Source organism: Mycobacterium sp. 1164985.4 (assembly GCF_001668575.1).
GTDB lineage: Bacteria > Actinomycetota > Actinomycetes > Mycobacteriales > Mycobacteriaceae > Mycobacterium.
The window spans coordinates 1-47,017 of record NZ_LZMD01000032.1 but is presented as its reverse complement, the minus strand read 5'-3'; the positions used below and the strand labels follow the sequence as shown (position 1 = coordinate 47,017).

Here is a 47,017-nt window from a genome sequence, read left to right as displayed (position 1 = left end):
GGGTATCCGAGTTTTCATGATTTCGAGCATTGGAAGCCGATGTGGGATGCGTTGGTCGACACCGAGACGGTGCTCAATGTGCACATCGGTTCGTCGGGGCGGTTGGCGATCACGGCTCCGGATGCGCCGATGGATGTGATGATCACGCTGCAGCCGATGAACATCGTGCAGGCCGCGGCGGATCTGTTGTGGTCGCGCCCGATCAAGGAGTATCCGACACTGCGCATCGCGTTGTCCGAGGGCGGTACGGGGTGGATTCCGTACTTTTTGGAGCGGGTGGATCGCACTTTTGAGATGCATTCGACGTGGACGGGGCAGGATTTCGGGGGCAAGTTGCCCAGCGAGGTGTTCCGCGAGCACTTCTTGACCTGTTTCATCGCTGATCCGGTGGGGGTGGCCACCCGCAACGCGATCGGTATCGACAACATCTGCTGGGAGGCCGATTACCCGCACAGCGACTCGATGTGGCCGGGCGCCCCCGAGCAACTCGACGAGGTGCTCACCGCCAACAACGTGCCCGACGACGAGATCAACAAGATGACCTACGAGAACGCGATGCGCTGGTATCACTGGGATCCGTTCACCCACATCACCCGCGAGCAAGCCACCGTCGGCGCGCTGCGCAAGGCCGCCGAAGGCCACGACGTCTCCATCCAAGCCCTGTCGAAAAAAGAGAAAACCGGCGACGCGTCGGACTGGCAGGCTCAGATGAAGAAGGCCACCGCCAACGTCAGTGGCGAAACCGGCAATTGACGAACGGCGGTCGACTCAGCCGGCAACGGTGAGGCGGTCGGCGAGTACCCGCGGCCGACCCTCCGAACGTGCCTCCAGAATGTTGCGTTGCACCTTGCCGTTGGCGTTGAGCGGCAGGGGTTCATCCCAGAACACCAACTCCTCGGGCAGCTTGTACTTCGGCATTCCGCCCCCGAGCAGAGCATCCGCCACGTCGGCGAGCGACATCTCGACGTCGTCATCGAGCACCATGGCCACCGCCAGCCGTTCACCAGTAGTCGCGTCGGCAACCGAGTACGCCGCACACTCGCGCACACCCGGTATCCGCGCCACCGCCTCCTCGACCTCTGCCGCGGGAATCTTCATCCCGTTGCGGATGACGATGTCCTTGATCCGCCCCACGATGCGCACGCGGTGATCGCTGACCTCGGCCACGTCACCGGTCCGGAACCACTCCCCGTCGAACGCGTCCAGATCGTCCTCGGTGTCCGTGTAACCGAGGAAGGCGTGCGGGCCCTTGATACAACACTCGCCCGGATCCCCCGCCGATCCCACCCGCACATCGACGTCCTGCAGCGCGACACCGTCATCCGCGTGCCGCACCGCCCTGCTCTCGGTGCGCAGCCCTGACGTGCTGACCGGCACCTCCGACGATCCGTACGCCCGCATCACGACGATGCCGAAATCGTCTTCAACCCGTTCGACGATGCGCCTGTCGAGCATGGTGCCACCGAGATACACCGCCCGCAGCGGCACCACGCTTCCCCTGGCGACCGCTTCGTCGAGCAGCCGGTCGAGCAGCCGGTCCGGACCGCCGTACCACGTTGCGCCCGAGGACAACAGAAGATCACACGTCACGGAGGGATCCCACCGATCCTCGAGCACCACCGGCACGGCGAGCATGGGCCCGATGAACAGAGCCTGCAGCACACCGGTCACCGAGGCGAGCGGGCTGACGAGGAAGATGCGGTCGTCGCCGCCGAGTCCGGCGGCGGCGATGTAGTTGGCCGATGCCTTGATGAGCGTGCTCAGCGAATGGATGACGCCCTTCGGTCGAGACGTCGTGCCGGAGGTGTAGAGAACGAAGGACGGCTCGTCGGCGGGCCGCTTGGGCCCGTCGCTTACCGATACCTCCGAGGTGCGGAAGATGTCGACCCAGGCGCACGCTTCCCGCGGAGGTACGTCGCCCGCGGGAGGCCAGTTCGGGGCCAGCCCGAACCGGGCCCCGGTGCGGGCCACGATATCGGCGACCTGTGTCGCGCCCGCGCTACGCGGCACGAGCAGTACCACCGCGTCGACACGAATCGCGGCGTGCACGGCGATGACCGAGCCGATCTCGTTGCCGGCCACGACCACGACGGGTGTCGCCGCGCCGACACCGGCGTCGCGAAGCGCACAGGCCGCCTGATCGACCTGCTCATCCAGTGCCGCGTAGGTGATTTCGGCACCGCGATCGATCAGCGCCGGTCGTGACGGATACCGCTGGGCGGCCGACCGCACGACGTCGATCGGCAGGTCCGACCAGAAGCCGGCGGCACGGTAGCGGGCCCTGAGACCGCCCACTCGTTCCCGCGCGTGTCGCAGCATCTCGGTGGCCGCGCTCATGGTGTCCTCCGATGCAAATACTGATTCTCGTCAACGTAAATGTAACCTCTCAAGCATGGCGTCAGATCAATACTCTTCGCGCGAGCGCTCATCGACATTGACCTTCGATGATCAGGTTGCCGTTGTCACCGGTGCGGGCGGAGGGCTCGGCCGCTGTCACGCACTCGAACTCGCCCGCCGCGGCGCCCGGGTCGTGGTCAACGATCTCGGCACCGCCGTCGACGGACAAGGCGCCTCGATCTCGGCGGCGCAGGCGGTCGTCGACGAGATCACCGCCGCGGGCGGCACCGCGATCGCCAACGGTGACTCCGTCACGACGGAGGACGGTGGTGCGGCGATCGTCGCGGCCGCGATGGACGCCTTCGGACGGCTCGACATCCTCGTCAACAACGCGGGTATCCTTCGCGATGCAGCGTTCAAGAACATGACCGCCGAGCAGGTCGACGCCGTGATCTCGGTCCACCTGGCGGGCGCTTTCAACGTGACCCGCGCCGCGTGGCCTATCATGCGCGAGCAGAATTATGGGCGGATAGTGCAAACAACCTCTGGTACAGGCCTTTTCGGTAACTTCGGGCAGGCCAACTACGGTGCCGCCAAGATGGGGCTGGTCGGGATGATGCATGTGCTGGCGATCGAGGGGGCACGAAACGGCATCGCCATCAACGCCATCGCGCCGATCGCTCGAACCCGGATGACCGAGGACATCATGGGTGAGGCGGGTAAGGCGATGGACCCGGAGTTGGTGACGCCCGTCGTGGTCTATCTGGCGCACCGGGACTGCGATCGCACCGCTCACATTTATTCGGTGGGCGCGGGCAAGGTGTCGCGGGTGTTCATCGGTGTCACCAAGGGTATTGAGAACCGCTCACTCACAGCTGAATTGGTGGCAGAGACGATCGACGAAATCGACGACAGCACAACCTTCACCATCCGTGGCGGTCCCGCGAACGGGTGACCGTCAGCGACCCTGAAAGTTCGGCGGTCGGCGCTCTGCGAACGACCGCAGACCCTCCTGCAGATCGGCGGTCCACGACACCGCCTCCTGCGCCCATGCCTCCTGCTCGAAGGCCCGGTCGCGTCCCGATTCCGACGACACCGACAACAGGCGCTTGGTCAGTGCCAGCATGACGGTGGGGCCCGCGGCCAAACGGCGGGCCAGTTCCTCGGCGACCGCGTCGGTATCCTCTGGCGCCACGACACGGTTCACCAACGTGAGGCGCTCACAGGTCGCGGCGTCGACGGGTTCTCCGAGCATCAGGAGTTCGGTGGCCTTGCGCAGTCCTACGATCCTGGTAAGCAGGTGAATCGCACCCGCATCCGGCAGGATCCCGCGGTGGACGAATGCCTCCACCAGGCGCCGGTGGACATGACGACCAGATCGCTGGCGAGCACCAGGCTGGCGCCGGCACCCGCCGCCACGCCCTTGACCGCCGCGACAACCGGCTTGTTGCAGTCGAGCACCGCGGAGATCAATCGCTGATACCCCTTCTGCAGCATTAGGGCGACGTCTCCGGGCTTCTTCTCCGCGGCGGGCTGTGCCGATTGCGGGCCCAGACCCGCACCCGTGCAGAAGTGCCGGTCTCCCGTCGCTCGCAGCAGCACGCTCCGCACCGAAGAGTCATCATCAGCCTTCTCGAATGCTTGCGTGAGAACGTCACGCGCCAACGGGGACAACGAGTTAGCGGCATCGGCGCGGTCGATGGTGATGCGGCAGACACCATCGGGTCCGACGGTGCTGTCGATGCCCGACTGCTCTTGAGTCAACTCGCTCACCCCTGCGTTAACGACGTTTCCGTTTTTCGGGTATCTTAATTTCCGCCGACGTCCGCGGGACGATATGTGCCGAACTGAGGACGCCCGAACTGAGGAGGCATGCGTGACCCAGTCCTCGGCAGCGGGCCAGATCACGGATGAGGGTTTGGCCAGGTTGCGCGCCCGCATCGGCGTTGCCGTCCCGCATACCCGGCCCCCGCATTACCGCCGGCCCAACGAGGACACGTTCCGCATAGTGGCGGAGAGCTACGGCGACGCGAACCCGCTCTGGTGCGATCCCGAGTATGCGACGAAGTCGGTCTGGGGTGAACCGATCGCGCCGCCCGCGCTGATCGGCGGCGACACGTTGATCGGCGAGGACGAGGTCACCGAACTCTCCAAGGAGGACCGGGAGTTGACCACCGGTGACCCGCTGCGCGGAGTTCACGCCTTCTATGGCGGGTCGTCGCGCGAGTGGTGGGCGCCGCTGCGCGCGAACCGGCGAGTATTCCGGCGCAACGCCCTTGTCGCCGCGCTGGACAAGAGCAGTGAGTTCGCCGCCCGCGCCGTGCACGAATGGTCGGCGCAGGTGTTCTCCGATGACGTCGGTGTCATCCTGGGCGGCCAGTACCGGAACATGATCCGCACCGAACGCAGCGAGGCCAGGGGACGCAAGAAGTACGAAGACGTGGACGTCAAGACGTGGAGCGCCGAAGAGATCGCCGAGATCGACGCGCGGTACGCCCGCGAGGCGCCCCGAGGCGCCGAACCGCGTTGGTGGGAGGACGTCGCGGAGGGCGACGAGATCGGCACGCTCACCAAGGGTCCGCTCACCGTCACCGACATGGTGTGTTGGCACGTCGGAATGGGCATGGGCATGTACGGCGTGCGGCCCCTGAGGCTGGCTTGGCAGAACAAGCAACGGATTCCGCGGTTCTACACACCCAACGAGCACGGAGTCCCCGACGTCCAACAGCGTGTGCACTGGGACCCGAGCGCCGCGCGCAACGCGGGCAACCCGACGACATTCGACTACGGTCGCATGCGCGAGACGTGGCTCATCCATTTGTGCACCGACTGGATGGGCGACGATGCCTGGCTGTGGAAACTGGACTGTGAATTCCGGTTGTTCAACTACGTCGGCGATCTGCACACCATCACCGGCACCGTCACCCGCAAGTACCTGGCCGACGGGGACCGTCCGGCGGTGGACCTCGACCTTGCGGCGACCAATCACCGCGGTCGGGTCACAACGCCGGGACACGCCACAATTCTGTTGCCCAGCAGGCAGCGGGGCCCCGTACGCCTGCCGGAACCGCCCGGCGGGGCGACCGACCTCGCCGATCTGCTGGTCGCCGTCTCAAACCGATTCGCCGAACATTGAGCAAGCCGTGACGTATCCGAACATTCCCGGACTCCGGGCCGAACAACAGGGCCCGGTCCTGCGGCTGACCCTGGACCGGGCGGAACGCCGCAATGCGGTCAACGACACCATGCTGGACGCGATGATCGGGCACCTGGCCCGGTGCGGCACCGACGAATCGGTTCGCGTCATCCGCATCGACGCCGAAGGTCCGGACTTTTGCGCCGGCGCCGATCTGGTGGCCAACAACGCCAAGTCGGAACGTAAACCGCGCGTGGGGAGCACGCAGCGGCGGCTGCCCAACAAGGCCAACAGGCTCATCCCCTTACTGCTCGAAACTCAGGTGCCCGTCGTCGCTGTGGTTCGCGGCTGGGCGGCCGGCATGGGTTTCCACCTCGCCTTGGCGTCCGACTTCTGCCTGGCGGCCTCGGACGCGGTGTTCTGGGAACCGTTCATGGCGCGCGGCTTCACGCCCGACAGCGGTGCGGCCTGGTTGCTGCCTCGACTCGTCGGGATGGTGCGCAGCCGCCAGCTGTTGATGCTCGGCGAGGAACTGTCCGGGGCCACCGCCGCGCAATGGGGCATCATCCACGGTGCCTGTCCTGACACTGAACTCGAGGGTGCTGCAACGGATCTCATCAATCGGCTCGCCACCGCCCCCACGGTGGCGCTCGGCCTCACCAAGTGGCTGCTGCACAGCGGCAACGGCCTGGATCTCGATCGGCATCTCCAGAACGAGGCGATGGCCCTCGAATTATCCAGTCGCAGCGAGGACTTCAAGGAAGGCCTGGCCGCCTTCCGGGACAAGCGGTCCCCGGAGTTCAAGGGCCGCTGAGGTGAGCATGACGCCACTACCGATCACCGAGGACACCCCCGTCGACGACGCCATCGAGGTGGTGCGGCAGTGGGTCGAGGCGGAGGTGCCGGCCCAATGGCGCGCAGCGGCGGCCGAGGGCCCCGCCGCCCTGAGAGCCGCGCGGAGCCCCGCCGATTACCGGCGGTGGTACCCGACCTTCGCCCGAAGCGGCCTGGTGGCGCCGACCTGGCGCCCCGAACACGGCGGCCTCGGTGTAGGCAACGACGTGGCTCGCGCCCTCGATAGCGTGCTCGCGCCGCTGCGGCTGACCCGGCTCAATCCGTTGGGCCTCAACAACGCCGCCGCTGCGCTCTTCAGCCATGGCACCGAAGAGCAGCGGCGGCGCTTTCTACCGCCCATCGTCCGAAACGAGGAGAGGTGGTGTCAGCTGTTCAGCGAGCCCGGCGCGGGTTCCGACCTCGCCTCGCTGGCGACCCGGGCGGTGCGTGACGGCGACGACTGGGTGATCTCCGGTCAGAAGGTGTGGACCACCTGGGCGGACGAAGCGGACTTCGCGATCCTGCTCGCCCGCACCGATCCTGATCAGCCGAAACACCAAGGCATCACTTACTTCCTGCTCGACATGAATCAATCCGGCGTCGAGGTGCGGCCGCTGCGCCAGATCACCGGTGAGGCGGAGTTCAACGAGGTCTTCCTCGACGGCGCGCGGGTACCGGACGCCCACCGGGTCGGAGAAGTCAACGACGGATGGCGGGTCAGCGCCTCCACCCTGTCGAGTGAACGCCAGATGGTGTCGGGCTCCGGATCGGGGGGCATGGGCAGGCTCGGCGGGTCCAGTGCGGAGCGACTGATCTCACTGGCCAGGGAAACCGGCCGATGGGACGACCCCGTGATACGCAACAAGATCATGCGGCTCTGGGCTCAAGAACAGATCCGGGGATGGACCAACGCCCGTGTCCGCGCGGCACTCTCGGCCGGCCAATCCCCCGGTGCTGCTTCCTCGATCGGCAAGGTTCACCAGGCCACGCTCAACCAGCAGATCCAGGACCTGATGGTCGACCTGTTGGGCACCGCCGCAGTGGCGTGGCCCGCCACCGACGACCCGGATGCGATGCCCCGCGAGGTGCAGGGCATGATGCGCAGCCTCGCCAACGGCACCGAGGGTGGCACGACCGACATCAACAAGAACATCCTCGGCGAGCGTGTACTCGGGTTACCCAAGGAGCCGGATCCGTGGAAAGGGAAACCCTGGAAGGAGATTCCGCGCTCTTGACCGAATATGAGCGGTTGATCGTCGACAAGTCGGACGGCATCGGGTGGCTCGTGCTGAATCGGCCCGAGGCAGGCAATGCGTTCGACGCGTTGATGCTGGACGAACTCGAGGCCGCGTGGGCGCAGCTGGATGGCGACCCCGACGTGCACGTGATCGTCAACGTCGCGAACGGCAAGGCGTTCTGTACCGGGATGGATGTGGTCCAGGTCGCCCGCGACAAGCAAGCCATGCGACGTCATTCGCGCCGCACGCGCGACGCCGAGCTGAAGATCTCCTCGTGGCACTGCGGTGTCTGGAAGCCGGTGATCGCCGCGGTGAACGGGGTGTGCGCGGGCGGTGGTCTGCATCTGGTCGCCGACGCGGACATCGTCATCGCTGCGGAGGAGGCGACATTCGTCGACCCGCATGTCTCGGTGGGGCAGGCGGTCGCCTACGAGGCGATCACCCTGCTGCGGAAGTCGCCGATGGAGGCCATCACCCGAATGACGTTGAGCGGCAAGGGTGAGCGGATCTCGGTCCAGCGCGCATACGAGTTGGGCATCGTCTCGCAGGTTGTAGCGGCCGGTGAGCTACGGGCGGCGGCGGCCGAGTTGGCGGCCGCGGTCGCGAGCAACTCGCCCACCGCCATGCGGGCGACTAAGAAGGCGTTGTGGCACTCCCTGGAAGTCGGGCTGTCGGAGGCCAAGGCCGCGGCCACAGAGGGGATCTGGCGATTGCGGAACCACCCCGACCACGCCGAGGGAGTACGGGCCTGGCGGGAAAAGCGCCCGGCTGACTGGCAACCGCTCGAACTGGTGGAGGCTTCGTGAGCTATCAGAGGTTGATCGTCGAACGGCGCGGCCCCGTCGGCTGGATCATCAACAACCGGCCCGATCGACTCAACGCGTACGACGCGCTGATGCGCAAGGAATTCCCCGCTGCATGGGCCGAGTTGGATGCCGACCCCGAGGTGCGGGTGATCGTACACACCGGCAACGGCAGGGCCTTTCAGGTCGGCGCCGACGTGGACGATCTCGATGGTGAGGGGATCAAGCAGTACCAGGAGACCATGCAGACGCTGGACCTGAACCTGACCGGCTGGCACTGCAATGTGGGCAAGCCCGTGATCACCGCGGTCAACGGGGTGTGCGCCGGGGGCGGACTGCACTGGGTCGCCGACGCCGACATCGTCATCGCGGCGTCGGACGCCACATTCGTCGACCCGCACGTATCCATCGGTCAGGTCAGCGCCCTGGAGACGATCGCGCTGATGCGCAAGATGCCCGCCGAGGCGGTGTTACGGATGGCGCTGGTCGGCAGCCACGAACGACTCACCGCGCAGCGCGCATATGAGCTCGGCATGATCAGCCAGATCGTCGATCCCCCCGACAAGCTTCGCGATGTCGCACAAGAGCTCGCCGAGAAGGTCGCCAGAAACTCACCCGCCGCCATGCGGGCCACCAAACGCGCGCTCTGGGGAGCGCTCGAGCACGGCCTGACCGACGCTTGCCGTGAGGGGGCCAAGCACCTGACGTCGATGTGGGGCCATCCTGACCAGGACGAAGGCCCGAAAGCTTTCGCCGACAAGCGAACACCACGCTGGCTGCCCCTGGAGCCGGACTCGTGAGCCTCTCCGACCTGCTGGACGATCTGCCGGACGTCGCGGTACACACCCTCGCGGTCGATGTGTCTCGGGCCGACCTGACCGCCAGTGCAAACCGCCTGGCCGCGGTTCTCGCCGAAGGTGGGTTGATGACCGGTCAGGTGGTCGCGGCGATGCTGCCCAACGATGCCACCACGGTCGCGGCGCTGTTCGGTGTCTGGCGTTCCGGTGGTGTCTACACACCGCTCAACCCCAGGGCCGCCGACGCTGAGGTGGCCGCCCAGCTCGGAACCCTCGAACCGGTCGCGGTGATCACGACACCCGAACTGGCCCATCGCTTCTCGGAGTTCGCGTTGCCGGTCGTCACCGGATCGAGCTTGGCCTGGTCACTGGCGCCGCACTCCACCCCGGCCGACGACGCCCGGCGGTACGACGCCGATGTGGCGCTGTTGCAGTTCACGTCGGGGACGACCGGTCCGCCGAAGCCGGTGCCGCTGCGCCACTCCACGGTCCTGGACCTCATCGACCGGTTGCTGGAGAAACTTCGCGGGTCGAAGCGTGGCCCCCGGAACACGGCGCCGATGCCGAACCTGGTGCCGCTCTCACTGTCTTTGTGGGCGGGTATCTACCAGGTGCTGTTCGCTTTTCGCGCGGGCTCCGGTGTCGTGTTGATGGACAAGTTCTCGGCCGCGGACTTCGCAGCGCTGGTGAAGCGCCACCAACTGCGATCCACGGTCCTGCCGCCCGCCGCGTTGACGATGGTGCTCCACGACGATTCGGTCACCGACCTGTCCCCCCTGAAGATCGTCCGCTCCATCACCGCTCCCCTGTCCCCGGTCCACGCGGCCCGCTTCCGCGACAAGTTCGGTGTGCTCGTACTGAATTCCTACGGCCAAACCGAACTTGGTGGCGAGGTCGTCGGATGGTCGGCCGCCGACGCTCGCGAATGGGGGGAGACGAAACTCGGCTCCGTCGGACGCCCGCTTCCGGGCATCGACGTCACGATCGCCGACGACGAGGTCATGGTCCGCACACCAACGACGGCGGCCCGCAAGATCGACCCCGCGTTCCTCGACAGGCTCACCGACGACGGGTGGTTTCACACCGGCGACCTCGGTTGGTTCGACGACGACGGATTCCTGTGGCTCGACGGGCGCGTATCGGACATGATCAACCGCGGCGGACTCAAGGTGTTCCCCGGAACCGTCGAAGAGGTGCTCCTGGCCGCCGCCCGCGTACGCGAGGCGGCTGTGGTCGGAGTTCCCGACGAACGACTCGGCGAGGTTCCGTGGGCTTTTGTCGTGCGCGCCGACGACCGCGTCGGCGAGGATGAACTGATCACGTGGTGTCGCGAGCGCCTGACCCCCTACCGGGTCCCCGTGCGGGTGGTCTTCGTCGAGCGGCTGCCGCGCAACGACGTCGGCAAGGTCGTCAAGCGCGAACTTCTCACCCTCGCCGACGCGTAACCCGATGCCGGCAGGGCCGACCGGCGCCCATCTTGACTGCATCGGAAATACTTCTTCTCGTTTGTGAGAATGGTGTTACTTTCGGTCGGCATCGTGCTTTTCGCGGACGAAGTAGCCATCGATGGCGCGCTACGTCACCGGTCAGACGCTCGGCGTCGACGGCGGCCACTACACGAATCTCTAGGGCCTGGTCTCATCGGACATCGAGGGCCTCCTCGCCGCCGCATACTGCCGTTTGCTATCTTGAGAATCACAATTCTCACGTTGGAGGTGCTGGTGGAGGACTCAAGCGCATTCGAAGTCTGGGATGCCGACAACCACATGTACGAGACCATCGACGCCTACACGCGCTACCTGCCCGAGAAGTACTCCGAGGCGCTGAAGTTCGTCGATGTCAAGGGACGCAAGAAGCTGCAGATCCTCGGTGTCATCACCGAGACCATCCCGAACCCGACCTATGAGGTGATCCCCACGCCCGGCGCGTGGGCCGACTACTTCCGCGGCATCAATCCAGAAGGCAAGACACTGAGGGAGCTGGCCGAGCCCATCCGGTGTCCCGACGAGTTCCGCCGCCCCGATCTGCGGCTGGCGTTGATGGACCGTCAGGGCGTCGACGGCGCCGTGATGTTTCCTACCACCGCCGGCATGCTCGAGGAGCGGACGAAATCCGATACCGAGCTGACGCATGCGGTGACGCACGCCTTCAACCGCTGGCTGCTCGAGGACTGGACGTTCAACTACCAGAACCGGATCTTCCCCGTCCCGGCCATCTCGCTCAACGACCCGGCGCTGGGTGTCAAAGAGCTCGAATGGTGCCTGGACAACGGTGCGAGGACGGTACTGATCCGTCCCGCCCCGGTTCCGCGCGAAGACGGGACGTCGCGCTCGGCCGCTCTGCCCGAGTTCGATGACTTCTGGCGACTGGTCGAGTCGTCGGGCATCTCGGTGCAGATGCACAATTCGGACTCCGGTTATGAGCGCTACATCGACGACTGGGAGAACCCGGCGGAATTCAACGGATTCGCGCTGAGCAAGCTGCGTGGCTTCATCTATGAGGAGAGCCGGAATATCTTCGACACGCTCGCAGCCTTCATCGCTCACGGCGTGTTCGAGCGCTTTCCCGGGGTACGCATCGGGGTGATCGAGAACGGGGGCTCCTGGGCGCACCGCTTGTTGGACGTCTTCGACCGCGTCTATCACAAGCGGCCGTACGACTTCAGCGAGCACCCCAGCGACGTCTTCCGCAGACATGTTTGGGTGAACCCGTTCCATGAGGAGGACATGTCTCACCTCATCGACATCCTCGGCGCCGACCGCGTGATGTTCGGTTCGGACTACCCGCATCCAGAGGGCCTCGCCGAACCGGCGGATTTCGTCAAGGAACTCGAGGGTCTGCCCGCCGAGACCACCGCCCGGGTGATGGGCGGCAACCTCAAACAACTGATCGGTGTCTAGCCGAGTCCGCCGACCACTGACAGCCGTCAGCTGGCTAGGGCATCAGCCCTCGACAGCGCCCTCACGCAGAAAGTTCACGGTGTATTGCTGGCTCGTCAAGCCCTTCGCTTCGAGTCCGACGAGCGAAAGCAACTGCTCCCACTTGTCGGGGTCGACGAACCAGTCCCAACGGGTCACCTTGCCATCCTCATTGACCCAGATGTAGTCCCACTCCCGCAGTTCCAACACCGTCCCGTCGGCGAGCGTCCCCGCGTAGGTGTCGCAGGACGAGAAGCCCCAGTGTCCGGCGATACATTCGAACGGGCTGACGAGGTGATAGTCCGGCATGTGCTTCCACCACATGCGCCATTCCGCGGTGAGCATGTCGCCGTCGGGCGTGTACTTGGCCATGGCCGCCGCCACCTCGTCAGAGAACATCTCGGCTGCCGACTGGCGGGCGCCATCGTTGAAATGTGGACTCATCATCACGTAATCGGTTGCAAAGACGAACTTCTCACCGAAATTCACGTGGCGGCCGCGGTCGATGGGTTTGGCATAACCCTCCCATTTCTGGAAGGCAATCTCTTCGTTGAATGCTACGCGATCGCTGCTCATGTCTTCCTCTTCACTAGCCCAGCTCGGCGAATGTCTTCAAATACGGCCACGCGATCGCCGGGGGTATCCCCCCGCAAAGCGGATTGATGTTGAACACCTCGCCTGCGGCGAGGCGCTTGCGTGCTTCGGCTACCGACAGGATCACGTGAGAAGTCGATTCGTGTCGCAACTCTTCGACGGTCTTGGCGGTGGTGATATTCGCCGAGACGTTGTTGTCGGGATTCCATTCCGAATACGCCATCGCATCGTGGAGAAGGTACTTGCCGATCTCATCCCAGGCGGCGTCGACATCGTCGGCGACAAAACAGTTGGTGGCGGCGTTGCGTTCGGGGATCAACGTGAATCCTGGCTCGAACCCGCTGTCGCGGCATGCCTTCTCGTAGGCCTCCTGCATACCGGGTACCCCGCCGTTGGCAAGTAGCCCGAGACCGTTCCGCCCGGCGCGCCGAGCGGCAGCAAGGCTGGCCCCACCCCAGCTCATCATGGGACCATCCGGTGTGCGAGGTCGTGGTGTCACCTTCATCCGGCGACCCTCGTACTCGATTTCCTCACCGGCCAACAAACGGCGCAACATGCCGAGTTTCTGGTCCGCGATCTTTCCACGCTCGGACAACGACAGGCCGAAATGCTCATACTCCTGCGCGCGGTAGCCGATTCCGAACACATAGGTGGCCCGTCCGCCGCTGATGTGGTCCAGTACCGACATGTCCTCGGCCAGGCGTGCCACGTCATAGAAGGGAAGGAGAATCACTAAGTTCAGCATGAGCTGCTTGGTCCGGGCGGCGATCGCCGAACCCAGCAGCAAGGGCGACGGTAGATAACCGTCGTCGGCACAATGATGTTCGCACAACACCGCCGCTACGCAGCCTTGAGTTTCCGCCCATTCCGCCATGTCGCATGCTGCGGCGTACAACTCCGTCGGCGGGGCCCCGATCGACGGCGCGCGCATGTCGAAGCGAAGAGTGAACATCTCGGTGGCTAACTTCCCTCGCGGTCGTCGGTACCCATGACTTCGGCGGACATCTGCATGATCAATCGGACCACCTCGTTGCGAGACATGGACTTGAAGAGCTCAAAGGCCATCCGGACGTCATCGCCGGTGGCAATCGTCGGTCCGTTGCCAAGGTTGGCGAATGCCTCGTCGACGACGCTTGCGGCAGTGACCGCGCCCTCGGGAACCTCGTCGATGGACGCCAGGCGCCCGCGCTCGAACTCCAGCTTCCGCAGCGCCGGGGTATCTGTCATGCCGAGGACCAGTCCGAGCACATCGACACCCTTGTCGTGCAATTCCACCCACAAGCCCTCGGTGAACACCATGTCGAAGGCTTTGGTTGCGCCGTAAGCCACCATGTTTCGGCCACCCGCCAGTGCCGCACCCGACGTGAAGTTCACGATGCCACCCCTCCCCCGCTCGACCATCTGGCCTGCGAAGTGGTGACACAACCGCATCAACACCAGGCAATTGCGTTGCAACAGGTCTTCGGCTGCGGACACCGGATTGACAAGGAAGGGCTGGTAATTCGGATCACCGCCGGCGCAGTACACGAGCATGCCTATCTCGAGGTCATCGGTCGCCTCGATGACTCTTTGTGAAGCGTCAGGCTCGGTGAGGTCGACGGCGACTGTCCGCGTCTCGGCGTTGCTGCGCTCGCGGATTCCCTTGGCGACCTCGTCGAGCAAGTGCTGGCGACGGGCCACGAGCGTGACATTCACGCCCTCGCTCGCGAGACGCTCTGCGAACAGAGCACCGACACCGTCGGATGCGCCGACCAGCAGTGCCCACGGCCCATACTTCGCGGCGATGTCGGTCACGGTGCCGGCACCGCCGCCAGGCGAACGGACGTGTAGGAGCGACGGGCGATCCGCCAACCGTCCGCGGTCCATACGGCCTGGTCGTCGTAGTACCCGACAGGATTCGCACCCGATCCGTCCTCGAGGAGGATCAAGGCGTCGACATACGTACGCATCGTGGCCGTGTCGCCGTCGATGTCGACGGCCTGATTGGACACGCGGTGCATGGTGTGGGCCGCCATGACGTGCGCCGCCGCCATGAACTCGGCGACCGCGGCGCCGCCCGTCCATTGACCGACCTCGCCGTAGTCCACCTGCGCGTCGTCGGTGAAAACTTGGGTCAGCAGCGAGTACTGCTCCGTGTCGATCGCGGTCGCGTAGCGAATCGTCAGCTCGACGAGCTCGTCTCGATCACTCATATGCCGTCCCCGTTCGGGTGCACGATGATTCGCGGCGGCCCGTCGGATCTGCGCGCCTCGTCGAGTGCGCTGGGCACGTCATCAAGGCCGATGATTCTGCCGACGCTGGGCATCGGGTCGAGGCGTCCGTCGACGACCGCATCGAGTACGCCGTACCAGTCCTCCGGCATCGGCCCACCGCCGAAACGCAACGTCAATCCCTGGCGGGTTGCTTCGGTGATGTCCAGTGTGTCCCCCGTATACCAACCGCCTGCGCAATAGATGCGGGTGTAGAAGTCCGCCTCCGTGACGAGTGAGTTGATGAGGCCCGGGGCTCCTACGCATTCGAACACCACCGCCGTTCCGGACATGTGGTGTTGCCGGCGCACGTCGCGGAAGACGTCGAACACAGACTGTTCGGCAGGATCGTGCAGGACGTGTGCGCCGAATCCGGAGCGCGCCAGTTCGCGGCGGTCCGCGTTGTAGTCGGAGACGATGATCGGCTCGATACCGCGAGCAGACAGCGCCGCGACCGCCGACAGGCCGATGGCGCCAGCACCGACGACGATCGGAATCTCCCCGGGTTGAACGTCGGCGACACGCACGTAGTACTCACCGACAGCGAAAGCGTCGACGAGGGCGATTGCGTCACTGGACACGGACCCGTTGATGACCCTCGCGGTCGCCTCCGACACCACGAGAAGTTCACCAAAGCTGCCCTGCGCCTCGGGATGCTGGCCGATGATGCGCAGACCACCGGTTCCGCCGTCCACCAACCGGATAGGCATAGAGGTCACCCGGGATCCGATCGGAAACGCGTCACCACAGCCGGGACCGTGTCCGATGACCTCGCCGACGAATTCGTGGCCCATGACGATGTCGCGGTCGGCGTCGTACAGCGATCGACCCGTCGGATCGTCGATGGCGAGTTCTGGATGGTCCATGAAATGGACATCGGACGCGCAGATTGCGGTGCTCAGCGTCTTCAACAGCAGGTCGTTCGGACCCGGGACTGGGTCGGCCGTCTCACGAACGGTCAATTCGCCGGCACGCAATACGACTGCACGCAATGGACGCAACCTTCGTCGGCTGATAATCTCGAATATTCGAGATTATTTCTTCGTATTTCAGAATCACCGTAAGATCCGGCCGAAAAGGAGTCAAGGGTGCAGGGGGCCGGTTCAGCTCCGACCGAGCGGGTGCTCGACATCATCGAGATCCTCAGCCGCACTGATGCTCGTGGAATGCGGTTCACCGACGTCGTGCGACGACTCGACCTTTCCCAGGGGACCGCTCACGCCATCCTCACGAGCCTTCAGAACCGCGGGTGGGTCACCCGCGATCCCGTGACCAAAGAGTTCTATCTCGGTCCAGCGATGGCCCTCATCGCGTCCCGCCTGGACGCCGCGCGTCCGACCGCTGCGGTCGCACGCGATGCCATCCGGCGCCTCGCCGAAAAGACCGGCATGGCGGCCTCTGTCGTCGAGCGCATCGGCGACGACCTGGTTATCACCGCGTTCGAAAATCCGTCGGATTCACCGCCGGCGGCGCTTCCGAACGATCGGATCCCGTACACGCCGCCGTTCGGCATTGCCTGTGCGGCCTGGGATTCCGCAGCCGAACAGGAGGCATGGGTGCAACGCGGCGCCGCGGGGGATGCGTCTCTGGCCGACCGCCTACGCGCGGCGTTGACGCATACCCGCGGCCTGGGTTACGACGTCGACTGGATGACTCCGGCACTCGCGGAGGCGGTGCACGCCATCGGCACGCTGCCGGATGACTCCGTGCCGGGCAATCTGCGGTCGGTTGTCGACCAGCTTCGCGTCGAGTTCATCGCCACCAAGATGGTGCCCGATGAAAACCTGCGCGGCGCGCATTCGGTCGCGACGATCTCGGCTCCCGTGCTCGACTCGAACTCCCGAGTGCGACTGATCTTGGGTGTGCACCCGCTACGTCAGATGACCATCCGCGAAACCCGCAACGCGGCCGAGCCGCTGCTGCAGGAGATCGCACGCATCAGCGAGGAGCGAAGCGCGCACGCAACTCGTTCTTGAGAACCTTGCCCGTGAGATTGCGTGGGAGTTCGTCGACGACCTCGAGCCGCTCCGGTGACTTGTGTTTACTCAAACCCAAGTCCTGACAGTGCTTTGCGAGATCGGACAGCGTGACGTCAGTGGTGGCCACCACGACCGCGCACACCCGTTCGCCGGTGCGCGGATCCGGCACCCCGATGACCGCGACGTCGTCGACGGCGGGATGGCTGGCCAACACGCCCTCGATCTCGAGTGCGGAGATGTTCTCCGCGTTGCGGATGATGGCGTCCTTGATGCGCCCGGTGATCGCGACGTTGCCGTCGCGGTCGATCCGGCCTCGGTCACCGGTGCGGAACCAGCCGTCGGCGTCGAAGGCGTCGGCGTCCAGCGACGCATCGACGTAGCCGAGGAAGCACTGCGGCCCCTTGAGTCGCAATTCTCCTTCCTCGCCCACCCCCACCTCGCTCTCGTTCTCGTCGACCACGCGTATCGAGACCCCCGGCACCGGCCGTCCGACGGTGTGGTCGAGAACCTCCGGTGCCACGGTGCCTCTGGTGACCCCACGTTCGAACAACGCGGCGGCGGTGCGTTCCGCCGCATCGTGCAACTGGCTGTTGGTCAGGCTGCGACCGTAGTCATCGACGAGTACGACGCGGGCCGGGTGGTTCTGGGCCGCCGCGTGGATCAAACCCCAATAAGTCTGCGCCATCAGTGAGTCGGCAGCAGGAGGCGTCTTTTGGCCAGGATGTTGCGCATCAGTTCAGAGCTGCCCCCGGACACGGTGTATGCACGGGACCACAGCCAGCATTCTTTCAGACGCTGTTTGGCGAGCGCCACAGCCGGATCGGCGGCGACGGTGCAGACCATCGTCGAGAGCTGCGCGCCGTAGGCCGAAACCCGGTGATACGTCTCGGCGAAGCTGAGCTTGGCGATCGAACCGTCGCCCGTCTGCTCGGCGCCGGCCACCAGCCGTTCGACATGGTCGTCGATGAAGGCTTTCGCGACCTCGACCTCGACCGCCAACTCCGCAACCTGGTGCCGGATATCGGCGTGTTGCAGTGCCGGCATGTCGTCGATCCGACCGTGACGGGCCACCGTGACCAGATCGTCGATGAGAAGTTCGAGCAGGATGACGTTGCCGCCGATGCCGAACCGTTCAAAGTCCAGGCCCGCCATGATGATCGACCAGCCCTGGCCGGGCTGCCCGATCAGGCTGTCGGGAGGGATCGCCACATCATCGAAGAAGACCTCGTTGACCTCGATCGCCTCGTTGATCGTGCGGATCGGCCGGATCTGGATGCCCCGTGAGGCCAACGGCACGATGAACGCGGACAGCCCGTGATGACGCGACGAGGTCGGGTCGGTGCGGACCAGGGCCAAGCCCATGTCGGCCCAGTGCCCGTCGGTGATCCACGTCTTCTGCCCGTCGATCACCCAGGACCCGTCGGGCCGTTGCGTGCCCTTACAGCGCACGGCAGCGATATCGCTGCCCGCATCGGGCTCGCTGAGGAGCTGGCACCAAACATGCTCGCTGCTCCGGATCGGCGGCAGCAGTGTGGATTTCTGCTCATCGGAACCGAAATGCAGCAGCACGTGGGCCGCCAGGTTGACCTGATCGACGGGGCGCGGAGCGCGGGCACGCAGAATCTCCTCGGAGACGATCCGATCGTGCAGGGGATGGTGATCGGCCCGGCCGCCGTACTCGACGGGCCAGTCCGCGCCGACGAATCCCGCGTCGAACAGCGAGGCGAACCATGTGCGCAGCAGTACCTCTTGCTCGCCGGTCTCCGGCGCCCGGTGTCCCTCTCGGGCCTCGAATGGCGGTGCGTGTTCAGCGATGTGTGCCCGGACGCGGTCTCGGAACTCGGCAAGCTCGGCCTCGGTGGGCCGGGTCCGCGGGGCGCTCACCAGCCGGCCCTGTCGGCGAACAGGGCGCGGCTGGAACGCGGCGTCCCGAGCAGGCACGCGTTCGTGAACACTCGGCGCAGTTCATGATGCAGCGGGTATTCCCAGGTGAATCCGATGCCGCCCGAAAGTTGCATGCACTCGTCGACGGCCGCCGTGGTGTTCGCCGCGATGAAGGAATGCGCAACGACGGACAGAGTGACCGCATCGCTCGTGGCGCCGTCGGCGGACAGCGCGCGGGCGGCCTTGGTGATGACTGCGCGGGCCTTGGCCTCGAACACCAACAGCTCGACCAAACGGTGTTGTACCGCTTGGAAACTCGCGATCGGCGCACCGAAGGCGATTCGGTCCTTGAGATAGGTCACCAGCCGCTCGAAGGTGGCCGACAGTGCGCCGAGCGAATCCGCACTCAGCAGGATCCTGGCCAGAGCGAGTAGTTGCTCCGCTCGCTCGGATCCACCGATGGTCTTGTTCTGCGCTCCGGAGAGTTCGACACGCCATACAGGCCGGTTGACGTCCAACAACTCTTCGTCGACTTCCCGCCGCAGGGTGTTTGCCGCCTCGAACAGCTGAATTCCGTTGGCACCGAACGTGACAATGATGTCCACCGAGTCGGCGCCCGACACCCGCGTGACATCAGCGGCCAGGGCGCAGGCCGCCGCAGCCGTCCCGTCGAGCATGGCGGGCACCCACCGGTCACGTATCTCGGGCGGCGCCGAACCCAACGCCGCAGCAGCGATGACGCTGCCGAGCCAGTGTGTCGAGCTTCCCGACCGTCCGAGTTCCTCGGCGATGACCGTAGTCTCCACCGGGCGCCACCCGCTGCCGCCGAGATCCTCGTCGACCAGCAGTCCCATCCAGTCCATCGCGGCGAGGTCTTTGAGGGAGTCGTGCGTTCCGCACCCGGCCAGGAAGTCGCGCGCCGCGCCACGTACCAGTTCGATGTCGATCGAGTCGTCGACCTCGGGGTCCACCGGTGGTCAGCTCCGCAGCAGCAGCTGTTCGGCGTTGTCGCGCATGATGCGTCGCTTCGCGGCGTCGTCGAGCGGGTCGAGGAGCTTGAGAAAGTCCGCCGGTTCGGCCAGCCCCTCGGCGTGCGGGAAATCCGACCCCATCACCAGCACGTCATCGAAACCCAGGCTGGTGACGATGCCCGGGACGTCGTCCTCGGGGTACGGCACGACGCGGACGTGCTTCCGGAAGATCGTCGACGGCCGCTCGGTCAGCTTGCCTCCGATCCACGGGCCGTTGCGGCCCATGCCGCGGCTCTTGTCCATGTGCTTGAGGAAGAACGGCACCCACTCGGCGCCGTGCTCGGCGACCAACACGTTGAGCTTCGGGAAGCGGCCGAACAGATTGTCGAAGATCAACGCGGAGAGTGTGTCCTCGATCGGCCGCTGACCGTAGATGTTCATCCACTGCCACGCCGACATGTGCCAGGACGCAGGGTCCGGATTGTGCCCCCAGGCAGGCGAGATCGCATTGAAGTACCAGAACGGCATGATGTGGTACACCAGCACGCAGCCGGCCTCCTGCAGCCGGGCGTACACCGGGTCGAAATACGGATCGCCCGGCGACCGCCCGTAGGCGGGCCCGGTCGGCAGCATCACGAACTTCGCACCCTCCGCGATGATCGCCTCGGTCTCGGCGATCGCCGAATCGAGGTCGCGCAGGGACAACAGCGCAGTCGCGTAGATGCGGCCCTCGAAGTCGAAGCCCCACTCGTCGTCGATCCAGCGGTTGAACGACCGCAGATTCGCGTACAGCGCCGCTGTGTCGTCGACGTAGTGTTCAGCGGCCAGGGCCATTCCGCTCGGATAGATCACCATCCGCTCGACGTTCTGCTTGGCCATCACCGCGAGCCGCGCGGAACGTTCGATGTACTCCGGCTGCATGGGCTGTGGCTCGTAGGACTCCTCGGGGTTGCCCGAGCCCATCTGGCGCAGCATCTCCTTGAGCGAACCGGGGCGATACGCCACGTCAAGGCCGAGGCCGCCTTCGCTGTTGAACGTCGCGACGCGGTGACCGGCGAGTATCACCTCCACACCGTCAGCCCCGCGCACCGTCGTGATGGCTCGGTCCTTGAACTCTTCGGGTAGGTATCGGGTGAAAGCGTCGCGCGTCTCATAGCAGTGCGTGTCGCAGTCGAAAATGCCGTAATCAATGGTCGTCACCGCGCCGCTCCTTCGTGCGAGAATGCTTATTCTCTCTTTCAGGAAAAGATACTATCCTCGATCGGTAATGCCTATCCGGGGTTGTCTCGATCGAGTACCGCCTACGTCGGACCCATCGCCGCGGCGATGGCTAGCGCGCCAGTGCGGAAGGAAAACATGACTGCAGCAACGGTATTCGCCGTCGTCGCAGTGGGAGGTCCGTATGTCCACGGATGAGGCGGTCGATCACCGCGACCTGCGCGAGGCGGTTCGCGATTTCCTCACCGCCAGGTCGCCGAGCAGCGCCGTCCGGACCGCAATGGATTCTGCGCAGGGCTACGACGAGCGGGTATGGCGGGAGTTGACCGCCGACCTCGGCCTGGCCGCGATCGCGGTGCCCGAGGAGTTCGGGGGTGCGGACGCGGGCCTGCCCGAACTCGCGGTCGTCTTCGAAGAGATGGGCGCGGCCCTGCTGTGCGCCCCGTTCTTGTCCACCGTGGCGCTCGCGATCCCCACGCTGCTCGCCAGCGGTGACGCGTCCGCGATGCGCGAGTACCTACCCGCGCTCGTCGACGGGTCGAGGACCGCCACCGTGATCTTCAACGGGAGCCTCGATCCATGGGACCCCGACGCCGTGACGCTGTCGGCACACAGCGACGGTCCCTCTTATCTGCTCCACGGGAACGCCGCGCTTGTCCTCGACGGTCATACGGCGAATACCGTTCTGGTAGCGGCGAATACCGCCGCCGGCGCATCGTTGTTCGCAGTGGAGGGAGACGCCGACGGCCTCAGCCGCGAGCCATTGACGACGCTCGATCGGACGCGAAAGATCGCGAAATTGGACTTCGAAGCCGTCCCCGCGCGGCTCATCGGGACCGACGGCGGCGCCGCGCCCGCCCTCGAGCGCGCACACCGAGTCGCGGTCATCGCGCTGGCCGCCGAACAGCTCGGAGCGGCGCAGCGGTGCCTCGACATGGCCGTGGGCTACGCCAACGAACGCATCCAATTCGGCCGTACCATCGGCAGCTTTCAGGCGGTCAAACATCGCTGCGCGGACATGCTCGTGCTGGTCGAGGGGGCGCGATCGGCCGTGCGGCACGCCGCCAATCTGCCCGAGGGTGAGGAGCAGGCGGTCGCGGCTTCGGTGGCCAAGATGGCCTGTTCGGAAGCGTTTCTCCAGGTGGCGCTGGACAACATGCGGATCCACGGCGGCATCGGGTTCACCTGGGAGCACGACGCGCACCTCTACGTCCGTCGCGCGAAAGCCACCCAGCTGATCTTCGGCACTCCCGACTACCACGCACAACGCCTGGCAGATCTCGTCACATCATCAAGCCACTAGCCGGAAGGACGACCGTGACCGTTTCGTATTCGCTTGAACTCCCCACTCAGCGGGTGGAGGAGGCATCGGAATTCGTCAACGCCGAAGCGATCGCCGAGATAGCGCGCGCCGCCGAGTCCAGCGGGTTCGCCGCTGTGCACGTCACCGATCACCCGGCGCCCGACGCGAAGTGGCTCGACCACGGCGGCCACCACGCCCTCGATCCGTTCGTCGCGTTATCGTTCGCCGCTGCGGCCACCAGCGACGTGAAGCTGCTGACCAATGTCTACATCGCCGCCTATCGCAACCCCTTCCTGGGCGCGAAGTCAATTCAGAGCCTCGCCGTCCTGTCCGGCGGCCGCCTCATCCTCGGCACGGCGGCCGGGTATCTGAAACCGGAGTTCAAGGCGCTCGGAATTGATTTCGACGCTCGGGGTGCGCTGCTGGACGAGGCGCTCGACGTCCTGAGCCGTGTGATGACCGGTGATGACGTCGCTTACGAAGGGTCGTCGTTCGCCGCGCGCGGGGTGCGTCTGCGACCGGTGCCTGCCGCCCCGCCCATCTGGGTGGGGGGCAACAGCAAGCCCGCTGTGCGTCGCGCGGTGTCTCGCGCCCAGGGGTGGGCGCCGTTCAACACCTTCGGCTACGCGGCGGCGTCACGAACCGCGGAGATCTCCTCCCTCGAGGACCTCGAGGCCGCAATCGTGTGGGCCAAGAAATACGCTGCTGAAGTCGGTCGAACCGAGCCGCTGGACATCTGTTTCTCGGCGGGGAACCTGCTCGACGACACCAAGTCCACCGACGAACGGCACGCCACCATCGCGAAGCTCGAAGCCATGGGCGTGACATGGTTGACCATCGCCCCACAGGGCGCCGACCGCGCCGAGGTGATCGATCGCGCGCGGGCGTTCGCCAAGGAGTTCATCGCATAAGGCTTCCCGTTGCGAAGCCGTCGACGCTGATGCGCCGGTGCGCGAACAGCCATCGGCCGTCGCGGGGCACCAGGACGTCCCGGTACCGGCCCCAGTGGTCGAGCCCGATGTCGGTGTGCACGGCGAAATAGCTGCTCACTTCGACGCGATCGCGCGCCACCTGCCCGAACCGGATACTCGATACATGGTGGCGGACGTGTGACACCACTGGCCGCGCGGTATCCGGCTCCCCGGCCATGACGGCGCCCAGACCCGCTTCGATCGCCTCTGGGCCCTTCAGCGGCTCGTCACCACCGCTGAAGTCGAGTACGCCGTCGGGTTCGAAGCACCGCGCCAGCGCACGGAGATCGAACCGATCCGTGGCTGCGGTGTAGTCGGATAGCGTCTGCCGAACCGACTCTCGAACTTCGAGCTCCCAGCTGTCCATTTTGCCTCCGATGTAAACACAAGTTGCCGCTGCACGATAACGTGTGTTCTCATGCCGCAACCACGTCTGCAAGACCTCCTCAATCCCGCCACGACCGCGCTGGTCACTCAGGAGTGCCAGGGCGGAGTGATCGGCCCGCAAGCCGGCCTGCCGATGCTCGCAGAAGAGGCACGCCGCGAGGCGATCCCGAACATCGCGCGACTGCTCGATGCGGCCCGCGCTGCGGGGGTGACGGTGGTGCACTGCCTGATCCAGAAGCGCCCCGACAACCGCGGTTCGAACACCAACGCCAGGCTCTTCATGGCGGGTAAGTCCTTCGCCGCAGACCTGACCCCCGGAAGCCCGGGTGCCTCGGTGCTGCCGGAGCTGAATCAGGCCCCTAGCGACATCGTCCTCACCCGCCTGCATGGCGTCGGGCCCATGACCGGCACTGACCTGGACTCGGTCCTTCGTAACCTGGATATCAAAACCATTGTGGGTGTCGGTGTTTCGGTCAACGTCGCGATCCCGAACTTCGTGATGGACGCCGTCAACCGGAGTTACCAGTTCGTGCTGCCGCGCGACGCGGTGAGCGGGTATCCGCGGGAGTACGCGCAGTCGGTCATCGACAACTCATTGGCGCTGCTCGCGACGGTGACCACGACGGATGACGTCGTTCAAGCCTGGAAGGGAATCGGCACCTGAGCCGATATGGATGTCGCCAATGCATGGTGATAACGTCGTTCTCACTAGCCGTAAATGATCATATTCGCTGCTCTTAGGAGGTCGGCCACATGCCTTCCCGGTCCCTGCCGTACCCGGTCTTCGACATTGACAACCACATGTACGAGACGACCGACGCTCTCACCAAGTATCTGCCGAAGCAGCACCGCGGCAAGGTCGGCTACGTCGAGGTCAACGGGCGGCCCAAGTTGGTCGTGAAGGACCACATCAGCCATATGATCCCCAACCCCACGTTCGAACGCGTCGCTCGCCCGGGCAGTGCGGAGGACTACTTCCTCGGCAACAACCCCGATGGGCTGAACTTCCGCGAGTTCGTCGGGGAGCCAATGGATGTCATCCCGGCCTTCCAGGCGCCCGCACCCCGGCTCGAGCTGATGGACGAACTCGGCATCGACCAGTGCGTCATGTATCCCACGCTGGCCAGCCTCATCGAGGAACGCACTACCGACGACGTCGTCCTGACCCATGCGATCATCCACGCCCTCAACGAGTGGATGCATGAACACTGGACCTTCAACTACCAAGACCGGATCTTCGCCACGCCGGTGATCTGCCTGCCGCTGGTCGACGAGGCCGTCAAGGAGTTCCGCTGGTGTCTCGAGCGCGGCATGAAGACGTTTCTCGTGCGGCCTGCCCCGGTGCCGAGCCGGTTCGGGGGTTCGCGCTCGATGGGCCTGCCGGAGTTCGACCCGTTCTGGCAGGAGGTCGTCGACGCAGGCATTCCCGTGACGTTCCACGCGGCAGACAGCGGCTACCAGAAGCACCTCATGGAATGGGAGGGCGGCGACGAGTACCTTTCCTTCAAGCCCAGCGCACTGCGCGAGGTGGTGATGGGCTTCCGGGCGATGGAGGACACGCTGGCCGCGCTGATCTGCCACGGTGCGCTCTCGCGCTTCCCCGACCTGAAGGTCCTCGTGGTCGAGAACGGCAGCGGGTGGGTGCGAAACCTTCTGCGCCTGTTGGACAAGGCGTACCGGACGATGCCCAAGGAGTTCGACGAGCATCCTGTCGAGGTGTTCAAGCGCAACGTCTACATCCACCCGTTCCTCGAGGACGACATCAAGGGGATCGTCGAGATCATGGGTGAGGACCACGTGATGTTCGGCTCGGACTTTCCACACCCCGAGGGCATCGGCGATCCGCTGAGCTTCGTCGACCGACTGGAGGGTTTGTCGGATTCCGCTAAGGCGAAGATCATGGGCGGCAACGCCATCGAGCAACTCGGCCTCCAAAAGGTCCCGGCGTGACGCAAGCGAAAGCGTCGCCGACGGAGTACAACGGGATCGCCGCCTTCGAAGAGCATGTGGGCGAGCACCTGGGGTACAGCGAATGGCGCAAGGTCACCCAGAAAGAGATCGATCTGTTCGCCGAGGCGACGGGTGACCACCAGTGGATCCACGTGGACGCTGAGAAGGCGGCGAAAGGGCCCTACGGCAGGACCATTGCCCACGGCTATCTCACACTGTCGTTGGTGCCCATCCTCGTCCAACAGATCTACAAGGTCACCGGTTTGTCGATGCAGGTGAATTACGGCGTGGACAAACTACGGTTCCCGGCGCCCGTTCCCGTCGACTCCCGCATCCGAGCGGGCGCAGAGCTGATCAAGGTGGACCGCACCGACAACGGCGCCAGGGCCACGGTGCGGGTCACCGTCGAGGTCGAAGGCTCCGACCGACCGGCCTGCGTCGTCGACACCATCGCCGCGATGGTCGACTGAAAGCATCACTCCAACAGCCGTTCGCCGATGACGCGTCGCTCGCGAAGCGCGGCGATCTCCTCTCCGGTGAGCCCGAGTGCGCCGAGGACCGCGTCGTTGTCTTGCCCCAGAGTCGGTGAGGGGGTGCGATGGTGGCGTGACGGCCCCGGCGTGATCCGGAACGGCCATCCGGGGTACCGCTGCCGACCTGCGATGCGATGGTCGAGGTCTTCATAAAACCCGCGCGCTTCGAGTTGGTCGACGTCGTACATCCGGTCCGCGGTCATCAGCCGCTGCGCCGGCACACCGCGTTGAAGCAAGGCTTCGGCGAATTCGTCGGCCGGCCGCGTGGCCGCGGACTCGGCGATCACCTCGTCGAGTTCGTCGTGATGCGCTAAGCGTGCCTCCGCCGACGCGAAGCGCGGGTCGTCGCGCAATTCAGGGCGGCCGATCGCGTCGGTCACGGCTGTCCAGTCGGTGTCGTCGCGCACCGACAGCGCCACCCAATCGTCCTCTCCGGCAGCGGGATAGACGCCTTGTGCGTAACGGCGGTGCCGATTGCCCTCGCGTTCGCGCACACGTCCCGTCAACGAATACTCGATGACGGGTTCGGCCGTCACTGCCGCGCCGACCTCGATCTGCGCGACCTCGATCAGCTGACCCTCACCGGTTCGGCGCCGGTGTTCAAGCGCTGCGAGCAGCGCCACAGAGGCATGAACGCCTGCGATCGGGTCGGCCGGACCCTGCAGGTTGCAGGGTGGTCCTTCGGCGTAGCCGGTGACCGCGGACATCCCGGCCAGCTGTTCGATGTTGAGGGCCCAGCCGACGTAGTCCCGCCACGGGCCCTCGAGGCCGAACCCGGGCATGCGCACCATGACCACACCCGGGTTGATTCGGACCAGTGAGTCGTAGTCCAACCCGAATTGCTCGACCACCCGCGGCGAGAAGTTCTCGACCACCACGTCGGCATCCGCTGCGAGTCGCAATGCCAACTCCCGGCCGGCCTCGGTACCGAGGTCGAGGGTGATGTCGCGCTTGTTGAGGTTCGTGCCCTGCCACAGCGGCCCGATCTCGTACCATTGGTCGCTGTTGCGCAGCAGCGAACCCGAATACCGATGCCCGTCGGGTCGCTGAACCGACTCCACCTTGACAACGTCCGCGCCGAACGCGCCGAGATAGCAGGTGAGATACGCACCGGCCCAGAACGTGCTGAGGTCAAACACTTTCAAACCCGCGAACGGTTGCGATGCGTCACCTTCGACGCCGGCCTTGGGCTGCTCCCGCGACTCCCACCGGGGAGTGCCCGTCATACCCAGCGTCGGCGCGGGCCGCGGCGCTTCCACTGGCGTCCGCGACAGCCGAAACGGCGCCCCCGGCCGTCGAAAGCGCGCATCCTCGGGTCCGCCGTCGACGAAGAAGCCGCGGTCGCGGTACTGCGGGCAGTCCTGAATCGAGGAGCCGTCGTAGATCGGGGCGGCCGGAATCCGCATGGCCTGACTCAGCTCGACGAGGTCGCCGACCGAAATCGAGTCCAGCCAAGGCTGCGCCTTCGCGAAGAACTCATCGCGCTCCGGCCCGCCCAACATGATCGCCAGCTGGTGTTCGCCGAATTCGGGAAGCCCCATCATCGCGCAGACATCCAGCCAGTGCTGCCCGGTCAGACAGTTGATGCCGATCCAGCCGTCGGCCGCGCGGACGATACCCAGCATCGGTGCGGCCTTCGAATTCGTCGGCAGCCCCATGCTTTTCAGCCGCTCGGCCATCAGCATCGGGTAAGGCAGCGTGCACAACAACGACTCGAACGCCGAGACATCGGCCTCCACCAACCGGCCCGGCTCGGCGTCCACGATGCACAGGGCGGTCAGCGCCGCGAGCGCCGCGTAGCCTCCCGCGATGTACTCGGGTATACGCGCTCCGGCCTGCACGGGCGGTCGGTCGAACTCCCTGACGTTCACCCACCCCGACGCCGCCTGCAGGGTCAGTGATGTCGACGGCTGGTCACGCCGGGGACCCTCCTGCCCGTAGTCCGAGATCCTCACCACCGCGAGGTCGGGGTTGATCCGCTGTAACGACTCGCGATCAAGTCCCCAGTCGAACCGCTCGGCCGACCCGGCCGGCAGATCCTCGACCAAAAGGTCGGCTGCGGAGATCAACCCGTGGGCTTGTTCGATGCCGGCAGCGGTGCCGAAATCCAGTGTCAGACCGCGCTTTCCGGCATTGAGGTACTCGAACAACCCGCCGTGCTCCTGAGTACCCTCGCGAAACGGCCCCCACGCGCGCAGCGGATCACCCGTCGGCGGCTCGATCTTGCAGACGTCGGCACCGAGATCGGACAGGAGCTTGGTGCAGTACGGTGCCGCGATGTCGCTGCCCAGTTCGACGACCCGCAGTCCGGCCAGAGCTTCGCCCGGATCGATGGTTCGCTCGCAAGCGTCGCTCACGCCTCGACTCCTCCCCGCTGCGCTCCTCGCTCCTGCGGTACTCGCTGCGATGCTCGCGCGTCGTCGCCTTCGGGACTCACGCCGGAACCCCGATCGCCTTGGGCTCCATGTAAGCACGCAATCCCATGACCCCGCCCTCACGACCGATGCCGCTCTGTTTGAAACCGCCGAAAGGCGCGTCGCCGGGGATGGTGCCATTGATCGAGACCTGGCCCGTCCTGATGCGTCGTGCGATGCCGACGGCGCGTTCGACATCGGTGCCCCACACCGCACCGCCGAGGCCGTACGCCGAGTTGTTCGCCACAGCCACCGCCTCCTCGTCGCCGTCATAGCGCAGAACGGTCAATACGGGCCCGAACACCTCCTCCTGCGCAATGTACGAGTCGGGGCTGGTGTCGGTCAGTATCGTCGGCTCGAAATAGAACCCATCCGAGCAATTTTCGGGACGGCCACCACCCGTCACCACCTTCGCGCCATCGGACTCGGCCCGTTGGACGAAGCCCTCCACCCGCTCGAGGTGCGCCCTGCTGATCAGCGGACCCATGTCCACTCCGTCGTCTGTGGGATTGCCGACCGTCACGGCGCGCGCCAGGTCGGCGAGCCGGGTGACGACCTCGTCGTGCAGCGCGGCGGGCACCACGAGCCGGCTGTTGAGGATGCACGCCTGTCCCGCATGGAGCGTGCACCCTTCGAACAACAGCTGTTTGAGCAGTTCGTCAGTGACCTCGACATCGTCGAGCAGAACCGACGCCGACTTGCCGCCGCATTCGAGCAGTATCCGTTTCATCGTCTTCGCCGCGCCCGCCATCACGTCGCGGCCGACCGCAGAGCTGCCGGTGAAGCTCACCATGTCCACCCGCGGATCCAGGGTCAGCAGCTTGCTCGCATCGATGCCGGTAGGAGTAACGACGTTGACGACTCCGGGCGGAATATCGGTCTCGTCGTTGATGATCCGGGCAAGGGCCAACCCGGCGAGCGGCGTCAGCGGTGACGGTTTCAGCACAACCGTGTTGCCGGCGGCCAGCGCCGCACCCACTTTCATCACGTTGAGAGTGTGGGGAAAATTCCACGGCGTCATGATCGCCACCACGCCGAGAGGTTCGTACCGCAACAGGGTGGTACCCGCGGCCCCCCATGCGTCCATCGGCGCCTCGGCCGGCTCGAGCGCGAGTTCGGCGGAGTGCCCCGCCATGAATGCGGGACCGTCGACGTGGATCAGCCGTTCGTTTGCTGTGCAACCCCACTCGGACTGCGCGAGCGCGTAGATCTCGTCGCCATGGGCCAGCAACGCATCGCTCAACTGCTGCAAGCACCGGGACCGCTCCTGCGGTGTGGCCGTCGCCCACGGCCCGGTGTCGAACGCGGTTCGCGCGGCGGCGATCGCCTGTTCGACCTGCGCCACCCCGGAGTCGGGAGCCGACGCGATCACGGCCTCGGTCGCCGGATCGATGACGTCGTATCGGCCGCCTTCCGGCTTCACCCAACGGCCGTTGATGTAGAGGTCGTAGTCGTCGACGAGGGTGGATGCGGCCATCAGATCACTGGACCTTCCTAGTTACTGCTGCGGGCCGTCGAACCGTCTCACGAGACTCGAATGCCCGACATCTGCGCCTTGTGTGTACACCGGCCAGGGCCGCATAGTCAACGTTACAGGCCATTATCCTGCGACGATGCACATTGACACAGTCATCTCGCGTGCTGTAGACAAAGTCTCACCGGACATTTGCATCTGATTTGTCCGATGCCCGATGTGTTGAGGAGCGCCTGCGTGCCCATTGAATCCACACCCCGACCGACCTCCGCGCATCCTCTCCACTCTCCGGACTTCTATGCCGGCGACCCCTACCCGGCCTACCGGGAACTGCGCGCGACGACTCCGGTGGTGTGGAACGACGTCACGAACTTCTGGGCGCTGACCAAGTACGAGGACGTGCGCTTCGTCTCGGGCCACCCGATGTTGTTCTCGTCGACGCACGGCATCACCATTCCCGATCCGAGCCAGCCCGAGCCTGTTCAAGAAGGCAACCTGATCTTCACCGATCCGCCGCGGCACCGGCAGTTGCGCAAGCTCATCAACGCGGGATTCACCCGCCGTCAGGTATCGTTGCTGGAACCCACGATCCGGCGGATCGTCGACGGCATAGTCACCGGCATCGATCCCTCCCGCGAGTACGAATTCGCCGAAGAGATCGCGGCTCCCCTACCCACCCGGATGATCGCCGAAATGCTCGGCGCCGCACCGGAAGACTGGGAAAAGTTCCGCACCTGGTCCGATGCCGCCGTCGGCACCGCCGACCCCGACATCGAGCTGGATCACCTGGTCGCGCTCGGTCAGCTATACGAATACTTCACCAAGCTGATCGAGGCCCGGCGCTCCGGCGAGGTCTCCGGGCAGGACGATCTGTTGAGCATCCTCGCCGCCGCCGAAGTCGACGGGCAACGCCTCACCGACGCCGATCTGCTCAACTTCTCCTTCCTTCTCCTGGTGGCCGGCAACGAGACCACCCGCAATCTCATCGCGCTCGGTACGGCTGTGCTGCTGGATCATCCCGATCAGTTCGCACTGCTTCGTTCGGACCCGTCGCTGCTGACATGCGCGGTCGAGGAGATGCTGCGCTTCACCAGTCCGGTGACGCACATGGCGCGAAGGGCCACCGTCGATGTCGAAATCCGCGGCCAGAAGATCCAGGCCGGCGACACGGTGGTGATGCTGTACGGCGCCGCCAACCGCGATGAGGAGATCTTCGGACCCACGAGTGAGGAGTTTGATATCACGCGGAACCCGAACCCGCACATCGCCTTCGGCGCCGGCGAGCATGCGTGTCTCGGTGCGCAACTGGCACGGCTCGAGGCCAGGATCATGTTCGAGGTGCTCTTCGGTACCTATCCGAGCATCGAGCTGACGGGGGACGTGACCCGCCTACGCGCCACGATGGTGCCGGGCGTCAAACGCATGCCGGTGCGCCTGAAAGCGAGTGTGTGATGGACTTCGACTACACCCCCGAACAAGAGCGACTCCGCGCGGAGTTCCGGGAGCGCCTGGAGGCGGTGATGACCCCCGAGCGGCGTGCGGCGGTCTCCGGCCTGATGGAGGGTGGCGCGGCGATGGCCGAATGCAGGCGCGCGCTCGGGGAGGCCGGTCTGCTCGGCGTCGCGTGGCCCGTGGAGTACGGCGGACGCGGGCTGACCGCGTTGGAGCAGTACATCTTCAGCGAGGAGGCGCGCCGCGCGCATGCGCCGTTGCCGATGATCACGCTCAACACCGTCGGACCCACTCTGATTCAGTACGGCACCGAGGAACAGAAGCAGAAGTTTCTTCCCGCGATTCTCAAGGGCACCGTCGACTTCGCGATCGGCTACTCCGAGCCGGGAGCGGGCAGCGATCTCGCCTCGTTGCGGACAACCGCGGTGCGCGACGGCAATGAGTTCGTCATCAACGGCTCGAAGATGTTCACCAGCGGCGCGGAGTTCGCCGACTACATCTGGCTGGCGGCGCGCACCGATCCAGAAGCCAAGAAGCACAAGGGCATCACCGTGTTCATCGTGCCGACCGACTCGCCGGGGTTCTCGTGGAAACCGCTGCACACGATGCCCGGTGTGTCGACCTACTACACGTTCTACGACGACGTGCGGGTACCCCAGAGCGCGATCGTGCTCGGCGAGAACCAAGGCTGGAAGCTGGTGACCAACCAGCTGAACCTGGAGCGCGCGGCGCTCGGCAACCTCGGTGCACTCGAGCCGTTGTTCGCCAAGACCGTGGAATGGGCCAGGACCACGCCGCTGGACGACGGACGCGTGATCGACCAGCCGTGGGTCCAACAGGCCCTCGCGCGTGTCGAGGCGCAGGTCGCTGCTTATCGATTGCTGAACCTGCGGGTCAACAGCAACATGAGCTCCGGGGCGCTCGGGATGGGGGAAGCCTCTGCGGCAAAGGTATTCGGAACTGAGCTCACCCAGCAGGTGGCCCGCGAACTTCTCGACGTCGTCGGGCAGACCGGCACCCGGAAGGGCTCCGACGCGCCCCTGAAGGGTGAACTCGAAAGCGCCTACCGCCTCGCCGTCATCAACACCTTCGGAGGCGGCGCAAACGAACTGCAACGAGACATCATCGCCATGGCGGGCCTCGGGATGCCACGCGCACCCCGCGACATGCGAGCGTCCTGAGAAAGGAATCCAGCAGTGACCACAGCGAAAGACGAACTGCGCGAGCGCCTCGACGCGCTCATCGGCAAGCCCACTGACGGTGTCGGCAAGCCGGTGCGCGCACCGGATCCGGTGAATGCGGCAATGATTCGCCACTGGGCGTACGCCCTGGGCGACATGAACCCGGCCTACCTCGACCCCGAGTTCGCGAAGAACTCTCGCTACGGCGACATCGTGTCACCGCCGGTGATGCTGCAGACCTGGACGATGCCGCCGCCGAAGCTGGAGGGCATCCACGAGCGCGGCGGTGTGCCGATCGAGATGAAGGGTGAGAATCCGCTGCAGTTTCTCGCCGATGCCGGCTACACCGGCATCATCGCGACGAACTCCGAGTTCGAGATCGAGCGCTATCCGCGGGTCGGAGACGAGATCACCTCCGAGACGGTCTTCGACTCGATCTCCGATGAGAAGAAGACGGCCATGGGCAACGGGTTCTTCGTCACATGGGTGACGACATACCGCGATCAAAATGGCGAAGTCATCGGCCGCCAGTGGTTTCGCACGCTGCGGTTCAAGACGGGTGGGAGTGCTTGATGGCCAGCAGACTCGCCCCGTCGATCAGTCCGGACACGGAGTTCTTCTGGTCCGGGCTCAAGGATCACGAGCTCCGCATCCAGCGCTGCACCGACTGCAAGACCTTCCGCGTTCCGCCGCGACCGATGTGCGGTAGCTGCCAGTCGCTCAACTGGGACTACGTCGTCTCCAGCGGACGCGGCGCGGTCTACAGCTTTGTGATGCCACAGTACCCGCCGCTGCCCTTTCTCGAATATCCCTACGTGGTCGCGCTGATCGAACTCGACGAAGGTGTTCGCATCGTGTCGAACCTGTGCGATATCGAGCCCGAGGCGATCGAGGTCGGAATGCCCGTCGAAGTCTTCTACGAGACCTTCGAGGCACTGCCAAGCGGGGAAGAGCTGGTGTTGCACCAGTTTCGGCCGGCGCGCTGAACTAGAGGAAGCCACACATGGATTTCACCTTCACCGAGGAGCAGGAGACCGTCGCCAAGGTCGCCCGACAGCTCTTCGAGCACCGCGCCACACCAGAGCATTTGACCGAGCTCGAAGCGGGCAAGCTGCGGTACGACGCAGCACTGTGGGCCGAGTTGGCGTCGGCCGACCTGCTCGGAATCGCGCTGCCGGAATCGGTCGGCGGTACCGGTGGTGGTTTCCTCGAGTTGGGTGTGCTGCTCAGCGAGGTCGGGTACAGCGTTGCGCCGGTCCCGGTGTACGCGACGCTCGTCCTCGGCGCCGATACCATTGCCCGGCACGGTGATTCAGAGCTTCAACGGCGATGGCTGCCCGGGGTGGTCGACGGCAGCACCCTGCTGACCGCGGCGCTGGCCGAACCGGGCAACTCGGATCCGACCACACCGCGAACCGCCGCACGGGCTGACGGGCAGGGCTGGCGGCTCACCGGCTTCAAGGAATTGGTGCCCGCGGCGCAGATCGCGTCGGCCATCGTGGTGTCGGCCACGACGGCCGACGGCCCCGGCTTGTTCGTCGTTGAAACCGACGGCAGCGGCGTTGATGTGACGCCGGCGCCAACGACAAACGGCGAGCCTTTCGCCGACATCGAATTGACCGATGCCCTCGGGTCGCGGCTCACCGAGAATGCCGATGCCGACATCGTCCGCGCGTTGTACAGCAGAGCACTGGTGGGTTTGTGCGCGATGCAGGTCGGGGTCGCCGACCGTGCGCTGAAGCTCGCCGCGTCCTACACCAGCGAGCGTGAGCAATTCGGCCGCCCGATCGGATCGTTTCAGGCCGTTCAACAGCGTCTGGCCGACGCGTTCATCGACACCGAAGCGATCCGCTGGACCACGTGGCACGCGGCCTGGCTGATCGCCGAAGGCAGGCCCGCCGAGCGCGAGGCGGCCATCGCCAAGTTCTGGGCCGCCGAGGCCGGTGCGCGGGTCACCGCGTCCGCCCAGCAGGTACACGGCGGTATGGGCATCGACGTCACCTACCCCCTGTCCCGCTACTTCCTGTGGGCCAAGCAGATTGAACTCGCGCTCGGATCGGCATCACAGCAGCTGTCCCGGCTCGGCAACGCATACGCGGAAGGACCAAACCAATGACCTCCACATTGAACCGCACCACCACGCTCGCGTGGAACGACGTCAACGTGGGCGACCAGGTGACGCCGCTGGACGTTCCCGTCACCACCACGCTGATCGTCGCCGGCGCGATAGCGTCCCGCGACTACATGCCGGTGCACCACGATCGTGACTTCGCCAATTCCCAAGGTTCCAAGGACATCTTCCTGAATATCCTGACGACCAACGGGCTGTGTGTGAAGTTTCTCCACGACTGGGCGGGACCCGAGGCCATGGTCAAGAAGCTGTCCATCCGGCTGGGCGTGCCCGCCTATCCGAACGACCCGCTGCGGTTCGAAGGCAGCGTCACCGACAAGTCCGCGGCGGACGGCGAGGGGCTCATCGAGGTCACCTTCAAGGGCACCAACAGCCTGGGCGATCACGTGAAGGGCACGGCGGTGCTGAGCCTGCTCGAGGGTGTCCGGGCATGACGAAAGACGGCATCGGCGGCAGGGCCGCGCTCGTCGGAATCGGCCAGACCGAATTCTCCAAGGAATCCGGCCGGACCGAGATGCAACTGGCCTGTGAAGCGGTCAAGGCGGCCATCGAAGATGCGGGCCTGAGCCCCAAGGACATCGACGGCATGGTGACGTTCTCCGTCGACGAGAACGAAGAGATCGAGGTCGCCCGCAACGTCGGTATCGAGAACCTCACCTTCTTCACCCGGGTGCCGCACGGAGGCGGTGCCGCCGCGGGCACAGTGATGCAGGCCGCGATGGCGGTCGCAACGGGTGCAGCCGAGGCAGTGGTCTGCTACCGGGCTTTCAACGAGCGCTCCGGGTTTCGGTTCGGCGGCGCCGGCCGCCAGCCCGGCGTCACCCCGCTGTGGATGGCGCCATATGCCCCGTTCGGATTCATGACACCGGCGGCGTGGGTTGCTCTGCATGCTCAGCGCTACATGAGCACGTACGGCGTCACCAACGCCGACTTCGGCACGATCTCCGTCATCGACCGCAAGCACGCGGCCAAGAATCCCGATGCCTGGTTCTACGAGAAGCCGATCACCCTCGAACAGCATCAGGAGTCACGTTGGATCATCCAGCCGGTGTTGCGTCTGCTCGACTGCTGTCAGGAGAGCGACGGCGGGGTGGCGATGGTGGTGACCAGTGTCGAGCGCGCGCGTGATCTCGCCAAGCCGCCTGCCGTGATCACGGCCGCGGCCCAGGGCGCCGCATACGACGGCGAGGTGATGACGAGTTACTACCGCGATGACATCACCGGCCTTCCCGAGATGGGCGTGGTCGGCGACAAGCTTTGGCGCAATTCCGGATTGAAGCCCGACGATATCTCGACCGCATTCCTCTACGACCACTTCACTCCGTTCGTGTTCACGCAACTCGAGGAACTCGGATTCTGCGGCCGAGGGGAGGCCAAGGACTTCGTATCGGTCGACGAGCTCTCGCTGGGCGGCAGGATGCCCATCAACACCAACGGCGGACTACTGGGCGAGGCCTATATCCACGGGATGAACGGCATCACCGAAGGCGTCCGCCAGATCCGCGGCACCTCGTACAACCAGGTCGACGAGGTTGAACATGTGCTGGTGACCTCGGGCACCGGCGTCCCCACCAGCGGCCTCATCCTCGCACCGGACCGCTGAGCGGTTAATGTCGTGCGGTGGCGTCTGACATGACCCAATCGGTGGAGATCGACACCCGGGATGTCATCATCTCGGCCGCCTTCTCCTGCTTTCGCACGCGCGGGCTTGCCAAGACGACCATCGTCGACATCGCCCGCGCCGCCGACGTGTCACGCAGCACCTTCTACGAGTACTTCCGGGACAAGGAGACGATCGTGGAAGCGTGCGCCGAGGCGGCGTCGCAACGGTTCTACCGCAACATGGCCAAGGCCATCGACCGTCACGGAGGCAGCACGCTGGAGGGGCGGTTGACGCGCGCCGCGGTCTTCGTCGCGCAGGCGCGTCGAGTGGTCGAACCCGAGGCCTACTTCGACGCCGCCGAAGTCAGCCTCATGATGACGAAGAACGCTGCCACCCTCCTGAAGGAGTGCGCCGACTTTCTGGCCCCCTTCGTGGCCGCCGCCAAGCTTACCGGCGAGGTCCGTGTGGACCTTGACGTGCCGTCGGCGTGTGAGTGGTTCGCCCGAATGTTGTTCTCGCTGTTCACCACTCCGTCAGCCGTCATCGACATGCGCGACGACGATGCCGTGGCCGAATTTGTAGGGACATACGCTGTGAACGGATTCATCGACAGCGGTCGGCGCAGGCGATAGCGAGATCAGTCCATGGGGGAACCGGACGGATGCAACCTGATGAAAATCTGTATTCTCATACCTGAGTATTCCCGCTTCCGCCAGCACGCACCCGGAGGGCCCAGGTGAAACCCACCGCAGCGACCGCAACGCCGATGCCGACGCCGAGACGGGCGGCACACCGGCCGCCGGACCGGGACCACGCAGCGCCCTACAAGCTGGTCGTCATCGCACCGGATGCGGTGGAGGCGGTAGCGGCGGCCGGCGGGCTCGTCGTCGACGCACTACGCGGGGGGTGGCTCGTGGACATCTACCTCGAGACCGAGGCACACGCGTGCGCCGTCCGCATCCTCGGTGCCACGAGCCATCTCCTGCCGAGCAGCTTCGATACCGAGTCGCATCGCCCGGACGCGGTGTTGTTCGCCGCAGGTATGTACTCGAAGCATCGCGAAGTGCGCCGCTTCATCGCGGACGCCAGGCGGCGACACGGTGCGGACGTGGCCGCGTGGGGCGGAACCTGGGTTGCTGCACCAGCTTCCGCCTCCGACATCGAACACCGTCTTAGCTCCGCCGCACGCGCCTTCAAGTACTACGCGCTGAAAGCAGCGGGCACGGAGGTGTCTGCGTGCACCAACGAAGCATTCAACGGTGGTTTTCACCGTCTCACGGTAGTCGAACCGGCACTTCCGGCCTGAGGAACTGCCTCAGCAAATCCGGCGCACCGGGACGTTGGAATAGCCGCACACGTTGGACATCGCCACGCGCCGAAGGCCGTCGCGGTCGACCTCGTACTCGGGGATGAGGTCGAGCAGTGCATCGAGCGCGATGCGGCTTTCCATGCGCGCCAATGCGGCCCCGAGACAACTGTGCACGCCGTAACCCAAGGCGAGGTTGAAGCCCATTCTGCGGTCTCGGTCGATGTCGAGTCGGTCGGGGTCATCGAACATCCGCTCGTCGCGCAGGGCGGACCCGGTCACGAGCAACACGGCCGCATCCCTCGGAATCGTGGTGCCGTAGTAGGTGACATCGCGCGTCGCCGTGCGGACCTGATACTGCGACGGCGCTTCGTATCGCAGTAGTTCCTCAACCGCGGCAGGGATCTTGCTGCGGTCATCGCGAAGTTTGCGCCACTGATCGGGGAAGTCGGCGAATGTGACCATCGCATTTCCCACCAGTTTGGTGACCGTTTCCGCGCCGGCACCTCCGAGCATCGTGGCGAAGCCGGTGATGTCGACATCGGTGAGCTTCTCCACCACGCCGTCACGCTCGATCTCGGTCTCGATGAGGCGGCTGATCATGTCGTCCTGCGGCACCGCCCGACGCTGCTGTACGAGGTCATAGTAGTAGAGTCCGGTGTTCATCGAGGCCTCGTATCCCTCTCGGGGAACGGCGATCTCACCGGGGCGACGTTCGAGCAGGAGATCCAGCCAGCGGCGGATCTGGTCGCGGTCCTCCTTCGGCACGCCGAGCATGGTCGTGATGACCTCGTTCGGGAACAGGGCCGAGAAATCGGCGACGACGTCGAACTTCTCCGGGTTCAGCGCCTCGATGCGTTCGTAGACCTTCTCGCGCACCATGTCCTCGAGCGCGGCGATCGCACGGGGGGTGAAGACGTTGCTGACCAGTCGCCGCATCTTCTGGTGCTCCGGCGGATCCATCGAGATGATCACCTTCGGCACCGGGATCGCGTCGTCGTGTGCCTTGACCATGTCGAGCGTGGCGCCCTTGGCCGACGAGAAGGTCTCGTGATTCTTGGTCGCGGGTGCCACGTCGTCGTAGCGGGTGAGCGCCCAGAAGTCCCACTTCTCGTTGTAGTAGATCGGCAACTCGTTGCGCAGGCGACGGTAGGTGTCGTAGGCGCCGTCGAAGAAGTCTTGCGAGAACGGGTCGAATTCGACGGGCCGTCCATCGACCTCGTTCGAGGGCGCGTTCACAGAATCGCTCCAGCCTCCTTGAGTTCTTCGATTGTGTCCCATTCGATTCCGGCGTCCATGAGGATTTCCTCGGTGTGCTGACCGTGCTCGGGCGCACCACCGGGAGTAACCGACCGCTCGTTGAACTGAACGGGATTGGTGGGCAGCGAGAAAGGCACGCCGTTGACGGTCTGGGTGTGGGCGACATATCCGTTGGCGGTGATTGCCGGGTCGTCGCAGAGCTCACCCGGGGTCTGCACAATGCCCCACGCCCCCGAGAGCGCTGCCAGAACCTCCCGCCACTCGGCCAGGGTGCGCTTGGCGAATGCCTCGTCGAGCAGGGCGATGAGGCTGACCCGGTTCTCGAACCGTGAAGCGGGGTCGACGAACCGCGGGTCGTCGATCAGTTCCGGCAGCCCGATGACCCGCATCGCCTCGGCGTAGAACTTGTCGAGTTGCAGCATCATCAACTGGACGTAGCGTCCGTCCTTCGTGCGGTACGTCCCCACCAGCGGGTTGGGTGCATCCGCGTGGCCGAACTTGGGAATCGAACTACCGCCGTGGATTTGGCTCACCGCGACGTCGGGGCTGAGGTTCCAGGCTGCAAGGCCAAGCAACGACACGTCTACGACCGATCCCTCGCCGGTGGTCGCCTTCTTGTACAGCGCCGCGGCGATACCGCCTGCGATGGTCATGCCACCGAGCAGGTCACCGAATGCCGGGCGAGAGCGGACGAGCTCGTCGGCCTCCTCCGTCAACGCGGTGGCGATCCCGCCGCGCGCCCAATACGAGACACCGTCGTAGCCCGGCTTGTCCGCATCCGGCCCCTTCGGGCCGTGGCCGGATCCCCGCACGTACACGATGCTCGGATTGACCGCCCGGATGTCGTCGACGTCGATGCCGAACTTCCGCCGGCGATCCGGCAGATAGCTGGTCAGGAACACATCACAGGTCTTGGCCAGCGCGTGCACCACCTCCCGACCACCCGGCGTGCTCAGATCTACACCGATCGACTTCTTGCCGCGATTCGGGATCTCGATCATGTAATTGACCGAACCACCACCCTCATCGACGATTCCCATGGTGACGAGACCACGCTGCGGATCACCGCCGTCACGCGGTTCGACCTTGATGACCTCGGCACCCCACTCGGCGAGGACTGCACCAGCCGACGGAACGAATGTCCATGCGGCGACCTCGAGCACCCGCACTCCGCTGAGCACGTTATCGACGGAAATGTCGTCCTCCTACAGGCGTTAACGGACATTTTCAGATTTGAGAATCACACTATCGTGGGCCTTGGGGGCGCGCTACGGCCGCCGGGACAGGCGCTCGGGAAGCGCCGGGTCACCGCTGTCCCAGAATGCCCGCCAGGTCGGCATGCGGTGGGGCATCTGTGCGCGCAGCGGTACATCGGTGGGCCACCGGATGAATTCCGGGCCGGGCCGCTCGGTCACGTCGACGGAGTACCAGGGATGCTCGCGTCGCTTGACGAAGTACCAGGCGCCGTCGCGGCGTTCGTAGACGTCGTCGTAACGCATCGTGATGACATACCATCCGTCGCCGTCCTCATGCTCAGCCCGGCAGTAAGCCGAACCCGTCGCATGGTCGGGATCGGCGAAATCGAAAGCATGTCCGCAGATCAGGTGGATGCTTCGATAGAACCTCCGCAGCACCTCGTCGTACCACTGCCTGAGCGCCGCCCTACCGACGCCGTGCGACCCGGCGGCGACGTCGTCGACGAACAACGCCACCAGGGCATCGAGATCCCGCGCATCGAGCGCCATGGCGTAGCGGCTGGGCAGTTGGGCGATCTCGATGCTGGACTCGAGTCGATCCACCCGGTCGGACATCGACATGGCCGGAGTCTAATGGCCGGGGACATCGAGCGAGAACCGATATTCTCGTTTCCGGTGCGGATAGCTATCCTGTTGAGGCCAGCCCGTCCGAGCGCAGGACCGCTAAGGAATCCACCCCGTGCCCTTCCCGACACTCACGCCCACGATCCCCGCCCTCGTCAGATCGTCTGCGGCGCGGTTCGGAGACAAGCCGTTTCTCGTCTCGGATGGTCAGACGCTGACCTACGCGGACCTGGACCAGCAGTCCGCGCGGTTGGCGACGGCGCTGCTCGACGAGGGCTTCGGGAAGGGGGACCACGTCGGCATCCTGATGCCCAACAGCGTCGACTGGGCGGTCGCCTGGTTCGCGATCACGCGTGTCGGCGCGGTCGCGGTGCCGCTGAACACGTTCTACAAGGCGTCTGAGCTGGCATGGACCGCCCGGCACGCCGATCTGCGCGCAATTCTCGCCCAGTCGAGCTTTCGTGGCCACAGCTTCCTCGACCGCCTCGAGGAGGCGCTGCCCGGCCTCGCCGCCCAGGGCAGTCCCGGCAGGCTGGCCGTGTCCGGAGCGCCGTTTCTGCGCACTATTTCAGTGAGGGGACGCTGCGACCGGCCGTGGGCGACGACGCTGCCGGCCAGCGCGGACGGGCGATACGGCGCCGACTTCTTGACGGAGGTCGAGTCGTGCGTGACACCGGCCGACGACGCGATGATCATCTACACCTCGGGCAGCACCGGAGACCCGAAAGGCCCTGTGCACACGCACGGTACGTTGGTGCGTCACACGTACAACCTGACCTTCGACTACGGCGTCACGAACACCACGGTGATGTTCACGGCGATGCCGTTCTTCTGGGTCGGTGGTTTGATCACCGGCCTCCATGCGGTGATTCACCACGGTGCGACGCTGGTGACCCAACCGGCGTTCGACGCCGCTGACGCGCTGGAGTTGATCGAGCGTCATCGCGCGACCATCACGCTGGGTTGGCCACAGCAAGGCAAGTCACTGGCCGAGCACCCGGACTTCGCCCGGCGCGACCTCAGCTCGGTGCAGCGCACCAGCATGCCCGCCATGGTGCCCCCCGAACGCCGGCCCAAGGGCCCCAATGCGCTGGGGATGACCGAACTCTGCGGCAACCACATCGGCGTCGACCCATATCCACCGCAGCCGGCCGATCGCTCGGTGACGGGCGGATACTCGGTCGAAGGGTTGTCGCATGTTCTCGTCGACCCAGAAACGGGGGACCCCGTCCCCCCGGGCAGCGATGGCGAGATCTGGGTGCGTGGCTACTCGCTCATGCAGCGGCTTTACAAGCGTGAGCGGGAGGACGTGTTCACGCCCGACGGCTACTACCGAACGGGCGACTGTGGAATCCAGTACGACGACGGCTGGATCACGTTCACCGGGCGGTTGGGCGACCTGATCAAAACCAGTGGCGGCACCAACGTCACACCGGGAGAAGTGGAATCGGCCCTGTCCGGGTGCGACGGCGTTCTCGAGGCGTATGTCGTCGGCGCCGAGGACGGCCACAACGGAACGATCGTGGCCGCGGCGGTGGTTCCGCGCGGCGACGCGAAGCTGGATGCCGAGGCTCTGCGGGCGAATGTCCGCAACCGCCTGTCGGCATACAAGGTTCCGAAGTTCATCTGGGTCACCGACAAAGAGGCGCTGCCGTTCACCGCCACGGGCAAGGTCAAGAAGTCGGACCTCGCCAAGCAGCTCAGTGATCTCTTGTCTGAGAGGTGAGTCCGTAGCTCTCGCGAAGATGGTTTCCCATTTTCGGAAACTCCCATTTCCGCTCCGGTACATTCGCGACGAGGCATTGGAACCGGGCCACCTCCCCGATCCCCGCCCTGGGATACCGAAGGAGTTCAATCCGTGACTGACAAGCCATTACGGGTCGCCGTCATATCCACCGGTTGGATCAGCAGCCTGTCGATCCGTGCGATCGTCCGACGGCCGCACCTCCACCTGGTCGGGGTTTGGGTGCACAGCGCCGAGAAGGTCGGACGCGACGCCGGCGAGATCGTCGGGTTGGGCCCGATCGGGGTGATCACCACCGGTGATCTCGACGACATCATCGCCGCCAATCCCGATTGCGTGGTCTACGGCGCGGCCAGCCCGGAGATGGACGCCGCCGCGGTGCGCGACTACGTCCGTCTGCTCGATGCCGGGCTCAACGTGGTGACCACCAACACCCCGGGAATGATGTTCCCTGACAGATGGATCCCGCAGCTGGCCGATCAGGTCCGTGCCGCCGCCTTGTCCGGAGGAGCCACGATCTACACGTCGGGTATCGAACCCGGCTTCGCCGGCGACCAGCTCGCGGTGCTACTGAGCACGCTGTCGAACACCATCCGGTCCATACGGGCGCAGGAAATCTTCGACTACTCGGCATACCCCAACCGGGACCTCATGATCGACGCCATGGGCTTCGGCAAGCCGCTCGATTTCACGCCGCTCCTCGAACTCGACGGTGCCCAACAGTTCGCCTGGGGACCGCCGATCGGGTTGGTGGCCAAAGCTCTTGGTGTTGAGCTCGAGAAGGTCACCGAGTCCTACGAGCGGGTGCTCACCCCGCGAGATCTGCATGTCGCGTGCGGAACCATTCCCGCGGGAACTTGCGGCGCGGTGCGGGCCGAGACCACCGGCATCGTCGACGGCCACCCCGTGATCACGATCGAGCACATCAATCGGATGGCGCCCGACCTGGCACCCGAGTGGGCCTCGGCGCCCAACGGCACCTACCGGCTCATCATCGACGGCCAACCCCACATCCGGTGCGACCTGAACCTCGGCACCGAGGACACGCCAGAGTCGGCCAACGCCAATGCGATGGAGGCGACGGCCATGCGGGTCGTCAATGCCATCCCCTACGTCGTCGACGCTGCGCCGGGGATCGCCACGTCACTTGATCTGCCGATCACGGCGCCGCGCAACGCGCTCGCCTTCGGCTAGACCGTGAACATCGGTCCGCGTGGTGCGCCCCGCACCTCATTGCCGCCGTCGATCGCGAAGCTCTGCCCCGTCATCCAGCCGGATTCGGGTCCAGCCAGGTAGCGCACACCGGGAGCGATGTCGTCGGAGACACCGAGCCTGCCAAGCGGTACCCGTTCCAGGAAGCTGCTCGTCAGCTCTTCGAGGTGGATGTAGCCCTGAGTGGTGGCAGCTTCTGTCAGGCCGGGACGTACCGCGTTGACACGAATACCGCGCGGGCCCAGTTCTGAGGCGGCGACGCGGATGAACATCTCGAGCGCGGCCTTGCCCGCCGAGTAGTGCCCCAGCCCCTCCATCGGAATCTTGGCGGATGTCGACGAGATGAACACGATCGAACCGCCGTCCGCCATCAACGGCGCCGAATAGCGCAGCGCCAGAAAGTTCGAGCGCAGGTTGCCCATCACGAAATTCGTAAAGGTTTCGAGGTCCTGTTCCACGAGCGGCCCCGTGCCGCCGCTGGCCACCGTGCCGATGACGATGTTCAGCCGATCGTGGACATCGTGGGCCGACTGTGCGGCTGCTTTCACGGTGTCCTCGTCTTCGGGATCCCCCTTGTGCAGCACAATCTCCGCGTCCGGCGCGGCCTCATGAATCCGGTCGCGCGTCGCCTCCAGCCGCCTCATGGATCGCCCCAGGAGGTACAAAGTCGCACCGTCGATCGCCAGCAATCTGGCTGAGGCCTGGGCGATCCCTGCAGATGCACCGAGAACGAACGCCGTCTGACCGTCGAGCACACCCATGATCGGAGAAGCTATCACTTACGCAACGGACGCTCTCCAAAACCGTTAATCCGAATTCTCAGGTGCGGTAGCGTTCGCGTGTGCCCGACATGACCGACAAAGTCGCGCTCATCACCGGGGCGGCCCGCGGACAGGGACGCGCTCATGCCGAAAGGCTCAGCGCCGATGGTGCCGACGTCATTCTCGTTGACATCGCCGGCCCGCTACCACCGAGTGTTCCCTACGATTCCGCCACGCCTGAGGATCTGGCCGAGACGGCGGAGAGGGTTAAAGCCAATGACCGGCGGGCGGTGACGGCGGTCGTCGACACCCGAGACCACGACGGTCTCTGTACCGCCGTCGACAACGCGGTCACCGAGCTCGGCCGACTCGATGTCATCGTTGCCAACGCGGGAATCTGCGTGCCTGCCGCGTGGGATCACGTGTCACCGCGTGACTTTCAGGACACCATCGACATCAACATCGTCGGTACCTGGAACACGGTGATGGCGGGGGCCAAGCACATCATCGCCGGCGGGCGGGGTGGCTCCATCATCCTCGTCGGGTCGGCCGCCGGCCTCACCGTGGAGCCGTTCATGATCGCCTACACGGCCAGTAAGCACGCCGTGACGGCCCTGGCGCGTTCGTTCGCCGCCGAACTCGGCAAGTACCACATCCGAGTGAACAGCTTGCACCCCGGCTCGGTGGCGACGCCGATGGGAAGCGGTCGGATGATCGAGGCGATGGCCGAGGCAGCGAAGTCGAATCCGGCGCTGCGTCCCGGCTTCGCAAAGCAACTCATGCCGGACGCGATCACCACGGCGGAGGACATCGCCAGTGCGGTCGCGTGGTTGGCATCTGACGAGGCGAGATTCGTCACGGCCGCCGCCATTCCGGTGGACGTCGGCGTGACGGGCAGCTAAGCGCTGGACTGCCGGGTGACAACCGACGGCCCCGACAGGGGGCTGGAGATCACGCCCGGTGGGGCTCCGACAACGCTCGGGATGGCGTTCACCGCCGCGAGCGCCGTCGCCACGACACCCGGATTCACCCGGTCGTCGCTCGATTGCTCCAGGTGCAGTTCGAGGCTCATGTTGGGATTGCCGTTGACGCGGAACACCATTCCGCCTTGGCCTTCGCGTGCCGGCTTGGGCCAACGATCGGGCCACGGTGTGCTGCTGACCGTCGCGAAGTATTGAACCGCGACGGCAGGGCGGCCTCTGACGATGCCGGCGAGCTGCCACCTGTGCGCACAGATCGTCCCCTCGGGGATGACACCGAGCGCGGTCGGAAGCGCGGTCGGCGCGAGCAGGGTCTCCCAATCGAGCTCGATCCCGTCGAGTTCGAATCCGAGGATGTCGGCGATATAGGTCACCACCGTGCTCCAGTCCTTGTTGACCTTTCCCGATGCGATTCGAACCGGCACATGGCCGTCGGGCTTACCGAATCCCATCGACTCATGTAGGACATCCCATATCGGGTATGCCTTGTCGAGGTCGACCGCGTATTCATCCATCCGGTACGAGTCGACTCGACCCGCTCCGCTCAGCAGGGCCGTAGGGATGTTCAGGCTGATGAACCCCGGCTCGCTACCGGTGGCATAGAACGTTGAATTCCCCTCAACAGCTGCCTTTTCCAGGCCCTCTCGCCATGGGGCGGGAGCGGCCCTGGGATAGATCATCGGGATCAACGAGAACGTCACCACGTTGACCCCGGCTCTGAGGTACGTGGCGATGTCCGCGATCGCCTCTTCTTCGCGGCGGACGGCGGTAGCGCAATATGTCACGCAGTCGGGTTTGAGCGCGAGTACAGCTGAGAGGTCATCGGTCGCACGTACTCCGACCGGTGGTGCACCGCACAGTTCTCCTGCGTCCATTCCGGCTTTTTCCCGCGTCGACACCTTCACCCCGACGAGATCGAGCGACGGGTCCTCGATGACCGCGCGCAACGCCTCCCTGCCTGTCAACCCGGTGCCGACATGCACAACTCGATAGCGACGACCGGTAAAGTCGGTCATGGTTCCTTCCCTCCTCACCCCTGCAGGGCAACAGTTCTCGTCATTGTGACTGACCTGGGACTGACCGTTGTCATCGGTAGAACGGTCCCGGCTTGCCGGCTTCCTCGAGATGACCGTATGGGTCATACAGGTTGACATCCGGATACGGGTTCTGATCGAAGGAGGGCCGCGACAGACCTGCCTCCCGCAGCCCGGACAGCACGGCCAGCGGCACAGCGAACGACACCAGACCCACCGTCACCGATACCAACAGCTGCCGAGTGAGCGTCAGCTTCGGCCGCCCACGCCTTGCGGGCATCCAGCGCGCGAGACGGTTGATCAACACCAGTTCGCCACTCTCGTCTCGCACACACATCACGGCGACCATGGCGAAGATCGGGGCGTCGTAAACCGCCATGATCACGGGAAAGTGGATGTGACCGATGTGCAGCACCGGACCGACTGCCTCTGTGTAGTAGAAGATTCCGGCTCTCATCCAGGTGAACTGGATGAGCCCGTTTATCGGGACGGCGATGATCGTCGCACCGATGAACACCCGCAGCAGTCTGCGCGGCGCCAACC

The 47,017-nt window shown here is 65.3% G+C and carries 46 protein-coding genes and 2 pseudogenes; 27 read left to right on the top strand and 21 right to left on the bottom strand.

The features are described 5' to 3' along the window. Nucleotides 1-753: amidohydrolase family protein (locus A5650_RS04040; RefSeq protein WP_156744002.1), on the top strand; the 753-nt coding region annotated here is incomplete at its 5' end. Between the two features lie 15 nt (nucleotides 754-768). Here A5650_RS04040 and A5650_RS04035 read toward each other — a convergent pair. Then, the gene (locus A5650_RS04035) at nucleotides 769-2,337 is read right to left on the bottom strand and encodes a class I adenylate-forming enzyme family protein (RefSeq protein ID WP_067286488.1); all 1,569 of its coding nucleotides are present in this window, start codon (nucleotides 2,335-2,337) and stop codon (nucleotides 769-771) included. 55 nt (nucleotides 2,338-2,392) lie between these two features. On the opposite strand from A5650_RS04035, the gene A5650_RS04030 reads away from it, so the two are divergent. Then, complete coding sequence (locus tag A5650_RS04030) at nucleotides 2,393-3,292, top strand: SDR family NAD(P)-dependent oxidoreductase (protein WP_067286486.1); 900 nt, start codon at nucleotides 2,393-2,395, stop codon at nucleotides 3,290-3,292. 3 nt (nucleotides 3,293-3,295) lie between these two features. Here the strand turns inward: A5650_RS04030 and A5650_RS27495 are convergent, their stop codons facing one another. Together A5650_RS27495 and A5650_RS27490 are read right to left on the bottom strand one after the other, a co-directional pair. Continuing rightward, a complete protein-coding gene (locus A5650_RS27495) occupies nucleotides 3,296-3,688 on the bottom strand; it encodes an enoyl-CoA hydratase/isomerase family protein (RefSeq protein WP_286150353.1) in 393 nt (130 codons plus the stop codon). Further along, the gene (locus A5650_RS27490) at nucleotides 3,619-4,101 is read right to left on the bottom strand and encodes an enoyl-CoA hydratase/isomerase family protein (RefSeq protein ID WP_286150352.1); all 483 of its coding nucleotides are present in this window, start codon (nucleotides 4,099-4,101) and stop codon (nucleotides 3,619-3,621) included. The genes A5650_RS27495 and A5650_RS27490 overlap by 70 nt, the downstream gene beginning before the upstream one ends. A 112-nt stretch (nucleotides 4,102-4,213) precedes the next feature. Here A5650_RS27490 and A5650_RS04020 point away from each other — a divergent pair, with 112 nt between their 5' ends. The 7 genes from A5650_RS04020 to A5650_RS03990 all read left to right on the top strand — a co-directional run bounded on the left by A5650_RS04020 (nucleotide 4,214) and on the right by A5650_RS03990 (nucleotide 12,045). Continuing rightward, nucleotides 4,214-5,473, top strand: a complete 1,260-nt coding sequence (locus A5650_RS04020) for a hotdog family protein (protein WP_231992529.1) — start codon at nucleotides 4,214-4,216, stop codon at nucleotides 5,471-5,473. A 7-nt stretch (nucleotides 5,474-5,480) separates the two neighbouring features. Next, complete coding sequence (locus A5650_RS04015; protein ID WP_067286482.1) at nucleotides 5,481-6,287, top strand: enoyl-CoA hydratase/isomerase family protein; 807 nt, start codon at nucleotides 5,481-5,483, stop codon at nucleotides 6,285-6,287. Nucleotides 6,288-6,294: 7 nt separating this feature from the next. Next, nucleotides 6,295-7,542: an acyl-CoA dehydrogenase family protein gene (locus A5650_RS04010; protein WP_067286502.1), complete on the top strand. Its 1,248-nt coding sequence runs from the start codon at nucleotides 6,295-6,297 to the stop codon at nucleotides 7,540-7,542. Continuing rightward, a complete protein-coding gene (locus tag A5650_RS04005; protein WP_067286480.1) occupies nucleotides 7,539-8,351 on the top strand; it encodes an enoyl-CoA hydratase/isomerase family protein in 813 nt (270 codons plus the stop codon). The genes A5650_RS04010 and A5650_RS04005 overlap by 4 nt, the downstream gene beginning before the upstream one ends. Beyond that, nucleotides 8,348-9,148, top strand: coding sequence for an enoyl-CoA hydratase/isomerase family protein (locus A5650_RS04000; RefSeq protein WP_067286478.1), 801 nt, complete (start codon nucleotides 8,348-8,350; stop codon nucleotides 9,146-9,148). The genes A5650_RS04005 and A5650_RS04000 overlap by 4 nt, the downstream gene beginning before the upstream one ends. Further along, nucleotides 9,145-10,590 carry a class I adenylate-forming enzyme family protein gene (locus A5650_RS03995; RefSeq protein WP_067286476.1) on the top strand — a complete coding sequence of 482 codons (1,446 nt, stop codon included), beginning with the start codon at nucleotides 9,145-9,147 and terminating at the stop codon, nucleotides 10,588-10,590. Before A5650_RS04000 ends, A5650_RS03995 begins: the two co-directional genes overlap by 4 nt. Nucleotides 10,591-10,860: 270 nt before the next feature. Continuing rightward, the gene (locus A5650_RS03990; protein WP_082950600.1) at nucleotides 10,861-12,045 is read left to right on the top strand and encodes an amidohydrolase family protein; all 1,185 of its coding nucleotides are present in this window, start codon (nucleotides 10,861-10,863) and stop codon (nucleotides 12,043-12,045) included. Between the two features lie 42 nt (nucleotides 12,046-12,087). On the opposite strand, the gene A5650_RS03985 is transcribed toward A5650_RS03990, so the two are convergent. The 5 genes from A5650_RS03985 to A5650_RS03965 are packed head-to-tail and all read right to left on the bottom strand — an operon-like array spanning nucleotide 12,088 to nucleotide 15,898. Next, nucleotides 12,088-12,639: a nuclear transport factor 2-like protein gene (locus A5650_RS03985; RefSeq protein WP_067286474.1), complete on the bottom strand. Its 552-nt coding sequence runs from the start codon at nucleotides 12,637-12,639 to the stop codon at nucleotides 12,088-12,090. A 13-nt stretch (nucleotides 12,640-12,652) separates the two neighbouring features. After that, complete coding sequence (locus A5650_RS03980) at nucleotides 12,653-13,609, bottom strand: LLM class flavin-dependent oxidoreductase (protein WP_067286473.1); 957 nt, start codon at nucleotides 13,607-13,609, stop codon at nucleotides 12,653-12,655. A gap of 8 nt (nucleotides 13,610-13,617) precedes the next feature. After that, nucleotides 13,618-14,451 (bottom strand): SDR family NAD(P)-dependent oxidoreductase, encoded by an 834-nt coding sequence (locus tag A5650_RS03975; protein WP_231745092.1) that lies wholly within the window; start codon nucleotides 14,449-14,451, stop codon nucleotides 13,618-13,620. Continuing rightward, nucleotides 14,448-14,849, bottom strand: a complete 402-nt coding sequence (locus A5650_RS03970) for a nuclear transport factor 2 family protein (RefSeq protein WP_067286472.1) — start codon at nucleotides 14,847-14,849, stop codon at nucleotides 14,448-14,450. The genes A5650_RS03975 and A5650_RS03970 overlap by 4 nt, the downstream gene beginning before the upstream one ends. Further along, nucleotides 14,846-15,898 carry a zinc-binding dehydrogenase gene (locus tag A5650_RS03965; protein WP_064404853.1) on the bottom strand — a complete coding sequence of 351 codons (1,053 nt, stop codon included), beginning with the start codon at nucleotides 15,896-15,898 and terminating at the stop codon, nucleotides 14,846-14,848. Before A5650_RS03965 ends, A5650_RS03970 begins: the two co-directional genes overlap by 4 nt. 96 nt (nucleotides 15,899-15,994) lie before the next feature. On the opposite strand from A5650_RS03965, the gene A5650_RS03960 reads away from it, so the two are divergent. Further along, the gene (locus A5650_RS03960) at nucleotides 15,995-16,882 is read left to right on the top strand and encodes an IclR family transcriptional regulator (protein ID WP_067286471.1); all 888 of its coding nucleotides are present in this window, start codon (nucleotides 15,995-15,997) and stop codon (nucleotides 16,880-16,882) included. Here A5650_RS03960 and A5650_RS03955 read toward each other — a convergent pair. The 4 genes and pseudogenes from A5650_RS03955 to A5650_RS03940 form a co-directional block, all read right to left on the bottom strand. Further along, nucleotides 16,845-17,408, bottom strand: a pseudogene (locus A5650_RS03955) (class I adenylate-forming enzyme family protein); the annotation flags it as partial. The gene A5650_RS03960 and the pseudogene A5650_RS03955 overlap by 38 nt on opposite strands. Nucleotides 17,409-17,569: 161 nt before the next feature. Continuing rightward, nucleotides 17,570-18,769, bottom strand: a complete 1,200-nt coding sequence (locus tag A5650_RS03950) for an acyl-CoA dehydrogenase family protein (protein ID WP_067286470.1) — start codon at nucleotides 18,767-18,769, stop codon at nucleotides 17,570-17,572. Continuing rightward, complete coding sequence (locus A5650_RS03945; RefSeq protein ID WP_067286469.1) at nucleotides 18,766-19,740, bottom strand: acyl-CoA dehydrogenase family protein; 975 nt, start codon at nucleotides 19,738-19,740, stop codon at nucleotides 18,766-18,768. Before A5650_RS03945 ends, A5650_RS03950 begins: the two co-directional genes overlap by 4 nt. Nucleotides 19,741-19,746: 6 nt before the next feature. After that, nucleotides 19,747-20,940: an amidohydrolase family protein gene (locus A5650_RS03940; RefSeq protein WP_067286468.1), complete on the bottom strand. Its 1,194-nt coding sequence runs from the start codon at nucleotides 20,938-20,940 to the stop codon at nucleotides 19,747-19,749. Between the two features lie 202 nt (nucleotides 20,941-21,142). Between A5650_RS03940 and A5650_RS03935 the strand changes: the two genes are divergently transcribed. Both A5650_RS03935 and A5650_RS03930 read left to right on the top strand, forming a co-directional pair. Beyond that, on the top strand, nucleotides 21,143-22,261 hold the full coding sequence (locus A5650_RS03935; protein WP_067286466.1) for an acyl-CoA dehydrogenase family protein: 1,119 nt from the start codon (nucleotides 21,143-21,145) through the stop codon (nucleotides 22,259-22,261). 14 nt (nucleotides 22,262-22,275) lie between these two features. Beyond that, a complete protein-coding gene (locus A5650_RS03930) occupies nucleotides 22,276-23,172 on the top strand; it encodes a TIGR03619 family F420-dependent LLM class oxidoreductase (RefSeq protein ID WP_067286464.1) in 897 nt (298 codons plus the stop codon). Here A5650_RS03930 and A5650_RS03925 read toward each other — a convergent pair. After that, complete coding sequence (locus A5650_RS03925) at nucleotides 23,162-23,599, bottom strand: nuclear transport factor 2 family protein (RefSeq protein ID WP_067286462.1); 438 nt, start codon at nucleotides 23,597-23,599, stop codon at nucleotides 23,162-23,164. The two genes, A5650_RS03930 and A5650_RS03925, sit on opposite strands and share 11 nt — an antisense overlap. 51 nt (nucleotides 23,600-23,650) lie before the next feature. On the opposite strand from A5650_RS03925, the gene A5650_RS03920 reads away from it, so the two are divergent. From A5650_RS03920 to A5650_RS03910, 3 genes are all read left to right on the top strand, one after another. Then, the gene (locus tag A5650_RS03920; protein ID WP_067286460.1) at nucleotides 23,651-24,283 is read left to right on the top strand and encodes a cysteine hydrolase family protein; all 633 of its coding nucleotides are present in this window, start codon (nucleotides 23,651-23,653) and stop codon (nucleotides 24,281-24,283) included. 89 nt (nucleotides 24,284-24,372) lie between these two features. After that, nucleotides 24,373-25,569 (top strand): amidohydrolase family protein, encoded by a 1,197-nt coding sequence (locus A5650_RS03915; RefSeq protein WP_067286458.1) that lies wholly within the window; start codon nucleotides 24,373-24,375, stop codon nucleotides 25,567-25,569. Then, nucleotides 25,566-26,039 (top strand): MaoC family dehydratase, encoded by a 474-nt coding sequence (locus tag A5650_RS03910; RefSeq protein WP_067286457.1) that lies wholly within the window; start codon nucleotides 25,566-25,568, stop codon nucleotides 26,037-26,039. Before A5650_RS03915 ends, A5650_RS03910 begins: the two co-directional genes overlap by 4 nt. 5 nt (nucleotides 26,040-26,044) lie before the next feature. Here A5650_RS03910 and A5650_RS03905 read toward each other — a convergent pair whose 3' ends face one another. Next, nucleotides 26,045-28,408 carry a CaiB/BaiF CoA transferase family protein gene (locus A5650_RS03905; RefSeq protein WP_067286498.1) on the bottom strand — a complete coding sequence of 788 codons (2,364 nt, stop codon included), beginning with the start codon at nucleotides 28,406-28,408 and terminating at the stop codon, nucleotides 26,045-26,047. A gap of 127 nt (nucleotides 28,409-28,535) precedes the next feature. Next, on the bottom strand, nucleotides 28,536-29,993 hold the full coding sequence (locus A5650_RS03900; protein WP_067286456.1) for an aldehyde dehydrogenase family protein: 1,458 nt from the start codon (nucleotides 29,991-29,993) through the stop codon (nucleotides 28,536-28,538). A 234-nt stretch (nucleotides 29,994-30,227) separates the two neighbouring features. Here A5650_RS03900 and A5650_RS03895 point away from each other — a divergent pair, with 234 nt between their 5' ends. From A5650_RS03895 to A5650_RS03855, 9 genes are all read left to right on the top strand, one after another. Beyond that, the gene (locus tag A5650_RS03895) at nucleotides 30,228-31,442 is read left to right on the top strand and encodes a cytochrome P450 (protein WP_502687042.1); all 1,215 of its coding nucleotides are present in this window, start codon (nucleotides 30,228-30,230) and stop codon (nucleotides 31,440-31,442) included. Continuing rightward, nucleotides 31,442-32,623, top strand: coding sequence for an acyl-CoA dehydrogenase family protein (locus tag A5650_RS03890; protein WP_067286455.1), 1,182 nt, complete (start codon nucleotides 31,442-31,444; stop codon nucleotides 32,621-32,623). Before A5650_RS03895 ends, A5650_RS03890 begins: the two co-directional genes overlap by 1 nt. 15 nt (nucleotides 32,624-32,638) lie before the next feature. Further along, nucleotides 32,639-33,196 carry an FAS1-like dehydratase domain-containing protein gene (locus tag A5650_RS03885; RefSeq protein WP_067286453.1) on the top strand — a complete coding sequence of 186 codons (558 nt, stop codon included), beginning with the start codon at nucleotides 32,639-32,641 and terminating at the stop codon, nucleotides 33,194-33,196. Beyond that, nucleotides 33,196-33,609: a Zn-ribbon domain-containing OB-fold protein gene (locus A5650_RS03880; RefSeq protein WP_067286452.1), complete on the top strand. Its 414-nt coding sequence runs from the start codon at nucleotides 33,196-33,198 to the stop codon at nucleotides 33,607-33,609. Before A5650_RS03885 ends, A5650_RS03880 begins: the two co-directional genes overlap by 1 nt. Before the next feature lie 17 nt (nucleotides 33,610-33,626). Beyond that, on the top strand, nucleotides 33,627-34,739 hold the full coding sequence (locus A5650_RS03875) for an acyl-CoA dehydrogenase family protein (protein WP_067286451.1): 1,113 nt from the start codon (nucleotides 33,627-33,629) through the stop codon (nucleotides 34,737-34,739). Beyond that, on the top strand, nucleotides 34,736-35,188 hold the full coding sequence (locus A5650_RS03870) for a MaoC family dehydratase (RefSeq protein WP_067286449.1): 453 nt from the start codon (nucleotides 34,736-34,738) through the stop codon (nucleotides 35,186-35,188). Before A5650_RS03875 ends, A5650_RS03870 begins: the two co-directional genes overlap by 4 nt. Then, on the top strand, nucleotides 35,185-36,357 hold the full coding sequence (locus A5650_RS03865; RefSeq protein ID WP_067286447.1) for a lipid-transfer protein: 1,173 nt from the start codon (nucleotides 35,185-35,187) through the stop codon (nucleotides 36,355-36,357). Before A5650_RS03870 ends, A5650_RS03865 begins: the two co-directional genes overlap by 4 nt. A gap of 29 nt (nucleotides 36,358-36,386) precedes the next feature. Next, nucleotides 36,387-36,989: a TetR/AcrR family transcriptional regulator gene (locus A5650_RS03860; protein ID WP_067286445.1), complete on the top strand. Its 603-nt coding sequence runs from the start codon at nucleotides 36,387-36,389 to the stop codon at nucleotides 36,987-36,989. A 104-nt stretch (nucleotides 36,990-37,093) separates the two neighbouring features. Next, a complete protein-coding gene (locus A5650_RS03855) occupies nucleotides 37,094-37,663 on the top strand; it encodes a hypothetical protein (protein ID WP_156744000.1) in 570 nt (189 codons plus the stop codon). A 9-nt stretch (nucleotides 37,664-37,672) separates the two neighbouring features. Here A5650_RS03855 and A5650_RS03850 read toward each other — a convergent pair whose 3' ends face one another. The 3 genes from A5650_RS03850 to A5650_RS03840 form a co-directional block, all read right to left on the bottom strand. Then, nucleotides 37,673-38,902, bottom strand: a complete 1,230-nt coding sequence (locus tag A5650_RS03850) for a cytochrome P450 (RefSeq protein ID WP_067286441.1) — start codon at nucleotides 38,900-38,902, stop codon at nucleotides 37,673-37,675. After that, a complete protein-coding gene (locus A5650_RS03845) occupies nucleotides 38,899-40,119 on the bottom strand; it encodes a CaiB/BaiF CoA transferase family protein (protein ID WP_067286439.1) in 1,221 nt (406 codons plus the stop codon). The genes A5650_RS03850 and A5650_RS03845 overlap by 4 nt, the downstream gene beginning before the upstream one ends. A 72-nt stretch (nucleotides 40,120-40,191) precedes the next feature. Continuing rightward, nucleotides 40,192-40,722 (bottom strand): nuclear transport factor 2 family protein, encoded by a 531-nt coding sequence (locus A5650_RS03840; protein WP_067286495.1) that lies wholly within the window; start codon nucleotides 40,720-40,722, stop codon nucleotides 40,192-40,194. A 136-nt stretch (nucleotides 40,723-40,858) separates the two neighbouring features. Here A5650_RS03840 and A5650_RS03835 point away from each other — a divergent pair, with 136 nt between their 5' ends. Next, on the top strand, nucleotides 40,859-42,469 hold the full coding sequence (locus tag A5650_RS03835; RefSeq protein ID WP_067286437.1) for a class I adenylate-forming enzyme family protein: 1,611 nt from the start codon (nucleotides 40,859-40,861) through the stop codon (nucleotides 42,467-42,469). A 132-nt stretch (nucleotides 42,470-42,601) separates the two neighbouring features. Continuing rightward, the gene (locus tag A5650_RS03830; RefSeq protein ID WP_067286435.1) at nucleotides 42,602-43,681 is read left to right on the top strand and encodes an NAD(P)H-dependent amine dehydrogenase family protein; all 1,080 of its coding nucleotides are present in this window, start codon (nucleotides 42,602-42,604) and stop codon (nucleotides 43,679-43,681) included. On the opposite strand, the gene A5650_RS03825 is transcribed toward A5650_RS03830, so the two are convergent. After that, entirely contained in the window at nucleotides 43,678-44,460 is a 783-nt protein-coding gene (locus A5650_RS03825) for an SDR family NAD(P)-dependent oxidoreductase (RefSeq protein ID WP_082950596.1), read from the bottom strand. The two genes, A5650_RS03830 and A5650_RS03825, sit on opposite strands and share 4 nt — an antisense overlap. Before the next feature lie 89 nt (nucleotides 44,461-44,549). On the opposite strand from A5650_RS03825, the gene A5650_RS03820 reads away from it, so the two are divergent. Further along, on the top strand, nucleotides 44,550-45,362 hold the full coding sequence (locus A5650_RS03820) for a mycofactocin-coupled SDR family oxidoreductase (RefSeq protein WP_067286492.1): 813 nt from the start codon (nucleotides 44,550-44,552) through the stop codon (nucleotides 45,360-45,362). Here the strand turns inward: A5650_RS03820 and A5650_RS03815 are convergent. Together A5650_RS03815 and A5650_RS27070 are read right to left on the bottom strand one after the other, a co-directional pair. After that, nucleotides 45,359-46,456 (bottom strand): NAD(P)H-dependent amine dehydrogenase family protein, encoded by a 1,098-nt coding sequence (locus A5650_RS03815; RefSeq protein WP_156743999.1) that lies wholly within the window; start codon nucleotides 46,454-46,456, stop codon nucleotides 45,359-45,361. The two genes, A5650_RS03820 and A5650_RS03815, sit on opposite strands and share 4 nt — an antisense overlap. Before the next feature lie 70 nt (nucleotides 46,457-46,526). Beyond that, nucleotides 46,527-47,017: pseudogene (locus tag A5650_RS27070) on the bottom strand (hypothetical protein); the annotation flags it as partial.

Bases quoted from the DNA above. Each gene is read 5' to 3' on its own strand.
- A5650_RS04035 (WP_067286488.1), bottom strand. From the start codon at position 2,337: ATGAGCGCGGCCACCGAGATGCTGCGACACGCGCGGGAACGAGTGGGC.
- A5650_RS04030 (WP_067286486.1), top strand. From the start codon at position 2,393: ATGGCGTCAGATCAATACTCTTCGCGCGAGCGCTCATCGACATTGACC.
- A5650_RS04010 (WP_067286502.1), top strand. From the start codon at position 6,295: ATGACGCCACTACCGATCACCGAGGACACCCCCGTCGACGACGCCATC.
- A5650_RS03985 (WP_067286474.1), bottom strand. From the start codon at position 12,639: ATGAGCAGCGATCGCGTAGCATTCAACGAAGAGATTGCCTTCCAGAAA.
- A5650_RS03980 (WP_067286473.1), bottom strand. From the start codon at position 13,609: ATGTTCACTCTTCGCTTCGACATGCGCGCGCCGTCGATCGGGGCCCCG.
- A5650_RS03970 (WP_067286472.1), bottom strand. From the start codon at position 14,849: ATGAGTGATCGAGACGAGCTCGTCGAGCTGACGATTCGCTACGCGACC.
- A5650_RS03935 (WP_067286466.1), top strand. From the start codon at position 21,143: ATGTCCACGGATGAGGCGGTCGATCACCGCGACCTGCGCGAGGCGGTT.
- A5650_RS03925 (WP_067286462.1), bottom strand. From the start codon at position 23,599: ATGGACAGCTGGGAGCTCGAAGTTCGAGAGTCGGTTCGGCAGACGCTA.
- A5650_RS03920 (WP_067286460.1), top strand. From the start codon at position 23,651: ATGCCGCAACCACGTCTGCAAGACCTCCTCAATCCCGCCACGACCGCG.
- A5650_RS03915 (WP_067286458.1), top strand. From the start codon at position 24,373: ATGCCTTCCCGGTCCCTGCCGTACCCGGTCTTCGACATTGACAACCAC.
- A5650_RS03900 (WP_067286456.1), bottom strand. From the start codon at position 29,993: ATGGCCGCATCCACCCTCGTCGACGACTACGACCTCTACATCAACGGC.
- A5650_RS03890 (WP_067286455.1), top strand. From the start codon at position 31,442: ATGGACTTCGACTACACCCCCGAACAAGAGCGACTCCGCGCGGAGTTC.
- A5650_RS03880 (WP_067286452.1), top strand. From the start codon at position 33,196: ATGGCCAGCAGACTCGCCCCGTCGATCAGTCCGGACACGGAGTTCTTC.
- A5650_RS03875 (WP_067286451.1), top strand. From the start codon at position 33,627: ATGGATTTCACCTTCACCGAGGAGCAGGAGACCGTCGCCAAGGTCGCC.
- A5650_RS03870 (WP_067286449.1), top strand. From the start codon at position 34,736: ATGACCTCCACATTGAACCGCACCACCACGCTCGCGTGGAACGACGTC.
- A5650_RS03865 (WP_067286447.1), top strand. From the start codon at position 35,185: ATGACGAAAGACGGCATCGGCGGCAGGGCCGCGCTCGTCGGAATCGGC.
- A5650_RS03860 (WP_067286445.1), top strand. From the start codon at position 36,387: ATGACCCAATCGGTGGAGATCGACACCCGGGATGTCATCATCTCGGCC.
- A5650_RS03825 (WP_082950596.1), bottom strand. From the start codon at position 44,460: ATGGGTGTGCTCGACGGTCAGACGGCGTTCGTTCTCGGTGCATCTGCA.
- A5650_RS03820 (WP_067286492.1), top strand. From the start codon at position 44,550: ATGACCGACAAAGTCGCGCTCATCACCGGGGCGGCCCGCGGACAGGGA.
- A5650_RS03815 (WP_156743999.1), bottom strand. From the start codon at position 46,456: ATGACCGACTTTACCGGTCGTCGCTATCGAGTTGTGCATGTCGGCACC.